This is a genomic window from Vibrio sp. D417a (genome assembly GCF_030248595.1).
Taxonomy (GTDB): domain Bacteria; phylum Pseudomonadota; class Gammaproteobacteria; order Enterobacterales; family Vibrionaceae; genus Vibrio; species Vibrio alginolyticus.
Genome location: NZ_JAHGAM010000018.1, coordinates 57,672 through 115,342 on the forward strand (window position 1 = coordinate 57,672; position 57,671 = coordinate 115,342).

The following is a 57,671-nucleotide window of genomic DNA, read 5'->3' on the forward strand; positions in this document are numbered from 1 at the left end:
TAGTGGACGAATTTCACGAGCGACGCTGGGATATTGATCTATTAACCGCCATTTTGAAGCAAGAAAATCAACATCGATTGATCGTCACTTCCGCTACCTTAGAAGGCGAAAAGCTTGCTCGTTACCTGAATGCTAAGCGCCTGAGTTCGGAGGGACGTTGCTTTCCAGTCACGGTGACACATCGTTCCACAGACAGCCGCTATTTACCGAACAAAAAGGGATGTGAACAGGAAGTTGTCGGAGCGGTAAAAGAAGCACTGGAAGATGAAGATGGCGATATTCTTGTTTTTCTCCCAGGACGTAAAGAGATCGCCCAATGCGCGCAGATGCTACAAAGCAGCAGTGATGTCATGGTGGTTAAACTTCATGCCTCGGTCAGTGATGAAGAACGACATCGTGCGCTGACGGTACAAAAGCAACGGAAAGTCGTATTGGCAACCAACGTCGCGGAAACCTCTCTGACCATTCCTAATATCCGTGTGGTAATCGATAGTGGTTTAGAGCGCAGAACTGTACAACGAAATGGACGTACAGCACTGACATTAACCAACATTTCTAAGGCCAGTGCCGCGCAGCGAATGGGGCGAGCAGGTCGCGTTACCGAAGGGGCTTGTATTCGTCTATATGGTGAGCACGCGCCTTTAGAGTTGGTGACACCTCCAGAATTACACAGAGAAGAGCTCGTCGAGCCCATGCTGGCAGCGGCTTGTTGTGGGTACCGTCTTTCAACACTCGATTTTCTCGACTCAATTCCTCCAAAGTCGCTAGAGGCATCTCATTCGACGTTGTTATCTATGGAAGCGATTGATGAGGATGGCAATGTCACGCAGCATGGTAGAAAAGTATATCCACTACCCATTGATGCACTGTTTGCCGATCTCGTTACCAGAATTCAAGCGAAGCCAGAGAAGGAAGCAATGATTGATTTGGCTGCCGCCTTATCTGTGCCTGCGCAGCTCTATCAGCGACAAAGTGGTGAAGTTGCTGAGCTTCTATCTCAAGAGGAGCCATACGGATGTGATGTCTCTTTGTTGATCCGTTTGGTTCGGGGGGAGCGACTTCCGGGCATTGTCATTGATGCCAGCGCACTCGAAGAGGCACAAGGTTTAGCGAAACAAATGCGAGAAGTATTTGAATTACCGGAACTTGACGTTGCCTCTCGATATAAACGTGAAGCGCTCTTTTTCTCCATCGCCTCATTGCACCCTGAGCTTGTGTTTGTCCGACGAGCTCGTCGAAGGGATGCTCTAGGAAATGGCGTAGTCGAGATGCTGGTTGGGCGTAACAGCCGCTTTCCTGATAAAGAAGAAGCGGCCATCGTGCTAGATAGCCATAGCGTGCCAGGACGAGGCGTTAAGCAAACACTGAACCTCGCATCGGTTATGATGCCTATCCCGCTGACATTATTACGCGAACTTGAGCTAGGGGAGTGGCAACAAGGTGAGACGAATTATGAAGAGGAGACCCCAAGAGCAACGATGCATTTGGTCTACGCCGGACGAACAATCTGTACTGAACATCAAGCGTTAAAAGGTGATGTTGCTGTTCAGTCTATTGTCGAAATGATAGAAGACGAGACACTGTTACCAGGATTTGCTTCTCAAAGAAAACAACAAATCCAACACTGGAAACTCTACAACGCATTGGGCCTTAATGTCGAAGGAGAAGAGGTTAACGACTTGGCCTCCTTGACATTTTCTAGCTGGTTAAAGGATCAGTTGGAAACATTAGGCGTTGAAAATGTCGATGATATGGCGTTGTTTGAACCGGAAGACTTAACATTTAACGGTGTTCCAGAATGGGAATACGACGATTTCACGGAGCAGTACCCTTTAGAACTTTCGCTGCCAGAACTCCAACTGGATGTTGAGTATTACGCGTCTCGCAAGCTAGTACAGGTCGTTTATCGAGAGGGAAACCGTAAGGGAGACCCGAAGCGTTGGGAGCTGCCACGTTGGGCTGGTTGGAAGATACAGTATAAAAAGGCCAGTCGAGTGATTGATGTAAAGTAGGTCGGCGGATGACGTTGTGACAAGAATTGATATTTTCTTGGTGAATCTATAATGATTTCATATTGATAGCGTTACTTGCGTGTTGTTTTTAGTTTCTTAATTGAAATATTAATCAATTGAATGCTTATATATGGCGAAGCTGTACATCAGTTGTTACAAAGCTGGTTTTAATATTTCCTTTTGTATGTAAATTAGGGCATAAAAGACGAATGTTTTATATCCCATTGCTATATCAAAACAGTTGAACGATATTTGGTATATCTCATTTTCGAGTGTCGGGGGCATAGAATGGATCAACAAGGAAAGACGTGCATTGAATTCGACTACACTAGCTTTTTAGGAGCGACAGGTAGTAAAAAATGGACCTTTTTAGAGGCATTTGCCACCATCGCGCCTATTTTCGGTTTGATGTGGAAACAGAACATTGCGGAATTGCGCAAGCCTGAAGATCGGTTGTGGGATGCCGCATTAAAATCGATGTCTTCTCGTAAAAGTGATGAATCCAATTTGGTCCGCTTAACCCAGCTAGCTAAACATGAAGGGATCAATGAATTGCGAGTCGTTATGCCATATTCGCTCGATGTTCAGCAAATCGAGTACATAGAATCTCGCAGTCAGTTGAAGGTGGACACGTCAGAACAAGATGTTCTTAACATCAAGTTTTAGGCTGAGTATTTCCACTTCATCGATGTACTACTTAACAATAGTGCAATGAAAAGCGACCTCAAAGTAGGTCGCTTTTTTATTTTGAGGTTTTTGTCACAGGTCTTAGGAAATGTGATGAATATAGAGTATTTGCACTTAAATTAACAAAAATGTAACGTTTGGAAATGCAATTGTCATAACTAGCTTCTAACTTTGTGTTTTTAGGACAAATTACCGACTAAGTGGTTGGTACTGTAAGTTCGAATTAACGTCCCTTATTGGCATACAAGGATGATCGAGTCACCACGTCATTTGGGCATAAAAACAAACACAATAAGAAAGGAAGTCAATATGTCTTTGTCTCGTCGAGACTTTATGAAAGCTGCCTCTTCAACGGCGATTGTTACCGGGCTGGTGGGCTGTGGTAGCGATGCTAGTGAATCTGCTGCGGTTACCTTTGAGCACGGGGTGGCGAGTGGAGATCCTACTCAAACACAAGTAATCATTTGGACTCGTGTTACGACCTCAGCAAGCTACGCAGATGTAAGCTGGCAAGTTTCATCTAACGAAATTTTTACTGATATCGTACAAAGTGGCACTTTCGCTACAGATACGAGCCGAGATTTCACGGTAAAAGTCGATGTTCCAAATCTCAACGCAAATTCTCGCTACTACTATCGATTCATGGTTGGAGATGTCACTAGCGAAGTCGGGCAAACTCAAACATTACCAGAGGGTGGTGTAGAAAAGGCATCCATGGCGGTTGTTTCTTGCGCAAACTATCCTGCTGGTTATTTCCATGTGTATCGAGAGATCTTAAATCAACATGAGCAAGAACCGTTTGATGTGGTACTTCATCTCGGTGATTACATTTATGAGTATGGGGCTGTTGGCTACGCTAGTGAAGATGCTGAGGCACTAGGGCGAGAGCCAAGCAAAGGCACGGAATGCATTACCTTAGATGATTACCGAAAACGGTATGCGCAATATCGCCAAGATGCTGATCTGCAAGCGTTACATGCGAGCCTACCAATGATTGCAGTCTGGGATGACCATGAGCTTGCAAATGATAGTTGGAAAAATGGTGCGGAAAACCATCAAGAAGAGGAAGGCAGCTTTAATGATCGTCGTGCAGCTGCGGCTGCCGCGTGGACAGAATGGTTGCCCGTTCGTGAAAACACTTTCTCAAACATGCTGATTTACCGTCAGTTTTCGTTTGGAAGTTTAGTCAATTTGATGATGCTCGACACGCGACTTGTGGGGCGTGATAAACCGTTGGATTATTTCTCGCTCAGCTCACCAACGATGGAAGCGATTGGCGGTTTAGTTGCTCAGTCGCGCAGTCAAGACCGAGAGCTGTTAGGCGGTGACCAACTCGCTTGGCTGATGGATGCGTTCAGTACGCACGACGCAACTTGGAATGTGCTAGGGCAACAAGTGTTAATGTCTCGTATGGAGTTGCCAAGTTCGGTTATGACCGCGATGTTTCAATTGTTTACTGCCACTGAAGAACAAAAAACAGAGGCGTTATTAGCGGTAAACTCTGCGATTACGGGTTATCTCTCTGACCCAAGTTTAGATACCATTGCTTTGCCATATAACCTAGATGCATGGGATGGTTACTACGTTGAGCGAGAGAAAGTTTATCAACTGGCCAAAGCCAGCAGTGGTAACTTTGTCTGCTTGGCAGGAGATACGCACAACGCATGGGCAAGTGAGCTTAAAGACATATCTAAGCATCCTATCGGGGTAGAGTTTGCGACTAGCTCTGTGAGTTCCCCTGGGTTAGAGGCCTACCTCGCGTTAGACCCTGTTGCGATCGCTCAAATGGAATACACGCTGCCGCACTTAGTGTCAGAATTACAGTGGGCAGACATCAAACAGCGTGGCTTTATGCGCGTTACTTTTACGCCCGACAAGGCAGAGTCGACCTGGTATTTCGTATCAACGATTAAAGACAAAACATATCAGGTGACGACCAAGTCAGCCTCTACAACAGATGGCACTACGTTAAATATCGGCTAAGGTGAGCCTAATACGAAAAAAGTCCGCAGGCTAGTGCGGACTTTTTATTGGAAAGCGTTTAGCAATCGAGCGACAGTGCTAGTCAATCAATCCGTATTCTTTGCTCAGAACCTCGATGATTTCCGCTTTCGGATTCTCACTCAAATGAATCGGCTTGCCTGTAATCTTCTCGGCAATACCAATGTAAGTGCTCGAAATCGCCATCAAAGATTCGACGGGCAAAGCATTATCACGAGCGAGAGCTTCGCGCTCAGGCATACGTTCTTTGTTTAGCAAGATATCTGGGTCAGGGAAGTGGTTAAGTAGGAACTGGCGGAAACCTTCTTTTGAGTTCTCTACGATGTGACCTGCTTGGTACTCTTTAGCATCCCATATACGAGACGAGTCTGGTGTACCCACTTCATCCATGTAAATCAGCTTTTCATTGCCAGCAGCATCATGAACATAACCAAATTCGAATTTGGTATCGACAAAGATTTGGTCGATTTCTTCTAATGCTTGGCTGATAACGTTAAAGCCTTCTTTCAGCAATTTTTCGTAGAGTGCGATATCGTCAGCGCTTGAGAAGTTAAATGCTTCGTAGTTGTCTACGATGTTTTGACGAGTAATATTTACGTCATCCGCTTCTGGCACACCGGGAATGCCTTTTAGAATGCCTTTTGTGGATGGGGTCATTAGCAATTCTGGAAGTGCTTTGTCTTTTTCTAACCCTTCAGGAAGTTGGATTCCACAAAACTCTCGTTCGCCATTTGCGTAAGCGCGCCACATCGAACCCGTGATGTATTTGCGGCAGATGGCTTCGATTTTTACCGGTTTGGCTTTTTGTACAATCCAAACAAAAGGGTGAGGAATGTCTAGAATATGGCTATCTGCTAAGCCATTTTCTTTGAACAGTTTGAACCAGTGATTAGAAATCGCATTAAGCGCCGCCCCTTTACCCGGGACACCATTAAGACCACCTTCAGCATGCCAAATACAATCGAATGCAGAGATTCGGTCGCTAATCACCATGATAGCCAAAGGCGCATCTGGAGCGACATTGTATCCTTTTTCTTTGATCAGTCGGGTGCTGTCTTCTTCAGTTAACCAGTAAACTGAACGAACTTTTCCACTATGAACGGGTTTATGGGTGCGAATTGGCAGGTCGTCATTGACGGCAAGTACTTGATTAGCAAGGCTCATTGCGACATTCCTATCATCTTAATCAAACGTCAGAAAGAGAAGATATTCAGCAAAATGTGGGCGCTGAATAAATCGAATGTGGGCATCATACCAGAACTATTTTAACTCGCCAGAGAAAAAGCAAACGTTTGCCTGTTTTCTTTAATACTAAAAAAGCCCCCTTAAAAAGGAGGCGAGATGCAGGATAGATAACGTCGAACTTATTAGTGGTACTTATTAACTCTGCCTTCGACGAAAAAGACTTCACACTGATAGCGCTGCGCCACGTCGCGCAACATAGATTGATTCATAAGTGCAATTTTATTGGATGCGACAACAGCACTGGCATTACCTGATCGGATGGCTTTTATCACGATCTCGACTTCTGAAAGCTGTTGAGAGGGCTTCATTTGAATAACGTTTTTACAGCAAATATTAGAAGCAGTGAGTTGTTCAAAGTCTGGACGAGGGCAGTCTGCTGTAAACAAAATCCATTGTTTCTGCTGCGATAAAACAGCCAGCTTAGATAGAAGCTGATCCGAAACGGCCATGGGCTTAGTTGCTTGTGCCAATACGTTGTAACGAGAGTATGTATGAGATTGACTTTGTAACTGCATCTTACTGTTCCTTTATACATGCTGTATGTGTATACAGTAGTTTGTTTTGGTGACCTGATCAACCAGTTTCTCAAAAGTTATTTGCGGTTTTTTGAGAAGGAAATAAAAGGATTTGATTCTAAGTAATTGAATTTATGTGGTTGTTTTTCATTTTTGATATGTCTAACATCAATTTAAAAATGTGAGGTGAGTAGAAAACTGGACGAGAGACATACAGGGGTTTACTACTGTATATACAGGTGTTTTTCACGGACAATGGTTTGTATACAGTGGGAGAGGGCTGATAACCGATGCGACGTGCTATGTAAGATAGGAGGGAATACGAGATAGAGATTGGAAATAGGGCTTGGCCGATCAAAAAAGCGCCTTAAAAGGCGCCTTTGAAAATCAGTTCCGTTGATTCCGTCTTGCTTAGCTCGCTCGTTGCAAGCGTTCGCGCATTTGTAATTCGCCTTGGTTAAATAGGCGCACGTCGATTTTCGCCATATCGTAGCAAGCTTTACATGAGTAGTGGTGCTTGCCATCTAAATAATCGTGACGAGTTACAAGGCTAGGTTTTTTACACCAATCACAGGTGCCTTCTTCAGTGAACATTGATTTTCTCCCCACCTAGATTAATTTGAGTCGTTAGGTGTTATTTTGCGCCGGGTATTATGGCATAAAAGCGCGACTTAAGTTAAATGTCTGTTAATTTGTTTGAGAGGGAGATCGATTGCGGCGCTTGATTATATAGGTCTAAAAGCATGCTAGCCAAAGTATCCTGACCTATTTTTACTGTTTTGTAACATTTTGTGAGACGAGCTTAAAGGCATGATTGAGTCGCTTCATTTCTTCTTCACTGCCCCTTGTGTCAGGATGATAAAGCTTTGATAACTGTCTATAGCGTAGCTTGATTGCTTGTAAATCAGGGATGGTTTGTGGTGTGTAGCCAAACATAGCACACGCGACGCTTAGCTTATGGTTTTCTGCCTGAGTTTTGGATTTCTTAAATTCTCTGAATACTTTCTCTAACTGACGCTTCAGTTGCTTGTTCGTAAACTCTAGCTCTTTTATTTTTTCCGCCATTCGTTGATTTTGGCTTTCCCCTTTGGCTTCACGCGCTTTTCTATTCTGCTTGAGTTTTTTGATCACGAGGAAACTTAAGCCGCTGATGATGAGTATCGCCGCTAGCCAAATCAGCCATAGAAACGGCGAGTGTTCTACTTTGGGGTTTGCAACTGTGCTTTTCTCTTCCTGTGCTTGCTCCGCCTTTTTATCGAGCGACTTTATTTGCGAGACTTGTTTAGCTCGCAGTTGGTTGAAGCGCTGCTCTAACAGTTGATTATAAGCCTGTTCTGCTGCTGGATTATGCTGAGAAGCCATTTGATACAAAGCTTCAGTCAATTGAGATGCTGTGACCTTATCTTGATTGCGCTGAATAAAGTTAGCGAGAAGAAAGCCCCGATCGGTTGGGTCATTGAGTGCGATAGAGGTTAGCCAATATAACGCTTGTGTTTCATTTTTTTCGCCATTTATCCCTTTAGCAAAGTCGTTCGCGAGCTGTTTTTGCGCAGGGAGGTAACCTTGGTTGGCGGATTGCTCTAGCCAGTAACGCGTTTCTGGTGAGGCTTCAGCTTCGTTTGATGCCAATAATTGTTGTGCGTACTCGTATTGTTCGATGGGGTCATTTGGAGCTCGAGAGGCAAGTGAGTAGCCAGAAAAGCTGAGGCTAAATAAGCAGAGTAGGGCAGACGTTTTGACAGACATTAATATGTCAGGCCTAACGATAATGGTTAGGCCTGCTCCGGTAATTTTTTATTATTACCGTTATGGTGCAACCAAATTACTTCAGTGGCAAGATCTGGATTTCAACACGACGGTTGCACGCACGACCTTCAGAAGTTTGGTTTGAGCAAATTGGGTTACGTTCGCCGTAGCCGCGTGCAATTGCACGACCAGGTGCAACGTTTTGAGATACTAGGAATTGACGTACGGACTCTGCACGGCGCTCTGACAACGTTTGGTTGTATGACTCACTGCCTGTGCTATCCGTGTAACCGTCAATAACGAGACTGGTATCTGGGTACTCAACTAGGATGCGAGCAACACCACGTAGAGTATTATGGATGCTAGCATCAAGCTGGTAAGAGCTTGAAGAGAAGCCGATACCGTTTTCCATACGCAGTAAAAGCTGATTTTCACCAACACGCTGAACTTGTACGCCAGAGTTTAGCAAAGCGCGACGTAACTCCGCTTCTTGTTGGTCAAAGTAGTAACCAACGCCAGCGCCAGTCGCTCCGCCTGCGGCTGCACCAATGAGTGCATGCTGACGACGTTCTTTAGCATCATCACCCGTTGCTAGGCCGATTGCTGCGCCAGCGATCGCACCAATAAGCGCGCCTTGCGTGGTGGAGTTAGTTTCGTATTCACCCGTTGTTGCATTTTGGCGTTGAGTGGCTTGACAGCCAGTAAGAGCTAGCACTAGAGCTAGTGCAATAGGCATCTTTTTCAAGGGAAAATCTCCGTATAAAACTGAGGCGAAACCATGCCTCATAATGGGATGCGAATTATGAATAAACAAGCATTAATATTTGTTATGAGAAAGTAAGATTGATAAGAGTTTCTGTAAGAAAATTCCTACCAATACTGCCAAAGCTCTCAAAGTAAGCCCCATCGACATCGAAGTCATTGCTGCTTATGTGAATCCTTTACTATTCTGGCTATTTCGATGAATCGCCCAACATTTTGCGTGCTTGTTCGCCGCCCACTCCACGGTTAACTGAAACCTTTCTACCTTTCTTTAAGCCCACTTCGTAGTCTTCAGTTAGGTTTTTCATTGCTTCTTTCAATTGCTTCTTGAACGTTTCGCGGTCAATGTTTTGGAATTCTTTATCAATATAGTCATTAATTTTATTGGCCGACTCTTCATCTGGAGAAATAATTGGCAATTTTTCAATCGCGCCTTCCACCCAGCCAGATACAAATGAGTTCACACGGCGAGTCACTTCCTGAGAAGAGGTGCCGGTGCCAGCAAAGCTGTTTCGGAATTGTCCGGTACTTTCGTTCATCTCGCGATAAACAATATCGAAAGCAAATGCAGCAAAAATAGCGCGATCTGCTTCACCGATAAATTCGACACGTTTGAGCCCTTTGTGATTCAACAATACTGCTTCGACACCGAATTTTGTGTTAATGCCGCGAATCACTCGCAATATGGTAGAACTGATGTTCGCTGGTAGCAGATGAGAAGATTGTGTTTTTCCCATTCTGATGAACTCAATATCGTCTTTATCGAGACCATATTTAAGCATGAGGCGATGTGCCATTTTGATAGCATTGGCAGCCTCATTAACATTAGCGGAATTGCCCAGTTCTAAGCACTTGGCGATTTTTTTCAGAGCTTTTTGTTTATCCATCGACAACCAGTAACGAAAGCAGAAAATTTATGAAGTCAGACATATTACCTTTTTTGACATAAAAACGAAATACAAGGTGGGACTGAAGATAATTTCAGCACATAAAAAGAAGCCTCGCATTAAGCGAGGCTGGCGTTTTAGTTCGTCGTAATCAGTATGAAGTCGTACTTGTGTCTAAGAAGCCATTCTTCATTAAGATTCGTTAGAATTACAACCCGAGCTGGTTGAGCAAGTCATCGGCATCATCGTTTGATCCCGACGATTTAGATTCTTTCTCAGCCAACTGTTTACGTGTGGCCTCTAAAATGTCGTCTGGGTTTTCGTCTTCAGCAACTTCAAACTCTTCCAGTTGGATGAACTCAGTTTTATCCATTGCTAGTTCGAGATAGAAAATATTGTTGTTTTCGGTGGAGAACGTCACTCTGCGCGCTTGAGGGCGGTCAAGGTTGGTATCAACTTGTAAGATAACTTGCTTATTCAGCGCCAGCATTTTTGGTTGGTTTTGTGTGATGTTCGTTTGCAGGTCTTTACGAATTTTATTAGTGAAGTCTCCGACCAGTTGATTCATGAGTTCACCCAGAACATCGCCTACCTCGTCAGAAGTATGAGATATTGCCAGTTCTTCTTCTGGCATGCCCATATTACGCATGTAGTTGGTGTAGATCTCCAGTGCGGCTTTTGCCGTAAAATTAATCACAACTAGCCCGGTAAATCCGCCATCAAACAGAACAAAACAGCCAAAATCTGGTTTGAGGCTAGTCTTGTGGATTTTTTGCACCATTGCTGAATAATTTACTTGAGAAGATGTCGCCGAAGTAAGTACGCCAGAAACAGACTGGCAAAGTTTGAGAAGGATATCTTCAGTGGTCACAATTTTATTTTTTTTCATTCTGAAAACTCATCTAGAAACGCGATTCGTTCCCCAATGTAAGGCATCAAGCGTGAAAAAATAAAGCATAAGTTTAATTATTGTATCGAGATTCTGATTTGCTCGTCTTTTTAAATGTTGTAAAGTGACGAAATTCAAAGAATATTACTTCACTAACTCTTTTGTGGTGTTTTTTTTCGCTTAGCGCCAATTTGTATGAGAAGTGAGCAAATAATTACACAACCCGCAGCTGATCGGATCAGCGTCGTAGGGGCAGGAAGCAAATGTTACCAAGATTACACTCGCAAACTGATGTCGATCCTCTTGTTCTTAGTTTTCTGAAAGAGCTTGAGCACGCCGGATTCACTGGTGATATCGAAAGCCAATATTCAAGCCGACTAGCGGTTGCCACTGACAACAGTGTTTACCAGCAACTTCCTCAGTCTGTCGTTCATCCCAAAACGACAGAAGATGTTTCTCTCCTCGGGAAACTGAGCAATAAAGAAAAGTACGAACGAATTACCTTTTCACCTCGTGGTGGTGGCACAGGGACCAATGGTCAGTCGCTAACCAAAGGTATTGTGGTGGATATGTCTCGCCACATGAACAAAGTGCTTGAGATTAATGAGAAAGAAGGCTGGGTTCGTGTACAAACTGGTGTAGTGAAAGACCAGTTAAATGACGCTGTTCGCCCTTATGGCTACTTCTTCTCTCCAGACTTATCTACCAGTAACCGTGCAACGATTGGCGGCATGGTCAACACCGATGCTTCTGGTCAAGGTTCTCTGAAATACGGAAAAACATCCGATCATGTTTTGTCGCTACAAGCGGTGTTTGCTGATGGTTCAATTTTAGAGTCGGACTTGTCTCATGGTTACCCAAAAGAAGGCGAGTTTGCTGCCAAGGCGCTACGTGTAACGGAATCCGTATGTCGTGAAAAACGCCAGCAGATCGTGGATAAATTTCCTCCGCTCAACCGATTTTTAACGGGCTACGATTTAAAAAATGCCTTGAATGAAGACGGTGACCGTTTCGATATCACACGAGTACTTTGCGGCGCGGAAGGTTCATTGGCATTTATTACCGAAGCAAAGCTGAACCTGACGCCAATTCCGAAAGCGCGTACGTTGGTTAACGTTAAATACAACAGCTTTGATTCTGCACTGCGTAATGCACCGTTTATGGTAGAAGCGAAAGCGCTGTCTGTAGAAACCGTTGACTCAAAAGTGCTTAATCTAGCAAAGCAAGATATCGTTTGGCACACCGTGAGCGATTTACTTACCGATGTTCCAAATAAAGAGATGCTTGGCATCAATATGGTGGAATACGCAGGTCAGGACGAAGAGGAAGTTGCTGCTCAGGTTGCAGCATTGACCGCCAAGCTCGATACCATGTTGGAAACAGAAGAAGCGGGAATTATCGGCTACCAAGTTTGTAACGATGTAGCTAGCATTGGGCGTATTTACAACATGCGTAAAAAAGCGGTGGGTTTGTTAGGCGCAGCAAAAGGTCGTGCTAAACCGGTCGCATTCGCTGAAGATACCTGTGTGCCACCAGAAAACCTGGCGGACTTCATTGTAGAGTTTCGAGAACTGTTAGACAGCAAGTCTCTGAATTACGGCATGTTTGGTCACGTCGATGCTGGGGTGCTTCACGTACGTCCTGCGTTGGATTTGTGTGACCCGCACCAAGAAGCATTGATGCACGAAGTTTCTGATGAAGTGGTCAAGCTGGTGGCGAAATACGGCGGTTTGATGTGGGGTGAACACGGCAAAGGTTTCCGTTCAGAATATGGCCCTGAGTTTTTCGGCGACGAGTTGTTTACTGAACTGAGACGTGTGAAAGCGGCATTCGATCCACACAACAAAATGAACCCGGGCAAAATCTGTACACCGCTGGATAGTGATGCAGAGCTTGTCAAAGTTACCGATACCAAACGTGGTTACTATGACCGTCAGATTGACGTTCAAGTACGTGACAGCTTTAAACAAGCGATGGAATGTAACGGTAACGGTTTGTGTTTTAACTATGATACCAGCTCGCCAATGTGTCCATCGATGAAAGTAACAGCCGATCGTCGTCATTCACCAAAAGGTCGTGCAGGTTTGGTTCGTGAGTGGTTGCGTCAGCTTACTGAGCAAGGCATTGATATTCTTGACTTAGAAAAGCAAACACTAGAAAACAAAACATCAATCAAAACCATGATTGACCGCGTACGTCATTCTATCAATCGTCGTCACGAGTATGACTTCTCTCACGAAGTGTATGAAGCGATGAATGGTTGTTTGGCGTGTAAAGCGTGTGCGAGTCAGTGTCCGATTAAAGTCGATGTTCCGAGCTTTCGCTCACGCTTTTTAAACATTTATCACTCTCGTTATCAACGTCCTGCAAAAGACTATCTGGTTGCCAACATTGAGACTATGCTGCCGATGATGGCAAAAGCGCCAGGTGTCGTAAATGGCTTTTTGAAGCAGTCGTGGATGAAAAGTTTAACGGCATCTACGGTCGGGTATGTCGATGCGCCGTTGTTATCAGTACCCACCTTGAAACAACGAGTAGAGTCGCTGACAACGCCTTATGATCTGCAAGCGCTCAGTGGTTTGTCTTCGTCTGAAAAGAGCAAGCATGTTTTAATTGTTCAAGACCCATTCACTAGTTACTACGACGCTGATGTCGTTGAAGACTTCGTTAAGTTATTGAAAAAGCTGGGTATGAATCCGGTGCTTCTGCCGTTTAAGCCGAATGGTAAAGCACAACACATTAAAGGGTTTTTACGTCAGTTTAAGGACACAGCAGCCGACACAGCGAAGTTCTTGGCGATGGTAGCGGATTTGGATATCCCATTAGTTGGCGTCGATCCTGCATTGGTGCTGTGTTATCGAGATGAATACGCTGAAGTGCTTGGCAGTAAGCGAGGTAATTTCGATGTACTAACAGCCCACGAATGGCTTTACCCAAGACTAGAAGCGTTTGAAAGCGGAGAGCATAAGGCGCAGGAACCTTGGTATCTGTTTGCGCACTGTACTGAAAAAACCAAAATGCCAAATGCGGAAAAAGAGTGGGGCGCTATTTTTGCTCACTTTGGTGCAGTTTTGAATACGGTACCTGTTGGTTGCTGTGGTATGGCGGGTACGTTTGGTCATGAGGTTGATAAGTTGTCGATGTCGAAAGACATTTACAATTTAAGCTGGAAGCCAAGCTTAGATAAGTTGGATAACGAGAGATGTTTGATTACAGGCTATTCTTGCCGCAGCCAAGTTAAACGCTTTGAAGGAACGAAGCCCAAGCATCCCGTTCAGGCGCTGTTAACTTTGATATAATCACATCAAATTAAGCCCAGTTTTACTGGGCTTTTTTAGAAGCCACATACAACAATTTCAAAGGATATGAATCTTGAGAAAACTTGAACTCAAAGTCCCACCTGTTGTGGTGTTTTTGTTAGTCATACTTTTGATGTATGGACTTAAAGTTTTGACGCCGAGCATGAACATTCGAGTACCCTTTGTTGAATTTGTAGTAGGTGTATTAACTTTGTTGTCTGGTTACATGGGCATTGCTGGTGTGTATGAATTTCGCAAAGTAAAAACCACAGTAAACCCAGTAAAACCTGAAGCGGCATCTTCTGTTGTAAGAACTGGTGTGTTTGCCTTTTCACGCAACCCTATGTACACGGCATTATTGCTTCTAATCATAGCAACTGGTTTGTGGTGGCAGCACTTGAGTGTGGTGCTTTGTGGCGTGATATTTGTCAGTTATATGAATCGGTTTCAAATCAAGCCTGAGGAACGCGTTTTAGAGCGATTGTTTGGTGAAGAGTATGTGGATTATAAAAACCATGTTCGTCGTTGGCTCTAAGCATTGCGTTTAGTTTTGTTTGGATGAGACATAAAAAGAAAGCCCAACGGTCGACGTTGGGCTTTCTTTTAGTAAACACGTTTTTTGTGCGCTTCTGATAGGGCAGTCGACTAGGCTGCCTTAACGAACTTTGCTAGGAATGCATCCTTACGTTCATTAAAGCGGCGTACAAGGTCGTCAACCGCTTCTTGGTCATATGGCTTCAAGCCACTTGCAACCATGCGCTTAATACCTTTGCCAACGACTTCACCGTCTTCTTTGAACGCAAAGTTTAAGGTGACTACACCTCGTTTTCCTTCTACGTCGAATGTTGCGCCAGTGAAATCCACCTCTGGATGCGTAAGGTCTAAGCGTGAAAATTCGACTTCCATACTTTCATAAATAACTAATGGACGCTGGCAGTTGATCATCATTTGCTTCTCTTCCATAAGAGGAACCATGATGTGAGGGAAGTTCATACCAGAAAATTGCACGTAATTTGTCACTACATGCTCAATAAATGCCGGATCGTGGTTAGTTTCACCTTCACGGGACATGTGTAAGTATTCTTTACCTGCCTCGTCAACAACAGCGCTTTCTTTGTCACACTTATTTTCAATATGAAGTGCTACACCATCGTTTACCATGCCAGAGAAGTTAAAACGCATCTTTTGGCTAACGCCTTCTTTACTAAGGAGCACTGCGAAAAGTAAATCCCCAGGGACACAAAAGCGTTTGTTGTCTTCATCATGAATTGGGTTGTAGTCACCTGCGACACGTTTTGCAAAGTGGCTTGCTTGTTCGCGAGTGAACTGAAACTGGTGATTAGTGTTTGAAAAATAAGGTGTTAGAAACATAATTTTTACGTAGTAACCAAAACTGTGTGGGATTATATGCGAATATCTGCGTAGCAATGGTCCATCCAGTGAAAACTTCACCGTATCCTAACAATAAGACACTATTTCGGCGGATAAACCGTTAAAAACGCATACTTTAGCAACGCTTTTATTTGTGAAAACAATAAACAACGACCTTTTCGCTCGCCTATCTTTTAAAGTATAGCCATCAAAGTAGACTGGCGTTCATAAATAGTGCCATCAACATGTTTAATCGTATGTAAAAAGGCTCCACGCTGAACGTAGAGCCTTCAAGTCATTATCTGTTTATTCGATGAAATGCCAGTTATGCTTGGTTATTGAACACTTGGTAACAAGCTCTCTGGCATGAGCGTGTTGTGGATAGCCAGCTTAAGCAGAGTATTTGCCTGTTCAATGTCTGGAGCAAAGTAGCGATCTTTATCGTAGAACGATACTTTTTCACGCAACATTTGTTTCGCAATCTCAATACGCTCAGAGGACTTGTTTGGTGCTCTAAAGTCTAGGCCTTGTGCTGCTGAGAGGTATTCTACCGCCAGAATACCGCGAGTGTTTTCGCCCATTTCTTTCAATCTGCGAGCCGCGAATGTTGCCATTGACACGTGATCTTCTTGGTTTGCAGATGTTGGCAAGCTGTCTACTGACGCTGGGTGAGCGAGTGTTTTGTTTTCACTTGCTAACGCAGCAGAGGTCACCTGAGCAATCATGAAACCAGAGTTCACACCACCATTGTCGACTAAGAACGGTGGTAGTTTTGATAGCGCGCTATCGATAAGTAATGCCATACGACGCTCAGACAAGCTGCCGATCTCGGCAATCGCAAGTGCTAGGTTGTCGGCTGCCATTGCAACAGGCTCCGCGTGGAAGTTACCGCCAGAGATGATGTCACCATCTTCAGCAAACACCAACGGATTATCTGATACGGAGTTCGCTTCTACTTGCAATACTTCCGCCGCATTGCGGATTTGCTGTAAACACGCACCCATCACTTGAGGCTGACAGCGCAAAGAATACGGGTCTTGTACTTTTTCACAGCTAGTGTGCGAATCACCTATTTCACTCGATGTGTCCAACAAATGACGGTATGCGAGTGCTGCGTCCATTTGGCTGCGATGACCACGTACACGGTGAATGCGCGGATCGAATGGACGTCGGCTGCCGAGAGCGGCTTCAACAGACATTGCACCACAAACGGTTGCTGACGCGAAAAGGTCTTCCGCGATAAACAGGCCTTCCAATGCGAACGCTGTTGATGCCTGAGTCCCATTTAGTAGCGCTAAGCCTTCTTTTGGCGCCAGAGTGATAGGCTCTAGACCTGCGATTTTTAATGCTTCTTGCCCGGAAATGATTTTACCGTTGTGGCGAGCTTGTCCTTCTCCCAGTAATACAGTGCTCATATGGGCTAGAGGAGCTAAGTCACCTGATGCGCCAACAGAGCCCTTTTTAGGTACACAAGGGTAAACTTGTGCGTTGACTAGGTCGGTCAGCATATTAATGACTTTTAGGCGAATCCCAGAAAAGCCACGAGACAGACTATTGATTTTTAATACCATCATCAGACGAACCGTTTCATCTGACATAAACTCACCGATACCTGCCGCATGAGAAAGAACGATACTGCGTTGCAGTGTTTCTAAATCTTCTGGTGCTATTCGTGTGTTAGCCAATAGCCCAAAACCAGTGTTAATTCCGTAAACTGTTCTATCTTCCGCGATGACTCGGTCTACGACCTGTGTGCTTTCTTCAATGGCCGGAATGGCTTCAGGATCCAAAGTAAGGTTGACTGGTGAACGGCTCACTTGGCGTAGTTCGTTTAAGCTAATATGACCCGGCTTTAGCGTTAAATTTAACATCTCTTTCATCCTTACTTGAGCTTCTTCAGTTCTTCGTTGAGCATTGGCAAATCTAGCCCTTGCTCTGCTGCACATTGTTTAGCGATATCGTATCCCGCATCAGCATGACGCATCACGCCTGTTGCTGGGTCGTTATGCAGCACGCGGGCAATACGTTGTGAGGCATCTTCACTGCCGTCACAGCAGATAACCATACCTGAGTGTTGCGAGAAGCCCATACCTACGCCACCACCGTGGTGCAGTGAAACCCAAGTTGCGCCGCCCGCCGTGTTGAGTAGCGCGTTTAATAATGGCCAGTCTGATACGGCGTCAGAACCGTCCATCATACCTTCGGTTTCACGGTTCGGGCTTGCTACAGAGCCAGAGTCTAAGTGGTCTCGACCAATGACAACGGGCGCCTTAAGTTCGCCATTTTTCACCATTTCGTTGAATGCTTGACCAAGACGCTCACGATCTTTAAGACCAACCCAGCAAATACGCGCAGGTAAACCTTGGAACTGGATGCGTTCGCGAGCCATATCTAGCCAGTTATGTAAGTGCGGATTATCTGGAATTAGCTCTTTTACTTTTTGGTCGGTTTTATAAATGTCCTCAGGATCGCCAGAGAGAGCAGCCCAACGGAAAGGACCGATACCTTCACAGAATAGAGGACGAATGTAGGCTGGAACGAAGCCAGGGAAATCGAATGCGTTTTCTACGCCTTCTTCCAAGGCCATCTGGCGGATGTTGTTACCGTAGTCGAGTGTTGCGGCGCCGCGATTTTGCAGCTCTAACATCGCTTGAACTTGCACAGCCATGGATTTTTTCGCTGCTTTTACGACCATTGCTTCATCTTGCAAACGCATTTCTGCTGCGTGAGACATGCTCCAGCCTTGTGGTAAATAGCCATTGAGCGGGTCGTGTGCAGACGTTTGGTCTGTTACTACATCAGGCGTGATATTACGTTCTACCAGCTCAGAGAAAACGTCTGCTGCATTACCTAGTAGACCAACCGATACTGGTGTGTCTGACTCTTTAATGATAGCTAGCGCTTCATCTAAAGAAGTCGCTTTCTTATCGACATAGCCTGTACGTAGGCGGTAATCGATACGTGATTCATCACACTCTACTGCAATCATGGAGAAGCCCGCCATTGTACCAGCGAGAGGTTGAGCACCACCCATGCCACCAAGACCACCCGTTAGAATCCAACGGCCATTTGCGTCACCGTCAAAGTGTTTTTTTGCAACAGATACGAACGTTTCGTATGTGCCTTGTACGATACCTTGCGAGCCAATGTATATCCAGCTGCCAGCGGTCATTTGGCCGTACATCATCAAGCCTTGTTTATCTAGCTCGTTGAAGTGTTCCCAGTTTGCCCAATGCGGAACAAGGTTTGAGTTTGCGATAAGCACGCGTGGGGCATTTTTATGAGTAGGGAAAACACCAACAGGCTTGCCTGATTGAACTAAAAGCGTTTGGTCATCTTCGAGCCTTTCAAGTACTTCAACAATCTTGTCGTAACATTCCCAGTTTCGCGCTGCTCGGCCAATGCCGCCATATACAACCAGTGAATGTGGATGTTCTGCAACATCAGGATCAAGGTTGTTCATCAGCATACGAAGAGGGGCTTCGGTTAGCCAAGATTTTGCGCGCAGTTTATCTCCGTGAGGTGCACGAATTGTTCTGCTTGTATCAAGTCGTGGATCTTGTCCCTGGCGCTGTGTCATTTCAGACTCCTTTAGTTTCTCGTGATGACCAAGTACTTGCTTGGTCGTAATAATCAGTGGCATCTGGGATGCATTATGGTTTGTGCTGTTTTTCCGCCATCGCGTTGGCGATATCCCAACACAAACGGGCAGCTAATCGTGCTGTTTGACTATCGACGTCATAATTTGGGTTGTATTCGGCGATATCAGCCAGCATTAGCTTATTTTTGTAATGAAGAATTCGATCTAAAAAGGGTGCAATAGTGTCGTAACTCACACCCCGAGCTGCTGGTGCGCTGACTCCAGGTGCGGTTGCGGCAGGAAATACATCCAGATCAATGGTCAAATAGAGGTAGTCACAGTCGTCAATAAAATGCTGAAGCTGAGTTAAGTGATAACTGTGGTTTAGGTAGCAGAGCTGATTGTCCTCTACATACCAAACATTTAACGCATCTGCTTTTTCAAATAGCGCTTTAGTGTTGCTACTGCGGCTTACACCAATACAAGCGTAATGAAAGTCCCAATCGTTGCGTTGGCAAAAATGATGAATTTGGTTGAAGGGGGTGCCAGAGCTTGGTCTTATGTCGGTGAGGTTGCTCTCAAATGCGCGCAAATCGAAATGCGCATCGAAATTAATAATGCCGATTTTAGGCTTCTTCTCTGGATGGTGCGCTTTAAAATATTCCGCTAAGCCGGAAAACGAGGCCCACGCAATCTCATGCCCACCACCTAGCACGATGACTGGCGTATGGGGCAGTGCGCTTGAAATGGTTGCTGCACATAGAGCTTGGCTCTCTTCCAGTAAGTCGTCTTCACACACCACAGTACCTAAGTCATATAGTGGGGCGTCTTGGTGCCATGCTAAATTAGCGAGTGCTCGTCGGATTAAGTCTGGCGCTTTTTTCGCGCCAATGCGTCCTTTGTTTCTCGCAACGCCAGCGTCGGTAGCAAAACCGAGTAATGAGACGCCATGCGCAACGGCACTCAACTCATCTGCTTTTTGGCGTTGAACAACGTGATGAATTCGCTGACCAAGCTTGCCGTCCTCGGCATCATGACGGCCTTGCCAATGAAATAGGGGAGAGTGTAGGTCGAATTGAGACATATTATTGGCCTCCGTGTGAAATGTATTCACCATTTACTATACGACCTACCAGACGTTTTGCTCCGACTTGATAGCTTAAATCCGCAGGGCTTTCGATATCCCAGATAGAGAAGTCCGCATCAAACCCTACTTTGATTTCGCCACGTGAGTTTTGATAACCCAGAGCTTTGGCTGCATGTTGCGTTACACCACGCAGTGCTTCTTGCGGTGTAAGGCGAAATAGCGTGCACGCCATATTCAGCATGAGTGTGAGATCAGAAAATGGTGATGTACCTGGGTTGACGTCCGTAGCAATTGCCATCGGCACGTTATGCTCTCTCAACAACTCAATCGGTGGTAACTGAGTTTCTCTTAGAAAATAAAAAGCGCCAGGCAATAGAGTGGCGACGGTGTTTGATCGAGCAAGTGCTTTAACACCTTGCTCATCTAGAAACTCGATGTGATCCGCTGACAGACCGTTGTATTGCGCAGTGAGGGCTGTACCACCGAGATTAGAAAGTTGCTCAGTATGCCCTTTAACCTTTAAGCCGTGGCGTTTTGCAGCTACAAACACTTTTTCTGTTTGTTCAAGATTGAAACCAATCGATTCACAAAAAACATCGACACTCGTAGCTAATTCTTCCTTTGCGACAACAGGGATTATGTCCTGACAAATGTGCTCAATATAATCATCTGCACGACCTTGGAACTCTGGCGGAATGGCGTGAGCGGCGAGAAGTGTAGTGGTGATTTTAACTTTGCGCTCTTGTTCAAGCATTTTGGCTGCACGGAGCATTTTTATTTCATCATTCAGTGTCAATCCGTAGCCTGATTTCACTTCGACAGAAGTGACGCCGCTCGCGAGTAGCCCGTCTAAACGTGGCAACGCTAACTCAACTAATTGCGCTTCGGTTGCTGAACGCGTCGCATGCACCGTTGAAAGTATCCCACCGCCTTGTTTGGAAATTTCTTGATATGGCACGCCGTTTAAGCGCATTTCAAATTCGTTGGCACGATTGCCCGCGTAAATAAGATGAGTGTGGCAGTCGATCAAACCTGGCAGAACTAACTTGCCTTGAAGGTCGATACTCTGAGCGTAATGTTGGGCAGACAACAGGGACTTGGTTTGTGGCGCGTCTTCACCAATGGCACAAGTACTGATCGCAACGATTTTTCCAGATTGAATACCAATGCGCGCTGGAGGCGTTGGAAGGTATCCGCATTCTCCCGATTGCATGGTAACTAGACGTGCGTTTTCAATCAGCAAATCCATGTTTGTGTCCCTGTGTTTATTTGTATCATTAAATGTATATACAAATAAATAGAGCAAAATAAGAATACTGACAAGATTGATGTTGCTAAAATGTGATCAAAACGTAGATCTAGAGGACAAATCTTGTCCTTAAATGAGCACTTTTGAGCTCAGCTTATATTTGTTACCAGGGTGATAAAGTAGGGCGGTACTGACTAACTTATCTTGGCTCCACGTTCTGCGATTCAAGAGAAGGCAAGGTTCATTGGCTTGCATTTTTAAGTCTTGCTTAATACGGCTTTCAGGCACAATTGCCTCTACAGTATGTTCTATCGCGCTGAGTGGGCAATTATCTGACAGGTATTGATTTGGAGTGATTTGTGTGAAGTCTTGATTTAAATAACTCGGGGCATATTGGCTATTCACCCAGCGGAGCTCCAATTGAATCGGCGTTTGGTCTTCATAGTGAATAATTTCACTGTAAAACACTGTCGTGCCTAACATAACGCCGAGTTTTGTCGCAATGTTGTCATCTGCTTTTATAGCAATCTGTTTGAGCACTTTACTGCCATACTTTCGCCCTCTATCGCTGACTTCTTCGGCAATGTTTCGAATGTCTAGCAGGGGAGATTCTGACTTTTCACCAGGATCACACACGAACGTGCCTAAGCGTGGGCGACGTTGTAATCGGCCCTCATTAACTAAATCCCGAATTGCTTTGTTCACTGTCATTCTACTGACACCAAATTGCTCGGTAAGCTCAATCTCGGTGGCGATGCGATGACCAACTACCCACTCTCCAGCCTCAATTTTATCCAGGATAAATTGTTTAATTTGAATGTAGAGTGGTGCAGACATAATCATTTTCCTTTATTTGACTATACAAATACTGCTTAATTTAGGTACAAATTGCAAACATTTCTCGACGAATGTACCGCTTAGTGACCGAGCAATCCTATTGCAGAGCTGAATGACTCTTGCTGCTGAGTATTATTTGGATTGATGATTGAATTCAAACATTTTCTTGTGGTCTATTGCTTGCACAGCAGAAAACAATTGTGTAAACAAACGATTATTAGAAGAAAAATCGCTAAAAAAGGAAAAGTATGTTTAAAAAATTGAAAGCATCACTGGGGATCGGCTCTGCAAAAGTAGATACCATTTTGGACGAAATGAGCGTGTTTCAAGGAGCGACGCTGAAAGGGCATGTTCATATCAAAGGCGGAGACGTCGAACAACAAATTGATGCTATTACGATTAAATTGAACACGGAAATGAAAGTCGAAGTGGATGATAGCGTAAGTTACCAAACGTTCACTATTGATCAATTGAAAGCAGTTGACCCTTTTGTGATTCAACCTAATGAAGAAAAGCAGGTTCCGTTTGAGCTAAAATTGCATGATGAAACGCCAATTACTGCGGTTAGCGCACTTAAGAATCAATGTCATGTTTGGGTTGAGACGACGTTAGATATTGATTTTGCAATTGATCCGCGTGATCGTGACTATATTGAAGTGAAACCACTACCAGTAGCATCTCGGGTTATTCAAGCGATCGAGCAAGCTGGCTTCACTATGGTTAAAGCCGATGTTGAAAAAGGCTTTTTGCGCGGTGGCTCGTTTGCCTCTCGCTCTGGTATTTATCAAGAGCTAGAGTTCCGTAACAGCGGCTTTATCTCATCAAAAGAAATTGAGCTCTCTTTTATTCTGGAAGGGCAGGTCATGCATTGTTTGGCAGAGATTGACCGTTCGCTCAGCTTGGCTGGTGACCAATATCGCTCGTTTACGTTGCCGATCAATGCAACCGATGCTCAAGTCGCAGCCGCAGTTGCACCAACGCTAAATCTATAGCTCTCATCACCTTGATGAAAATATGTACCGATATCCTATTGTGAAAGCGATATCGGTACTGTTATCCATGTTTCTTGCGTTCTCTACGGCTAAAAACTCAAGCGCTGAATTTTCCATTAGATATCGATAGCCCAATACCAGTTCATTAGAGGCATCAGCAAACTCTGTGGGCCCTTCTGTTGACCCTTGATACCAATGATATTCCAACATCAGGTGATGGTTATCTTCTAAGGCATAACGGTACCCACCCGCAATGGCAATCGTATTATGTCGATAGGGCAGATCGAGCAAGGCACGGTCATCCGAGCGAAAAGTCATGCCAATCATCGAATAAAATGCATGAGCATCACTTAAGTAGCTGTAGTTCAATTGGAAGCCTTGCTCGAAACTGCTACCTTGAAAAGTGCCGTGAACCACATCGTTAAAATACAAACTGCCGCCAATCGATAGGCCGTGATGTTCATTTTGGAACACTTGATACTGTAAGTAAGTAGATAGGTTATTGGCTAGTGTTTGTCCTTCGAAATCATCTTCAAGCACATTATATTGCGGCATTGAAATGTAAAAACGATCTCTGTCTACTTTATCCCGCCCATTTTGTCCGATACCGAAAAGTTTATGGAAGCTTTTCGTCAGTCCATCTAAATGGTTGTCAGCGGCAAAGACCCATCGATAGTTGAGCTCCCACTGCCAACGGTTGCTGACTTGCCATTTGCTGCCTAATTCGATTTGATTGTGGTAATAATCCAGTGCGTATTCATCAGTATGAGCCCAAACACTTGCCACGGTTCCCGAACCATAGGCTTCGACAAAACCAGAGGGCAGACTGTGTCCTGAACGTAGTATGTTGGTGTGACTAACCACTTGCATTGGGGATTGTGCGTAAGAACGCAGCGGGCCATATAAGTCATTTGATGCGAAGGCTTGCAAAGAACATATCGAGGCGCTTAGAAGCACCATAAAGCGCGATTTGAAATAGACCATGATGAATACCTACATACAAACTACTCAATAAAACAACTATATACCTAAATCGCACGTTGAGCTCTCGCCAAGCGTGTTAGGCTTTGTATCGGTTCAAACGTAATAGGCGATATTGTAATTTGTTGTGTAAGTTCATTGAGGGGCAATTCCGTTTACAAGTTATGCGGTCTCTTAAAAAGCATGATCAGATTGTCGTGATGGGTCTGCGGTTAAGTTCTTATGACAAAACAAAATCGCGCTTTGCATTCTAAATGTGAGCTAGGTACAATCCCATTTTCGATAACGGTCCGGTATTCGTGTTACCGAGAGGCCTTTATTGACTCTCAACTATTTTCAACAAATAGCTTCTAATTTGAATAACATGTGTTGCTTGGTGTGCAACACCACTGTAAAGGACATAGCATGCCTATTATTACTCTTCCTGACGGCAGTCAGCGTCAATTTGACAACCCAGTTTCTACTATGGAAGTTGCGCAATCGATCGGTCCTGGTCTTGCAAAAGCAACTATCGCTGGTCGTGTAAACGGTAACCGCGTTGATGCATGTGATCTAATTGAAGAAGACGCAAGCCTTGAAATCATCACAGTTAAAGATGAAGTAGACGGTCTAGAAATCGTTCGTCACTCTTGTGCTCACCTTCTTGGTCACGCTCTTAAGCAGCTTTACCCTCAAGCTAAAATGGCGATCGGTCCAACCATCGACAATGGCTTCTACTACGATATCGACTTAGACGAATCTCTAACGCAAGAAGATCTTGAAAAGATTGAAAAGCGTATGAAAGAGCTAGCGAAAACCAAGTACGAAGTGGTTAAGAAAAAAGTAAGCTGGCAGGAAGCGCGTGATACGTTTGAATCACGTGGCGAACCATACAAAGTGGAAATCCTAGACGAAAACGTATCTCGTGATGATCGTCCAGGCCTTTACCACCATGAAGAATACATCGACATGTGTCGTGGTCCTCACGTTCCTAACATGAGCTTCTGTCAACACTTCACTTTGCTGAATGTTGCAGGTGCTTACTGGCGTGGTAACAGCGACAACAAAATGCTTCAACGTATCTACGGTACGGCTTTCCACGACAAGAAAGCACTGAAAGCGCACCTAACTCGCCTAGAAGAAGCGGCGAAGCGTGATCACCGTAAGATTGGTAAGCAACTAGACCTATTCCACATGCAGCAAGAAGCACCGGGTATGGTGTTCTGGCATCACAATGGTTGGTCTATCTTCCGTGATCTAGAAGTATTCATCCGCGCTAAGCTAGATGAGTACGGTTACCAAGAAGTGAAAGGTCCACTTATGATGGACCGTGTTCTTTGGGAACGCTCTGGGCACTGGGACAAATACGCTGATGCAATGTTCACAACTTCTTCTGAGAACCGTGAATACGCGATTAAGCCAATGAACTGTCCAGGTCACGTACAGATCTTCAACCAAGGTCTAAAATCGTACCGCGACCTACCGCTACGTATGGCTGAGTTTGGCTCATGTCACCGTAACGAACCATCTGGTGCACTACACGGTATTATGCGTGTACGTGGCTTTACTCAGGATGACGCTCACATTTTCTGTACTGAGAGCCAAATTCAAGAAGAAGTAACAAACTGTATCAAGATGGTGTACGATACGTACCAAACATTTGGTTTCGACAACATCGTAGTGAAACTGTCTACTCGTCCAGAGAAACGTGTAGGTTCAGATGAAATCTGGGATCAATCTGAAGAAGCATTGAAGCAGTCTCTTGAATCGATGGATATCCCATACGAAATTCAAGAAGGCGAGGGTGCGTTCTACGGTCCTAAGATTGAATTCACACTATACGATTGTCTAGACCGTGCGTGGCAGTGTGGTACTGTCCAGCTAGACTTCAACCTACCAGGTCGCTTAGGTGCAACTTATGTAGGTGAAAACAATGAACGTCTTGTACCGGTAATGATTCACCGTGCGATTCTAGGTTCACTAGAGCGCTTCATCGGTATCCTTATCGAAGAATATGCTGGTTTCTTCCCAACTTGGTTGGCGCCAGAACAAGCAGTTCTTATGAACATTACTGATAAACAGTCAGGTTATGTTCAAGAAATAGTACAAAAACTACAAAAAAGTGGAATTAGAGCTAAAGCGGACTTGAGAAATGAGAAGATTGGCTTTAAAATCCGCGAACATACTTTGAAGCGTGTACCGTATATGCTTGTTGTTGGTGACCAAGAAATGGAAGCTGGCGAAATTGCAGTGCGTACTCGTAAAGGTAAAGATCTTGGTAAATTTAAAGTGGATGATTTTATTGCATACATCCAAGACGAGATCTCTAGCCGTAAGCTCAATCTGGAGGAATAAGCTATTAAAGGCGGAAGACGTGGCCAACAGCCGGTAAAACAAAACCCGCACCGTATCAACGGTGAAATTCGTGGTATTCGTGAAGTTCGACTAACAGGCGCTGACGGTGAATCAGTTGGTGTTGTATCGATTCAAGAAGCCATTGCAGCTGCTGAAGAAGCTGGTATGGATCTCGTTGAGATCAGTCCTAACGCCGAGCCACCTGTTTGTCGTGTGATGGACTATGGTAAGTTCCTCTTCGAGAAGAGCAAAACTGCTAAAGAGCAGAAGAAGAAGCAAAAGCAGGTCCAGATCAAGGAAGTAAAATTCCGTCCTGGAACTGATATTGGAGACTATCAGGTAAAACTACGCAACCTGACGCGTTTCCTTGAAGAAGGCAACAAAGTGAAAGTAACAATTCGCTTCCGTGGCCGAGAGATGGCACACCAAGACATCGGTGTTGACGTTCTAAATCGTCTTAAGGAAGATACTGCAGAAATTGCTGTAGTTGAATCTTTCCCTAAGAAGATTGAAGGTCGCCAGATGATCATGGTGCTAGCCCCTAAAAAGAAGTAATTAACGGCTCATCAAGTAATTAAAACCTAGCCGCTTTCCTTTCGATAAAGGCATAACAGCTGGGTTTTGTTCGCCCTAATTACGTTGTTTATTAAACCTACTCAATGCGGAGTTATTCATCATGCCTAAGATGAAAACCAACAAAGGTGCTGCTAAGCGTTTTAAGAAAACTGCTGGTGGTATTAAGTACAAGCACGCTACAAAACGTCACATCCTGACTAAGCGTACTACTAAGAACAAGCGTCAACTACGTCCAAATGCAATCCTTCCAAAATGTGAAGTGGCTGCAGTAATCCGTATGTTGCCATACGCTTAATTCTTTTTAGTTATCAATCGTTTAGTTTAGGAGAAGCATAATGCCTCGCGTAAAACGTGGTGTACAAGCTCGTGCACGTCATAAGAAAGTTCTAAAACAAGCTAAAGGTTACTACGGTGCGCGTTCACGTGTTTACCGCGTAGCTTTCCAAGCAGTTACTAAAGCTGGTCAATACGCTTACCGTGACCGTCGCGCTAAGAAACGTCAATTCCGTCAACTATGGATTGCACGTATCAATGCGGCATCTCGTCAAAATGGTCTATCTTACAGCCGTTTCATCAACGGTCTTAAGAAAGCATCTATCGAGATCGACCGTAAGATCCTTGCGGACATCGCAGTATTCGACAAAGCTGCATTTGCAGTTCTAGTTGAAAAAGCGAAAGCTGCTCTTTAATTAGCAGTTTAGGATTAAGAGAAGGAGAGCATTAGCTCTCCTTTTTTATTGCTAAAATTTATACCCAAATGACTTTTAGCTTGGCTATTTAGAGTATTGTTTATCAGTCTTCTCAATTTATTGGTTAGCATCTTATGTTAGTTATAAGGTAGCTTGGGTATAAATTTTTACGTTTATAAGGGATTAAAAATGATCTACACAACGACCGAAAGCATTCCTGGCAAGCAGATCTCTGAAATCAGAGGGGTTGTAACTGGTAATGTTGTTCAATCAAAGCATATTGGCCGTGACCTCATGGCGGTGTTGGCGGCGAAATTCGTGGTTACACGGAAATGATGACCGACGCGCGTGATATTGCTATACAGCGCATGGTGGCGGACGCTGAATCTAAAGGTGCCGATGCAATTGTAGGGATTCGATTTACCACAAGCTCAATCGTAGATGGTTCTTCGGAAATTTTGGCATTTGGTACTGCAGTGAAACTAGCGGACTAGTCTACTTGAATAGCATTGCAAAAATGCTAATAGAGAGCGGTGAATTATTATGCATTTACCGTTCTGTTCCTTTTAGGTTAATTATTCTAGATTTTTGCAGAGCGAATGGATTTATATTCTCAACTTTACGTTACTATTAAAATTAATCACGATAATTTAGAGTGATTGCTTTACTTTTATTTTGCATATTATTTTATACCTATAATGAAATTGAATTCATATTGAATTTTTCATTTGTTGTGTGAATCCTCCTTTCAGTATATTAATTCATGTTTTTCTTATAAAAATATGAACTTATACCTTGCCAAGCGGTTCTAAATTGTTACAAATACTATACAGTTGTAACATTGCCAAAAGGAATTGTAGATGAGAGATCTGACTCCCGAATACTTGCTAGCCGCATTACGCCAAGCGATTAAAACAAAAGGGCTAACATATCGAGAGCTATCTGAGAAAATGGGTATGCCACTATCTACCTTTAAGAGACATCTTACAAGCACGAATCTCGCTTTAGATAAGTTGCTGGAATATTGTAGAGCGGTTGATTGCACGTTAGATGAACTACAAAAGCTCGCAAATCAATTGCAAGGTGAAGACGAGGATTACTTTAGTCGTACGCAGGATGAGGTATTCTTTCAATTCCCTCACCTTTACGACTTTTATCGTGAATTGAGAATGCTTCGAGGTAAAGACGGTTATTCTATTTTAAAGAAAAAGTATGACTTGTCTGAGCAGAGCATGTCTGATTACTTAAAAGCATTAGAGTTGTTGGATCTCGTTTACGTTGATGAAGATAAAAATATAACGCTGCACGGGCCTTTATATTATAGCTATGCAGAGAACTCCAAGCTCAACGACAAATATACCGAAATCATAAAAGAGCAGACGACTACCCACGATAAGTGTGTTCGCGTTGCTTTGGCGCGTATGAAAATTACTGAAGAACAGCTTTTGTTACTGGAAGATCAAGTTGCAAAGACCGTCATTGATTTTCATTCCAAAAATGTTGTAGCAGAGAACTTTAATGTCTCTGATTTTACTAATATTGTTCTACTTGCTGGGCCACATCAGCCAGTCACATTCTCTGACGGCATTATTGAGACAGAGGGGCGATTTATTGATGATATTCGTTATGCCATCGCAGCTGCAGGTGATAAGCCAAGCCTATCTATATAGATTTTGAGCCTTTTTTGAAGAGAGTTTCTGAAAGGGCGTTGCAAAAGAAAAAGCCTAAGACAGCAAATACTTTGTAAGTAGGGCATTCAGCGGTGTTTGCTCTTAATTCAGACTTAAAGTGTGTTGGGCTTATTTCGAATAATACCTGTTCAGCATCTACTTTCGTTATTTTTAACATGCTGATTTCCTTCGTTGTTCCTCCCAAAGCCTCTCTCGCTTCCTCTACAAAGAAACCATTCTCGTTGAACCAAGCATCCTGTAGCTACTTGGGTATGCATAATTGGTAGCTATTTATCTTCTAATTATAAATTCATACTTGAAATGTTTGTTTTTTGATCTATTATGACGAAGTGTCATTTATGACGGTTCGTCAACTTTGGTTGCGTTCCTGTATTAAAGAATCGTGTTACAATTATTGGGAGTGTGTTGGTATACGGATCAAAGGATTATGTTTAACTTTCGCTGTAAAAAATATAGCAAGCAAGACGGATGTCGTGTGTCTTCAGGGCTAACAAAAAAGCAACAGGCGATTGCTGATCGTGAGATAGAGCTTATTCAATTGGCTAAGTCTTTAGTTCAAGAGCAAGGCTTTGCCAACTTAACGATGGACAAGCTTACAGCGTCAAGCCCTTATTCTAAAGGGACGATCTACAATCATTTTTGCAGCAAAGAAGATGTGATTCTTGCGCTTTGTATTCATTCGCTGAAAAGCGAAGCAATATTTTTCGAACGTACCGCCAAATTTAATGGCAATACCAGAGAAAAAATCATTGCGATGCATGTAGGTTATCGTATTTACGCTCGTATGGAGCCAGTACTATCAACTTGTGCGATTGTTGCAAAGACGCCTTGGGTTTTAGAGAAGGCTTCGCCTAAACGTGTGAATGAACTGAATAACTTGGAAGAACAAGTAATAGATGGTGCTGATGCGCTGGTGAACAATGCGGTAGAATGTGGTGATCTTAAGTTTTCTCCCGCAATTGGTTCTGATGCTATTGTATTCGCCAACTGGTCTATTGCATTCGGTTCAAACGCTTTGGCGCAAAATGCATCGAACAGTCGATGTATTCAGCGAATTCAAGACCCATTCTCAGTACTGCACAACGCGAATATGTTACTTGATGGTTTAGGTTGGTCGCCTTTATCTACAGAATGGGACTACCGTAAAACCTGGCGTCGAGTGGAGCAGGAGTTATTTAGTGAAGAGCTTGCTTATTTAGAGTCAGTGAATCGCTAATAAACTGGAAAGGCCAATCTGACGTTATGGTTGGCTTTTTATCGCACTATTGTGACGAATCGTCATTAAATCTCGAAGGTTGGCGTTCAGCCAATGATCACGAGAAGCATAGGAAGTTACTAAAAACTAACTTATGTAGCCAAATTCATTCGATCTAAAGTTTGCATGTCGAGTTTGTCTGGTTATTTACAGCATTTGCTGTTTTTTTAGTTTTTTAATTTGACGAAACGTCACAAAAGGAGAGTGTGATGCCACATCACAACGTTCAACAATACGCCCGTTCAGGGTGGGGTAAGCTACCAACGAATTACAGTGTATTGGTGATGCTTGCTACCGTTTTATTGATTGTCATAGCAACTATTGGAGGAAAAAATCTTTACTTTAGAGGAGATTACGACATCTTCTTTGATGGAACAAATGAGCAGTTACTTGCGTTTGATGAAATTCAAACCACCTTTGCAAAATCTGACAGTCTTGCTTTGGTTATAGCGCCAAAGAGCGGCACTGTTTTTACTCCTAGCACATTATCTCTTATTCAGCAGATCACTGACGAGGCGTGGCAAGTTCCATTCTCCACCCGCGTTGATTCCCTCGCCAACTACCAGCATACCGAAGCGTTTGAAGATGATCTTCTTGTCGAAGATTTACTGTATAGCGAATATGAATTGACACCTCAACGATTAGAGAAAGTCAAAAGTATTGCGTTGAGTGAGCCGGTTTTGAAAAGTTCACTGATTTCTGAAAAAGGAGATGTCACGGTCGTAAACATTACGGTCCAACTCCCTGAAATAGATAAAACTGCTGAAGTACAAGAGGTGGTTGCTTACATAAACGGAATGATTGAGCGTTATCAGCAAGTGTACCCAGACACGGAATTCCACAAGGCTGGTATTATTGCAATGAACTACGCGTTTATGACCGCAGCCCAAGATGATAGCGCAACATTAGTGCCAACTATGTTACTAGTGATATTGGTGTTTCTGACCATCATGTTGCGCTCATTGCTTAGCGTCATCGCGACGCTCATCGTTATTATCGGCTCGGTTATGGTTACAATGGGCTTGTCAGGATGGGCTGGTATGTTCTTAAGCACGGCGACCGTTAATGTGCCTACCTTGGTGATGACGCTTGCCGTCGCAGACTGTGTACACATCATCGCGACAATGCGTCAGTCTATGCAAAACGGCTTTAGTAAAGCCCACTCTATTGAGCGAAGTATTGCGCTCAATTTCATGCCTATCTTGATTACCTCCATTACCACCGCGATCGGCTTTTTAATGATGAATATGTCGGATTCTCCAATCCTGAGAGATTTCGGCAACCTATCAGCCCTTGGCGTCATGGTTGCTTGTTTCCTTTCCATCACGTTACTTCCCGCCTTGCTTAATATCCTTCCGGTTACGGTGAAGTCGGATACTTCTGATGAAAGAAAGCACTTTATGGATCATTTAGGAGATTTCGTGGTGTCAAAGCGACATGCTTTATTGCCGTTGTCGGTGCTTGTTATTGTCGCGAGTGCGAGCTTGATTCCACTGAACAAAGTCAATGATGAATCCGTCGAGTACTTTGGCCATAGCAATGAATTTCGCCGAGCGGCTGATTTTATGGAAGAGCGAATCAGTGGCATGGCGAACATCAGTATCGCGATAAAAACCAACGAATCGCAGGGTATTGCGGATCCTAATTTTCTCAATACCGTGGGTAAATTTACTGACTGGCTAAGGTTGCAGCCAGAAACGGACCATGTTGCGACCTTGAGCGATGTTTATAAGCGCCTAAACAAGAACATGCATGGAGATGATCAGGCTTATTACTCGCTCCCTCAAGACAGAGAATTAGCGGCTCAATATCTGCTGCTTTATGAAATGTCACTACCGTATGGTTTAGATTTGAACAACCAAATCAATGTAGATAAGTCGTCGATCAAGATGGTTCTCACCGTGGAGAACTTGGGCAGCGTCGAGCTTGTTGATTTGGAAAATCGCATTTACCAATGGTTTAACGAAAACGCGCCTCAATATGATGTTGTTGCGTCTAGTCCTTCATTGATGTTTGCGCATATTGGTGAAACGAATATGGCCAGCATGCTGTCAACCTTGCCCATTACTCTTGTCTTAATCTCTGCATTACTGATCTTTGCCTTGCGTTCGTTCAAGCTTGGCTTAATTAGTCTTGTCCCGAATATTGCTCCTGCGCTTATTGGTTTTGGTATTTGGGCGCTGGTTTCTGGCGAGATTAACTTGGGATTGTCCGTCGTTGTGACATTAACGCTTGGTGTTGTTGTCGATGACGCCGTTCACTTTCTTTCTAAATATCAACACGCTCGTAAAGATGGCCACAGTGCGGAGCAAGCGGTTCGCTACGCCTTTCGTACCGTGGGGCGCGCACTTTGGATTACGACGGTCGTGCTTGTTGCTGGTTTCTCTGTTCTGGCGATGTCGAGCTTCCGTTTAAATGCCGATATGGGACAGCTGAGTGCCATTGTCATCTTTATTGCTCTTGTTGTGGATTTCATCTTCCTACCAACTCTACTGATGTTGTTTGACAAAGGCGTTTACGACGAGGTGGACCGCCGAAATAGGCTTAAATCAACTGACTCTCAAACCAAGACTGTTACTCAGTCATAACGAATTAAAGGATTGAACATGAATTTAGTAAAAAATGCCTTAAAAGTATCAGTACTTTCTGTCTCGCTTATTATGAGTCATGCGGTGTTGGCGGATAAAGCCAAAGGACTAGAAATTGCTCAAGAGCGCAAAGCCCGTGATGAAGGGTGGGGGGATTCTGTTGCTACGATGCAAATGATTCTGCGAAACGCGCAAGGAGAAAGCAGCACACGTTTAATGCGCTTACAATCACTCGAAGTTGATGGTGATGGTGACAAAGGGCTCACGATATTTGATGAACCGAGAGATGTAAAAGGCACGGCGTTTCTTAACCATTCTCATACGGTGGGTGCCGATGACCAATGGCTTTACCTTCCTGCACTGAAACGTGTGAAACGTATTTCCTCGCGTAACAAATCAGGTCCTTTTATGGGCAGTGAATTCGCGTATGAGGATCTCAGTTCCTTTGAGATTGAAAAATACCGTTTCAACTACCTAAAAGATGACAGCATAAACGGGCAAGATGTTTTCGTCGTAGAGCAAATTCCGACCGATAAGAACTCAGGTTATACCAAGCAAACGGTATGGTTAGATAAAGCGCATTATCGTCCACTTAAAGTTGAGTTTTACGACCGCAAAGGCTCTTTGTTAAAAACGCTTTCTTTTTCCGATTACAAGCAATATCTCAACCAATATTGGCGAGCGCACACTATGGCGATGACAAATCATCAAACAGGAAAAAGTACTGAGCTAACGACTAGCGAAATGCGTTTTAACACTGGATTACAAGACAATGACTTTCATAAGAATGTGTTGAAGCGAGTGAGGTAGTGGAGGAAAAATGAAGCGATTAAATGTTGGGTTGTTGCTTAGTGCAGCAGCCTTTTTTTACTCGATGCCTCTGACTGCCGTCGAGCTTGCAGGACAAGTCAATATTGAGCATCGTCAGTTTTTTAAAACGGGCTCTCAGGGTCAGAGCAAAGCGCAAGCGTCATTGGTTTTGCAGCCAGAATTTTACTGGGAGATACAAAATGGTGATGCAAACTTTACTTTCACACCTTTCTATCGTCTGGATGGTCTAGACGATGAGCGAAGTCATGGCGACATACGAGAGGCACTTTATCTGACTTATTGGGATGATTATGAGCTTCGAGTTGGGATTAGTAAGGTCTTTTGGGGAGTGACTGAATCAGCCCATTTAGTTGATGTCGTAAACCAAACAGACTCTATTGAAGCCGTTGATGGTGAAGATAAGCTCGGTCAGCCGATGTTACATTTTACCTCTTTCAAAGACTGGGGTACCGTCCACGCAATGTTGTTACCTTACTTTAGGGAACGAACGTTTGCGGGTACAGATGGCCGCTTGCGAACCGACCCCGTTGTCTCTGATGATGCTATCTATGAATCAAGCAGAGAAGAGAAGCACGTAGATGTGGCTTTTCGATATTCGAAAATGCTTGGCGATTGGGACGTAGGCCTAAGCTATTTATATGGAACAAACCGGGATCCTTACTTTCGTTTTGAGTACGGAGAATTAAAGCCTTACTACGCTCTGATGAGTCATGTCGGTCTGGATGTGCAAGGAATCGTTGGCGATTGGTTATGGAAACTGGAAAGTATTTATCGAGATAGTGCTGATAATCATGTCGGTCTTGTGACGGGTTTTGAGTATACCTTCGTCGGTGCATTTGACACGGTTTGGGATGTGGGAGTTATTGGTGAGTACCTCTATGACAGTCGAGGGAACAACGCACAAACTATCGGTCAAAATGATGTGTTTGCAGGTATTCGTTGGGCGCTCAATGATGAGGACGGAACGGAAGTATTGACGGGAATCACGAAGGATTTAGATAACGCTGATGTTTACAATGCTAAGTTAGAGGCGTCGAGCCGAATATCGAATCACGTTAAGTGGCAAATTGATGCTTGGTTGTTTAAAAATGAAACACCAAATGATTTGCTCTACTTTGCTAGAGATGACGATTTTATCGAGCTATCTATTCAATACTATTTCTAAAACAAAAGGGCACAACTAAACGGCAGATTAACTAAAGATGACATTTTTGACGTTTTTGTGCTCTTTTTATTCAATAACCTCTTCTTTTCGTAATTCAATTTGGCATTGGTGCCCGGTTTGGCTACTATGTACAGCTATCAAAAAACCAATCACTCCCTTATGGACACTACCTACAGGTAGATGAGGAAACGATGCAACATCTAGAAGAGATCATTGCTAGCGCGAGCACTGCAATTGAAGCTGCCGAATCGCTAGTCGCACTTGATGAAGTGCGTGTTCAGTATCTGGGTAAAAAAGGTGAGCTAACTGCTCAACTTCAAAGCCTAGGCAAACTACCACCAGAAGAACGCCGTGAAGCTGGTCAAGAGATCAACAAAGCGAAAGGCGTAGTTCAGCAAGCTATCGCAGCTCGTAAAGATGCACTACAACGTGCTGAGCTTGAAGCGAAACTAGCAGCAGAAACAATCGACGTAACACTACCAGGTCGTCGTATTGAAAACGGTGGTTTACACCCAGTAACTCGTACTGTAGAGCGTATTGAGAAGTTCTTTGGCGAACTCGGTTTTAACACCGAGGCAGGCCCAGAGATCGAAGATGCATTCCACAACTTCGATGCGCTAAACATCGCAGCTGATCACCCAGCGCGTACTGACCACGATACTTTCTTCTTCAACCCAGACTTGATGCTTCGTACTCATACGTCAGGCGTACAGATCCGTACGATGGAAAATGGTAAACCACCATTCCGTTTCATCGCACCAGGCCGTGTATACCGTAACGACTACGACCAAACGCACACGCCAATGTTCCACCAAGTGGAAGGCATGCTGGTTGATGAGAACGTAAACTTTGCTCAGCTGAAAGGCATCCTGCACGATTTCCTATGTAACTTCTTCGAAGAAGAAGTAGAAGTACGTTTCCGTCCATCTTACTTCCCATTCACTGAGCCTTCAGCTGAAGTAGACGTGAAAGGCAAAAACGGTAAATGGTTAGAAGTACTAGGCTGCGGTATGGTTCACCCGAACGTGCTACGTAGCGTAGGTATCGATCCTGAAAAATACTCTGGTTTCGCATTCGGTATGGGTGTTGAGCGTCTAACAATGCTTCGTTACGGCGTGAACGATCTACGTGCGTTCTTCGAGAACGATCTTCGTTTCCTAAAACAGTTCAAGTAATCCAGAGGGTTCATCAACATGAAATTCAGCGAATCATGGCTTCGTGAGTGGGTAAACCCTGCGGTTACTACTGACGAGCTAACTCACCAAATTACAATGGCCGGTCTAGAGGTAGACGACGTTCTTCCTGTTGCAGGTTCTTTTACTGGCGTTAAAGTCGGTCACGTTGTTGAATGTGGTCAACACCCAGATGCAGACAAACTGCGCGTAACTAAAGTTGACGTGGGTGAAGAAGAGCTTCTAGACATTGTTTGTGGCGCACCTAACTGTCGCCAAGGTCTGAAAGTAGCAGTAGCAACAGTTGGTGCTGTTCTTCCAGGTGATTTCAAAATCAAAAAAGCGAAACTACGTGGCCAGCCATCTCACGGCATGCTTTGTTCATTCACTGAACTAGGTATCGACGTTGAGTCAGACGGTATCATGGAACTAGCAGAAGACGCAGTAGTCGGTGCCGATTTCCGTGAATTCCTAGGTCTAGACGACGTAACAGTAGACGTAGACCTAACGGCAAACCGCGCTGACTGTTTCAGCATTCGTGGTCTAGCTCGTGAAGTTGGCGTACTAAACCGTGCTGACGTGACAGAGCCATTAGTAGAAGCAGTTGCCCCTTCAATCGACGATAAAGTGTCTATCGAAGTGAAAGCTCCTGCTGCGTGTCCTCGTTACCTAGGTCGTGTTATTAAGAACGTAAACGTTCAAGCTGAAACACCACTATGGATGCAAGAGAAACTGCGTCGTTGTGGTATTCGCTCTATCGACCCTGTAGTAGACATCACTAACTACGTTCTTCTAGAGCAAGGCCAACCAATGCACGCATTCGATCTAGCGAAGATCGAAGGTGGCATCGTAGTTCGTATGGCTGAGCAAGGTGAGAAGCTAACGCTTCTTGACGGCAACGAAGCAGAACTAAACGCAGATACACTAGTAGTTGCTGACCATAACAAAGCACTTGCAATCGCAGGTATCTTTGGTGGTGAAGAGTCTGGTGTAACAACTGAGACTAAAGACGTTCTACTAGAGTGTGCATTCTTTGCACCTGACCACATCCGTGGTCGCGCACGCAGCTACGGTCTGCACACTGACTCTTCAATGCGTTTTGAGCGTGGTGTGGATTACGCACTACAAGTGAGCGCAATGGAGCGTGCAACACAGCTTCTTGTTGAAATTTGTGGCGGTGAAGTAGCACCTGTTGTTGCAGTAGAGTCTGAAGCAGACTTACCTAAGCCAAACAAAGTTGCTCTACGTCGTACTAAGCTAGACAACCTGCTAGGTCACCACATTGCAGATAGCGACGTAGTAGAAATCCTAGAGCGTCTAGGTTTGACGGTTGAAGCTTCAGAAGAAGGTTGGATGGCAGTAGCGCCAACATGGCGTTTCGATATCGCTATCGAGCAAGACCTAATTGAAGAAGTTGGCCGTATCTACGGTTATGACAACATTCCTAACCAACACCCAGCAGCAGCACTTAAGATGCACAACCACGTTGAAGCGGATCTTCCACTGAAACGCGTTCGTGATCTTCTTGTTGACCGTGGTTACCACGAAGCAATCACATACAGCTTCGTTGAGCCTGAGCAGCAAAAGCTAGTTGTACCTGGTGTTGAGCCTCTAGTACTTCCAAACCCAATTTCTGCAGACATGTCAGCAATGCGTCTTGGTCTTATCCAAGGTCTGCTGAACACGGTTGTTCACAACCAGAAGCGTCAACAGCCACGCGTTCGTCTATTCGAATACGGCCTACGTTTCATCCCATGTGAATCTGCAGAAAACGGCATGCGCCAAGAGCCTATGCTAGCGGGTGTTATCGCTGGTACTCGCGGTGAAGAACATTGGGATATCGAAACTAACACGGTTGATTTCTTCGACCTTAAGGGCGATCTAGAAGCGATTCTAGAGCTATCTGCGAACGAAAAAGCGTACTCTTTCGCTGCACTGTCACCTGAAAGCAAAAAAGCTAACCCAGCACTTCACCCAGGTCAATCTGCGGCAATCACCGTAGATGGCAAAGAAGTGGGCGTGATCGGTACCGTTCACCCTGAGCTTGAGCGTAAGTTCGGTCTAAATGGTCGTACTATCGTATTCGAAATCGAATGGTCTGCAATTAACAGCAAAGTGATCCCAGAAGCGGTAGCACTTTCTAAATTCCCTTCAAACCGTCGTGATATCGCGGTAGTAGTGGATGAAGCTGTTGCATCTGGTGACATTGTTAACGCTTGTCTAGAGCAAGGTGGCGAGTTCCTTAAAGATGCGAAACTGTTCGACGTTTACGTAGGTAAAGGCGTTGAAGATGGTAAGAAGAGCCTAGCAATCGCTCTGACTCTACAGTCACTTGAGCGTACGCTTGAAGATGCAGATATCGCTGGTGCGGTTGACGCTATCGTTGCTCACGTTTCTGAGAAGTTTGGTGCGTCTCTGCGTGACTAATCTCGCGTAACGTATCTTCTTAAGAAATGAAAACCCTGCCAGTTTGGCAGGGTTTTTTATTTTTAGGATTACCTTATCGTTGTTCAAGTTCCTTACTGCTCGCACCATCCCTCATTACTTTAAAATACTAGACCAAACTAGGGATGGCCCTTACCCGAGATTAGGAACGTATTGTTTTTCAGCTAATACACACTAACGATAGCTTGTTGGCGGTTAGGCAGCGAGTGAGAGGGTATAGCTAAGCAGAAGAGGTAGCGTAAGAATGCTGAAAAAGTTGCCAAATAGTACCATTGACGCCACTTTCATGGGTTCTATATTCAGCCTTTCCGCAAATAGGTAATTCATGACGGCTGGCGGCAGCATTGTGAAGAGCACCATCATTTGCAATTGCATCGTTGGAAGGGGAATTAACCAATAAATAAGTGCAAAAGCGACAGCACCAGTTGCCAGTGACTGCACGGTACACAACACACCAATCTTTAAACCGTCCAACCGTAAATGACACATTTGTGCCCCCAGAGATAAAAGCATCACGGGTACGGCCGCTTGCCCAAGTAGAGCAGTGGCTTCGTATAAAGGCGCCCATGCACCCACATTTGACACGTTGAGAAACAGAGCCAACGACGCTGCTAAAAAGATTGGCATCTTGACTATTTGCTTAAAAGGGTTGCCATGACTAAGCAGCATTACGCCTAAGCTGATATGCAAGCATGCTGACACGACAAATAAAAGCACTGCTGACGACAGCGCAATTTCTCCAAACGTATAGGTAAACAAAGGAATAGCTAGATTTCCGCTATTGCGAAACATATGTGGTGGCGCCCAGGTTTTAAACGAGAGTGACGTCCATCGACATACCGGGATCATGAGTAGTGCGGGAATTAAAACCGCAACAATTGCCGCCAAAAGAAGCGGCCCCTGATTTGAATCGAGCGGCATGCTAACGAGTGACGAAAATACCAGTGCTGGCGTAAACACCTCAATATTAATGCGGTTTATTGGGCGAAAGTCAGGCTTGATGTAACGACCGACCAAATAGCCAACTCCGACAAGAGCAAAAACAGGGAAAAGAATATTTATGATTTGATTAATCATGGTCGCCTAGAAGCAGTGTAAGAAGCTAATGAGGAAATACACGAACTTCCACATTATCAATCTTTATATATGGCGTCATCGTTAAACAGCGAGAAGCGTGGGTTTAATCAAGCTTTCAAAGCACAGTTGCAAAGTACAGGTGGTCATACCTTTTAATCTAATTGTTACGTATCGAGTTACATACAAATCACTGAATTTACGACAAGTTCTATGTCAAGTGTCTGTTAAATAACCAATATCTGATATTTTTATTAAATAGTGTTTAATGTTGATATTTAAACTACTTTTAGTTTTATAATCTGGATGTTTTTCCTGATAAAGATGAAACAAAAACAAAAATATCAAATTTCTGGCGTTTAACAATAATTTACGTAGTGCTATTCCTTTTGTTCGCCAAGAAAAAAGTTGGCGAAAATCATAAGCTTGTCATACACTTCCTGATGTAACCCCGATATGTTGTTGAATTGGTAGGGTAAAACTGCTCTGGCGCTACACTAACGTAGCATTGTTTAACATAGCTTTGAGGAAAGTTTTATGGCGCTCACAAAAGCCGAACTGGCAGAAAACCTGTTTGATAAATTAGGATTTAGTAAGCGGGACGCCAAGGAAACGGTGGAAGTGTTCTTTGAAGAGATTCGTAAGGCACTGGAAAGTGGCGAACAGGTAAAACTGTCAGGTTTTGGTAACTTTGATCTTCGTGACAAGAATGAACGACCTGGTCGTAACCCGAAAACTGGTGAAGATATTCCAATTACTGCTCGACGTGTAGTGACTTTTCGCCCGGGTCAGAAGTTAAAAGCTCGTGTAGAAAACCTGAAGAAAGTACAGTAAGCCGAATAAATGGATCACGCTAAGGCGTGGTCTTTTTTTGCGTAAAATTCGTGTGCATACAAATGAAAACCACCACAATGCGGTGGTTTTTCTGTTTATGAGAGACGCTTAATGATATCGGTTACGCCGCTTCTAGATGCGTTGTTAAGTATGGTTGCCATGCTTGTTGGTACAAGTTCTTAGACTGTGTACGCATGTTGCGAATAGAGGCAAGCTCTATTTCGCTTAGCTCACGTTTTTCCAACATCGCTTGACGTTCTAGTTTCTGGATTTTTTCGTATAGGTCGTGTTCGGGACCGCTTTTTACATCTGCGATTGCTTTCAAGTGCAGTTGAACTTCGGCTACTAGGTTTGTTTTTGGTAAACGAACGAGCAAGTTCAAGTCTCTATATCCTGAAGGGCCAGGTTTTTTGAATCGATTTTTTACTTTCACAATCGTTGTTTCACGCTCTAACGTTTCATAAATGGAGACTAAGCTCGCGACGTCTTCAGCTACAATCGTTGCACGTGCTAGGTCAGTAATACGTTCAACTTTCCCATCTAACTCTAAAGCTATCTTTTCTTCTGCTCGTTGTTTGGATTTTACACCTGCGAAGTATGGCTGAGCGTCATTAAGAAGTGCGGTACTTTTACAGATAGTTTCAAGTTCAAATTGTGCTTGGTGTGCTTTGCTGTAAAGAATGTCGAAGTCAGAATATGGCTGAGTTGGCGTGGTGTCGATTGACTGAATGCCGTATAAACCGCTAAGGCTGTGTTTAAAAAGTTTCGAACAAACTTCGTTTTGGCTGGTTGAACGATTTTGTTCGCCACTAGGCGCAGGGGTAATTGGAAGTGCGGCAAATGCCGGTGCACGGCTAAGTACCAAAAGCATCAATGCTGTAGTACGAAGAAATAAGCTCATTCACTCTCCTTAACTTGCTTGTACTTAGAAAATAGGGAACATAAAGGTCGCTAAGTTCGGCAAATCAGGTACTAACTTATAAATGGGGCCATTACGAAAGATTCCAAGGTTTCAGTTTTATCTTGAAGTAGAATCGTGCGTTAGATCACCATTTCTCTTTTCTTTATTCTGATTATCAGATAAAGGCGCGTCTCCTATGAGACCGATTACATCCTATCACCGCAGTATTAACCAAAGATGAACGGCATAGACAAATTGAAAAAAAACGTTAGTCTTACCTCTCAAAATGAAAACAGCCGACAAGTAGAAAGTAAAATGAGAGACCAAGAATTTTGGCATAACAAATGGGCCAGCAATCAGATCGGATTTCACTTGGAAGATGTAAACCCGCTATTACCAGTATATTGGAAACACACTAATCCAAAGCGTGAAGATAAAGTGTTAGTTCCTTTATGTGGAAAGTCAGAAGACTTGATTTGGCTAGCGATGAAGCATGATTCGGTTGAAGGTGTTGAGCTAAGCCATATTGCTGTGCGTGCCTTTTTTGCTGAACATTTTTACACGCCAACGGTAACGCCTCTTAATGGCATGCACGAGCTTTATCAATTTGATGAGCTCTCTATTTATACTGGGGACTTTTTCACTGCACCAGTATCTCAAGCCGATATCATTTATGATCGCGCCGCGTTGGTTGCTTTACCGCAAGATATGCGAGAGGAGTATGTAGAGCGTCTCAAGCAACTGCTGAACCCAGGCGGTCGTATTTTGCTTGTTACACTCAACTATCCTCAAGAAGAGATGGCAGGGCCTCCATTTAGCGTGCCGGTCGAAGAGATAGAGCAGTTATTTTCAGGTTACAAAGTTACTTGTTTGAACGTAGATGAAGCTGACGAGAATCATCCTAAAATTGCGAAAAAAGGCTTAAGTCGCTTCTCTGAAGAAGTGTACTTAATCGAGAGTGAATAGGCTCTCTTCGGTTTGGAACACGAAATAGCGCAGCAATTTGAGCTGCGCTATTTTTGTATGAGTGGTTCGTATTTAATAAATGATATTCACTTTTGAAGCACTTTCAACAGCATCTTGAACGGCTTCTTCGGTGGTTTTTCGTCGCGTAAGGACAACACCTAAACGGCGGCGGCCATCGATTTCTGGCTTACCGAATAGACGAACTTGTGTTTGAGGTTGAGCTAAAGCTTTGCTTAGGTTTTCAAAGCGAATGTTTGTGGAAGTTCCTTGTCCAAGAATAACAGCAGACGCAGATGGGCCATATTGCACAATATTATTAATTGGCATTCCGGTAAACGCGCGCACGTGGAGAGCAAACTCAGACATTTCCTGTGAAATCATTGTAACCATGCCCGTATCGTGAGGGCGAGGAGAGACCTCATTGAAAATGACTTTATCGCCTTTAACAAATAGCTCTACACCAAAGATGCCGTAGCCACCGAGCGCGTTTACCACTTTCTCAGCCGTGTATTCAGCTGCTTTTACTGCGTTTTCTGACATAGTTTGCGGTTGCCATGATTCGCGGTAGTCGCCATCTTCCTGACGATGACCAATTGGAGCACAGAAATGCACACCGTCAACGGCTCTGATGGTCAATAAAGTGATTTCGTAATCGAAGTCGATAAAACCTTCCACGATAACGCGACCTGCACCCGTACGTCCGCCTTCCTGAGCGTAATCCCATGCTTTTGTAACGTCGTCTTCGGTCTTGATAACACTTTGCCCTTTACCTGAAGAGCTCATCACAGGCTTCACCACGCACGGAATACCCACATGCTCAACCGCGGCTTTGAAGTCTTCAAAGTTATCTGCAAAACGATAAGGTGAAGTCGTCAATTCCAGTTCTTCTGCTGCCAAACGTCGGATACCTTCACGATTCATTGTTAGCCTGGTTGCCTTAGCGGTTGGAACAACATTCAGTCCTTTTTCTTCAAGCTCTACCAGTTTGCCGGTTGCGATGGCTTCAATTTCTGGTACGACGTAAGTAGGTTGTTCCTTCGCAATAACTTCTTCTAAGGCGTTCCCATCTAACATGTCGATAACATAACTACGGTGAGCGACTTGCATCGCTGGAGCATTGGCATAGCGATCACAAGCAATCACTTCTAAACCAAGTCTCTGGCATTCAATGGCGACTTCTTTACCGAGTTCGCCAGAGCCTAAAAGTAATACACGGGTAGCATTTGCGCTAGTTGCAGTGCCAAACATAGTGTTCCCTTACAAAATAGAGTGATGAGACAGAAATTGCAGGAGATCATACTGAAGTTTTATGACAAAGCAAACGTTTGCTTTTGGTTTTTAGGTAATAAAAAAGCTCTACATGTTGTAGAGCTTTTTGTTGAATTTGTCGTTTATACGTTGACAAAACTAAGCGGAATATCTGGATTCAACGCTTCCAACGTTGATTGCGTATCGGCTAAGTGACTGATCTTACCTTCAGAGTTTTCTACCAATGCAGCGGCTTTGATGCTGTCAAAGGTTTCACCCGCAAGTAAAACTTGGATTAGCGCAACTTGTAGCGGTGGCAAGCTAGGATTAAACGCTGCATTTTCTGCATAAGCGCCTTGGAATACACGGCCGCTAGTCATCTCTAATGCTAAACCACTCAAGTTGTTGGTGTATGGAGAGTGGCTCATGTTCATCGCTTCAACTGCACTTTGGATGAGTGCGTCTTCATCATCACATGAGAATTGGTGTTTAACTTCTGCCATTAAGCCGGACTCGATACCGAGATCGTTTGGTCCAAAGGCTTCAGGCAGGTATTCATGAAGTGACTTTTCTTCACGTTCTGGGAGCTGGATTTTAAGCTCGTTTGCGGTAGATAACTCATTCATGAACTGGCGGCAGTGACCACATGGGCTGAAGTTGATAGTGATATCCTTAACACCACGTTCGCCTTTCATCCAAGCATGGCTAATCGCAGACTGCTCTGCGTGAACCGTTTGACCCAACTGTACACCAAAGAATTCCATGTTGGCACCGAAGTAAAGGCGACCTGAAAGACCACGAACGATAGCGCCGACATAAAAGTCAGAAAGGGGAGCATAGGAGTACGCTGCGGCAAAAGGAAGTAGCGCAACACGAAGCTCTTTGTCTGATAGACCGGTAGCTGAAAGCAACTGCTCAAATTGTTGAACTGAAAGCGTAGCATCAAAATCATCAGCTTGGATGATAGGAGCAAGTTGTTTGGAAAGTGCTTCTGGAGCGCCTGCTAGCGCCTGTTCAATGCGACTTTTCATGTTGAATCCTTGTTATTGCATGGACAGTTATTCTATGTGAAAGATAGAAATGTTCCGTGCGTTAGATCACGATAAATAATGCAATTGATAATTCTGTTACATAATTAGAGTGAGCTCACACATGTATTCGATTGCACAGGTGTGAAGCGTTATCTCCGTCTCACAATTAACCATATCAGTATATATTCATATGACCAAGGAGCAGGAGTATGTTACTAACGCGACTTTTACCGCTATGCTACTTTATACCTACGTAATCTAGAGCGAGTGGTAGCACCTAGAATGCTAATGCTATGAATGTATATCTCGATCAAGTCCCTTCACGATATTACTGGGTGAGGTTGATAGATAAGATAGGGTTTTGAAAAGGGTAAGGAAGAAGCGGAAAGGCTACGGCCTGCCGGAAGGAGGGCAGACCGAGAGCGCTTAACTATTGATATAGCCAGACAGCCAAAGCAAAAAAGCTTGGAGCCAAAATAGAAGTTATGATCCCACATAAAACCAATGCGAGTGATGAGAACGCGGCATCTATGGGCTGTTTCTCTGCACAAGTAGCGGTGCCTAAGGCATGAGAGACTGTACCCATTGTCAGACCACGTGCAATCGGGTGTTTAATTCCAATCAAATTGTAAATTGGGTATGCCAAAATTGCGCCCAATAAACCGACAATCAGAACCAAGATCGCTGCAACGGCGGCTTCACCACCGAGGTGACTCGATATTTCCATCGCTATTGGTGTAGTGACGGACTTACCCACTAGACTCGCGATTAAACTGATATCCGCTTTGAAAGCGACTGCGATCAAGGTGGTTGTCATCATCGACATCACACTGCCTACTGTGCAAGCAAAAGTGATGATTCGCCAGTTTGCTTTAATTTGTGGTAGTTGTTCATATAGTGGATAAGCCAGAGCAACTACGGCTGGTTGAAGTAAAAAACTGATCCCTTCGTTATCCGCATAATACGTTTCAAACGGTACATTTAAGTAAGTAAGCAAAGGAATGAGCACTGCAATACTGATCAGCAAAGGATTTGCTAGAGGATTATTCACTTTGATTGCAATTTGGCGCGCGACAAGAAAAACCGCAATGGTAACAACTAACCACATATCAGTGCTTCTCCTTTAACAAGTAGTCCAGCAGCCAAGCGAGGCTGACTAGTACAATGAGTGAGCCTCCAACTGCGCTAGCAATGATAGGGAGGGCATTAGCGAGTAGCATATCGAAATGTTGCATTAATCCGACGCTGATAGGAACGAACAATAAGATCATATAGCGGATAAATAGCGTGGCGCCCGGTTTGACCCAGTCGACTTTTACAAGCCCAAGAGTCATGGAGAAAAACAGTACGAGCATACCGATGACACTTCCTGGAACGGAAACGCCAGTGAACTTTTGAATGGTAATTCCGATGCCAAGTGCTCCCATGATGAGGAAGATTGAAATGAGCAGTTGGATCAGTTGTAAGAATCGTTCTTTAATCATTTTGACAGTATATAAACAACAAGCACACCATAAGGTGCGCTTGTATTAGGAGGAGTTAGGAAGCTAAGCTCTCTACATAACGGTACACGGATTTTAATATCGCAATCTTCTTTTCGTCACTTTCATGTTCGTGAACTAAGTTTTCTAAATTCAGCATGTACTCTTCAATTTGGCTTTCAAACACTTCTCGACAGTGTAGTGCCCAGCGTCTTTGTTCTTGCTCGTCTAATGTGCCTGGGAAGTTACGCGCACGATAGCGGAACAATAGAGGTTTAATGCGCTTGTCATCAAATTCAATGTCTAATGCAGCAAGATTATTCGGATCGGTTTCGCGAATGATATCCATAGCTGCGCGATCGGCTGGAGAAAAGAACCCGTCGTAAAGTTGTGTATCGACGTCATCACTTTTATCGAATTTGCGCTCGACTGAAAAGAGGCTAATCAGCTTTTCTCTAATTTCAGGATGTTGGCGCAACAAAGCGAGATTGGCGAGACATTGTTGGCGATCAATGCCAATAGACTCTGCATTTTCAGCCGTTAACGTTTTTGCAGGGGCGAGAATAGGGCATTTGTTCAAATGAACTAGTTTAACTGGCACTGGTAGCAATTCACCAAGATCTTCGCGCTTCGTGTAGAGTCTTTCGTGCAGCTCTTCTGCGGATAGCTCAAGAATAGGTTGAGGGTCTTTCGCTAAATCGATGGTGATAACGGCGTTATTATTGGTTGGATGCCAAGCAACAGGCACAATCCAGCTAGTGTACTGGCATTCGCGCCCTAGCATGCCTGAAACGTGCATCAACGGTGTCATGTTGACGATGTCGACTAAATCATTGAGCTTGCGCTTTTGGCGCATAGAAAAAAAGTAATCAAACAATTTTGGTTGCGCTGCTTTTACTTTCTTTGCCATTTCGATAGTCGCAACCACATCTGCCATGGCATCGTGCGCGTTACTATGTTCTATGCCGTTAGCCACAGACAAGTGTTCTAATTTAAAGCTAGTGAAGCCATCTTCGTTTTCTGGCCATTCTACGCCTTCTGGGCGAAGGGCATGGCACGCGCGTAGTACATCGAGTAAATCCCAACGTGAGTTACCGTTTTGCCAACTCCATGCGTATGGATCGATAAAGTTGCGATAACAAGTATAACGGGTCACTTCGTCATCAAAGCGAATGCTGTTGTAGCCTAAACTGGTAGTATTGGGTTTCGCGAGTTCAGCGTGAATCTTAGCGATAAACTCTGGCTCAGAAAGGCCTTCTTGAACCGTTTTTTGCGGAGTAATACCAGTAATAAGTGCAGCTTCAGGAGACGGAAGATAATCAGCAGGTGGCTGGCAGTACATGACTAAAGGCTCGCCGATGATATTAAAGTTTTCATCTGTACGAACACCAGCGAACTGGCTTGGGCGATCTTTCGCGGGGTTGGTTCCCCATGTCTCATAATCAAAGAAGAAAAAAGTGGGCTGATTATCTTGGTGCATTCTGCTTACCGTTTACAAAACCGATGACAGTATTAGACCATTCAACGCCTTGACTAGCAACGAAAGATGCAAGTTGAATTTTTGAAAATGAAAAAAGCCGATGGCGAACCATCGGCTTGATATTTTACGTTTTATCGCTTTGGAAGGAATTTGAGTTCTATGCTCGTGTTTCTTCCAATGTTGCTTCACTTTCTGGTGACTTCAGCACTCGGCTAGCAATTGTACCCGCAGTCATTGAGCCTGAAACGTTTAGTGCGGTACGTGCCATGTCAATCAGTGGTTCAATAGAGATAAGCAGTGCCGCGATGGTCACAGGTAAGCCCATTGCAGGAAGAACAATCAAGGCTGCAAACGTCGCACCGCCGCCGACACCTGCAATACCAAATGAGCTGATGGTGATAATCGCAATCAATGACAGGATAAAGTGTAGATCAAGTGGGTTGATACCCATTGTTGGAGCTACCATCACTGCAAGCATTGCAGGATAGATACCCGCACAGCCGTTTTGGCCGATAGTGGCACCAAACGATGCTGATAGGTTTGCAATCGCTGGTGGTACGTTAAGCTTGGTGATTTGCGCTTCTACGTTTAGTGGAATTGTTGCTGCTGAGCTACGGGATGTAAACGCGAAGGTCAGTACAGGCCAGATTTTCTTAAAGTATTCCGCAGGGCTAACGCCAACAAAAGAGACCAATACGCCATGAACAACAAACATCAGTGCGATAGCAACATAAGACGCCACAATAAAGCCAAGTAGGTTTAGGATGTCGCCTGCGCTTGATGTCGCTACCACTTTTGCCATCAGTGCTGCGATGCCGTATGGCGTTAGGGCCATGATCATCTTCACTAATCGCATAACGATAGATTGAGCAGCTTCTACGAAAGTACGAATCGGTGATTCCAACTCTGCTTTTTCCATCATCACTTTACGAGCGGCGATACCAGTTAACACGCCGAAAATCACAACAGCGATAATTGATGTCGAGCGAGCACCTGTTAGATCAGCAAATGGGTTGGTTGGAATGAAGCTAACTAGCATTTGAGGAATAGTTAAGTCACTTACTGTACCGGCACGGCTTTCTAAAACGGCGATACGAGCGGTTTCACGCGCACCTTCAGTTAACCCTTCTGCTGACAGGCCAAATGTCGTTGTCACCAAAATACCGATAAGTGCAGCAATTGCAGTCGTTACTAGAAGAACAGAGATGGTCAGGCCAGAAATTTTACCTAAAGATCCACCTTTCTCCAACTTAACAACTGCAGAGATCATCGATACCAATACTAGTGGCATGATGACCATTTTCAGTAGACCAACGTAGCCACTGCCTACAATGCCTACCCATTCAAGTGTTTGAGCAATTGCGCTGTTGCCTTCACCGTGAATGAGTTGCAAAGCAAGACCAAAAAGAGAACCGGTAACAAGACCGATCAAAACGAGACGTGAAAGAGTGTGTTTCTTTTGTTGCTGATTAAATAGAAAGAACAATATTCCAACAAAGACGGCTAGAGAGGCTATCACTGCAAAATTCATAATTTGACCTTATCAACCAGCCGAAGTGGCGGTTGTTTTTTATACGGGGTTTTATACGGATTTATTTATGGAGCGTAAGATAACGCTCGTGATATAACTTTAAAAATGACAAACGGGTATTAGCTAGATCTAAAATGAATATAAAAACGAGATCTAAGTCGCGTGAGAGTGTGAATTAGCACGTTAATTGTACAAAATGGTTATTCGTAGTGATGCAGTAAGTCACGCATTTCTTTCCTTTGTAAGTAAACCACCGAGTCTTCTTGATAACTGAAAAGTTGATAAATCATCGCTTTGGCGACATCTTCTGCTCGAATAGGTAAAAAGTTGGACAGTTTGCCTAGCATAAGTGGGCGAATTACCTTAAACAGAGTTTGTACTAACTTCTCGTCCATTCTTGGGTTTTGACGTTGACCAACAAGCGGGCCTGGGCGAACAAATACGATTTCCTCAAAATCCATAGCTTCGATTCGTTGTTCCATTTGTCCTTTACAAGCTAAGTAATGGGATGGCGATTTACTATTTGCACCGAGGCTAGAAACAACCGCAAGGCGTTTGACTCCGATTGTTTTCATTTGTTGGGCGACTTTGCACACCAGATCAACATCTACTCTACGCAAATTATCCTTACTGCCTGCTTGCTTAAGGGTCGTGCCTAAACAGATAAAGCCGATGGTTGGTGTTGGTTGGTTCTCATCCCATTGGTGGATAGAAAGGTCTGCATCAATGAGAGGAATAAGCTTGTTGTCCACATCTAGGACGCCATCGAGTGGGCGGCGAGAAAGATAATATAAGGTACCAACACCTGATTGATTTATGAGGTTTGCAATGACTTTTGAGCCTACTAAGCCAGTTGCACCGGCGATGATTGCGCAGGTGTTGTTATCCATATCTTTTCTCCTATATGGGAACATAGTCTAAGCTATTGTAGCGGATTTCAACGAGTTACTTATAATCTCGTGCAAGAAAGGTGAGACGCTCTGCGAACTCGGCAGACTATCCTGAGATAAACTTGATTAGCGCTGCCCCAATTGGATGCAAGTGTATACAATAGTGGGCGCGCAAAAACTGTCGCTGAACAAGACCTCTTGAACAACAGAACACCTCTCACCCAGACAACATCAAAGGAACGTAAAAAATGGATGACTCTTTTGCTGCGGAGATACAAGCAAGCATAGATAACAAAACCAAACCCGTCGGTTCTTTAGGCTTATTGGAAAAGGTGGCACTGCAGTTAGCTCTTATTCAAAGTCAGAATAAACCTCAGCCAGTTGATTCCATCGCTATCTGCAAACCAAGCATGCTGGTATTTGCTGGAGATCACGGCGTTGCAGAGGAGGGTGTGAGCATTGCGCCAAGCGAAGTCACTCAGCAAATGGTGGCTAACTTTCTCGCTGGCGGCGCAGCCATCAACTGTTTTTGCGACATTAATGGCATTCAACTCAAAGTAATAGATTGCGGCATGTTGGCTCCCATTGATGTGCTGGTTCCAGAATTTAAATCCCATCCCAACTTGGTTGAACAACGGTTGGGTAACGGTACGGCTAATTTTTCTAAACAATCCGCGATGTCCCCAGAACAAGTGGCGTTAGGTTTAGAATATGGTGCGAAGATTGCTGAGCATACCATTTTGCATGGTTCAAACCTCTTAATGTTCGGCGAGATGGGCATCGGTAATACCAGTTCGGCCTCAGCACTGTTATCGGCGCTGAGCTCATTAGATATTGATTATTGTGTTGGCGTTGGCACCGGAATCAATCAACAGCAGTTGAGCCGCAAATATAAACTGGTAGCACAGGGGGTAAACCGATGTCGAGGTCTTGATACCAAAGCGATTCTCGCACAGGTTGGGGGCTTTGAAATCGTACAAATGGTGGGCGCTTTTTTAGAAGCCAAGCGGCTTAAAACTCCAGTTTTAGTGGATGGGTTTATCGTATCGGTAGCGGCTTATATTGCGACGTTGCTAGATGAAGAAACGCGTGAATACATGTTGTTTGCCCATCGCTCTGAAGAAAATGGACATAAATTTGTATTGGAACATCTAAAAGCAGAACCTCTGCTCGACCTTGGTTTACGGCTAGGGGAGGGAACAGGAGCCGCTCTTGCCTTACCCTTGTTAAAAGCTGCTGCCCAGTTTTACAACAAAATGGCGAGCTTCGAGAGTGCAGGAGTTACAGTTTAGTGTCAGTCCCTGATAATTCTGAGAAAGTCATGCCGTCATCGTTAAGATACCAGTGGGAGTTATTTCTATTAGCTACCAGTTTTTTTAGCCGCTTACCCGTGCCCCAAGCGTTGCCTTACAGTGAAGAACGCATGAATCAGGCAGGCCGTTACTTTGCGTTAGTTGGTCTCGTGCTTGGAGCACTTTGCGCTTTAGTATTCTCGCTCACCTCAATTTTTTTCCCAGAGTCGGTTGCCATAGTATTAACGATGGTGTTTAGCTTATTGTTAACTGGGGCTTTTCACGAAGACGGCTTGACCGATATGGCGGATGGCATTGGCGGTGGCATGACCGTAGAGCGACGCCTCTCTATTATGAAAGACAGTCGTATTGGCACTTATGGTGCCGCCACTCTCATTATGGCGTTATTGGCTAAGTATGTTTTTTGGAGTGAACTAGCTAACTTGCCGCACTTTTGGTTGGTCATTGTCGTCGCTTACACCGCAAGCCGAGCACTAGCAGCGACGCTTATTTATGACATGCCTTATGTCAGTGACAGTGATACGTCGAAAAGTAAACCGCTAGCAAGTCGCCAGTCTTCTCTAGAAGTCTCCATTTTGTTGTTTACTGGTGGCGTAACATTGCTTGTACTTGGTATCGCGGATGCGATCTTGATATCGCTTGTTCTCGTGGTATTTCGTTTGATGTTCAAACGTTGGTTAACCAAGAGAATTGGCGGCTTTACGGGGGATTGCCTTGGCGCAGCGCAACAGTTGTCGGAACTGCTTATTTATCTCACTATGATTGGGTTGTATCACTCCTCATGAAGCAATTGATACTCGGTGGCGCGCGCTCTGGGAAGTCGCATTTGGCAGAAAAAACAGCTAAGCAATTATCGGTCGCTTCTCAGCGAGCATTACACTATGTTGCAACCGCGCTGCCATTTGACCAAGAAATGCGAGAGCGAATAGCGCATCATCAAAAGCAACGCGGGGGCGAGTGGCAAGAGCATGAATGCCCCCTTCATTTATCTGAGTTACTGACAAATTTCGCTATCACCGATGTTGTATTGATCGACTGTTTAACCTTGTGGCTCAACAATTGGATATTTGAGTTAGGTGATGAATGTTCCAATGAGAAGCTAGAAGCAGAAATTGAAAAGCTTATACAGGTGGTACGTGGCTCAGATGCGACGTTAATATTCGTCTCTAACGAGGTTGGAATGGGCATTGTACCTTTGGGGGCGGTTAGTCGTTATTTTGTGGATAATGCAGGACGGATGAATCAAAAACTAGCCAGTGTTTGCCATCGTGTTACCTTTGTTGCTGCTGGTTTGCCGTTGGTTCTTAAAGAGTAGGATGGAACAAAATGAAAACACTCAATATCTATCTTGTGCGTCATGGAAAAGTAGACGCTCTACCAGGACTCCATGGCCAAACAGATGTAAAAGTTACGCCTGCTGATCAAGAGAGTATTGCTCGGGCTTGGGCTGAGAGTGGACGAGGTGTGGGTGGAATAATTTCTTCTCCACTTTCACGCTGTCAAGAACTGGCAAACATCATTGCTGAACAGCAATTATTACCAGTAATGACGGATGAATCTTTACAAGAGATGGCATTTGGTGATTTTGATGGTATGCCTTTTGATATGCTCACTGAGCAGTGGAAAAAGCTAGATGCTTTTTGGCAATCGCCAGCACAACATACGTTGCCGAATGCTGAGAGCTTAAGCACATTTTCTGAGCGCATATGTCGCGTTTGGTCTCAAATCATCAACGATATCAATGACAATCTACTTATCGTCACGCATGGTGGCGTCATTCGTATGATTCTTGCTCATGTATTGGAGTTAGATTGGCGTAACCCAAAGTGGTATTCGACGTTGTCGATAGGAAACGCTTCTGTCACGCATGTAACAATTACCATAGATGAGCAAATTTACGCCTCGGTGCGTTCGATTGGCGTACCTCTTTTAACTCGTTAATTTATAAATATTAAAATGCCCAGAACGATATTGCTTACGGGCATAGTCACGGAAGATGTCAGTGGAAGCCCATCTGCTAGGTGCAGGAAGCGAAAATTGACTCAGTTACATAAAAAGGAAATATAGAAATGACAACGCCGAGTTGGGATTTGTCCATCGTTTATAACGACCTTTCTGACCCACGAATTCAAGACGATATTGCTCTTGTGGAACAATGTATTGATCTTTTGAATAAACAATCAGCAGATTGTGGCAACGTAGAGATCATGCAAAATGCGATTTTAACCAATGAAGCCGCGAGTCGTTTAGCGGGCACAGTTGCAAATTTTGCGAGTTGTTATGCTTCTGTTGATGCAACAAACGCCGAAGCGAAATCGTTACTTGGTAAAATGACCCGCATCTTTTCGGAGCTTTCCCAAGCGTTCAGTCCCTTTGATTTGACATTAACTCATGCCGACGAAGAGTTTATCTTGCGCGTGTTAGACCATGAGAATCCTGATATCAGTGGGCAAGCTTTTTCTATCTTGAATTCTAGAAAGTTGGCGGATACTCGTCTTAGCAACGCAGAAGAACAGTTACTGGCTGCGATGAGTGTGGATGGCAAATCGGCTTGGGGTAACCTATACGATAACCTGACTGGCTCATTGAAAGTGAAGCTTGAGTACACAGATGGTAATAGTGAAGAGCTTGGGTTTTCTCAAGCGGCAAGCATTCTTTATGGTTCTGAATTCGAGCGTCAAGAAGCCGCGTGGCGAGGCGTACAAGATGCAATGCAAACGCACCAAGAATCATTCGCTGCGATTTTGAATGCGTTAGCAGGATGGCGCTTAACTGAAAACAAAAAGCGTTCTACGAAGCGTGAAGTTCACTTCCTAGAGCCGAGTTTGCATGGTAGCCGAATCCAAGCTGAAACTTTAAATGCGATGATGACCGTAGCCAAAGACAGTCGAGCTATTGGTCAGAAAGCGGGTTTATTGATGGCGCAAGTACATGGTCTGGATGAGATGAAACCTTGGAATCATCTGGCGGCTATGCCTGCTTTGAGCGGTGAAGCGAAGGTTTACGACTTTGATGAAGCGATTGAGGTTATTTGTGAAGCATTTGAAACAGTAAACCCTGAGATGTCGGAATTTGTCCGTTTGATGGTACAAAATGGTTGGATTGATGCCGCGCCAAATGCTAACAAGCGTCTTGGCGCATACTGCACCAAACTGCCAGCAACGCGAACACCACTTGTGTTTATGACTTGGAGTGGCAGCCGGTCAGACCTTATGACTCTGGCACATGAACTTGGCCATGCGTTCCATAACTGGGTTATTCGTGATTTGCCACTTTGCCAAACTTACTACCCAATGACGTTAGCAGAAACCGCCTCTATCTTTGCAGAAAACATCGTTCGTGATCATTTGATTTCGAAAGCTGAGAGCGTTGATGAAAAGCTCGAGATGTTGTGGGAAGAGTTGTCATCTGCGCTAGCTTTAATGATCAACATTCCGGTTCGCTACGAGTTTGAAAAATCGTTTTATGAACGCCGCCAGGATGGAGAGTTAACCGCAGATGATTTCTGTGAGTTGATGTCAGAAACTTGGAAAGAATGGTATGGCGACGTAATGAGCGAACCGGATCCGTACTTCTGGGCAAGCAAGCTGCACTTTTCTATTGATAGCGTGAGCTTTTATAACTACCCATACCTATTTGGTTTCTTGTTTAGCAAGGGTATCTATGCACAGCGAGAAACCAAAGGCGAAGCGTTTTACACCGATTACATCAATTTGCTGCGCGATACAGGCTGCATGATGGCGGAAGATGTCGTCGAAAAGCATCTGTCGATGGATTTAACCCAGCCAACGTTTTGGCAGCAGAGTGTTGAGCTAGTGCGTGAAAAAGTCGATGAGTTTGAGCGTTTGCTCGCACAGCGCGGCTAAGTTTTTCGCAGTGTTGATGCATAATCTGCTTTATAGCTACAAAAATTTGATCAAATCATAATGATCTTAATCAGGGCTGTGGTAAAGTTCACAGCCCTAACACTTTGTAATTGTTTGAAAATTAAACGCCTCAATGCTTGATTTGAGTGCCTGGCGCGAAAAGGCATCGGATTTTCGAGGGAAATAGTGATTTCTACTCATAAGTGAGATCGCAGCAACAAAAATCCTTTGTACAATTTATTAACATATCCGCCGTGCTATTAAGGAGTAACGCATGACGAAGTCTCTCTTTCGCCAATCGTTTTTAACTGACACGTTAGATGTTCATATTGATGTTGCACCAGCGGAGCAGGTGCTTTCTAGCGGTGTAAAACTTAAACTCTATCAGCGTGGTGTATTAGAAGTAATCCCTGCGAATTATACTCAGGATACGAAGAACATCATCATCTCTTGTGGGGTTCACGGAGATGAAACCGCACCGATGGAGCTGGTGGATTCCATTATTCAAGACATAGAATCTGGGTTCCAGACGGTCGATACCCGTTGTCTGTTCATTATCGCTCACCCAGAATCCACTCTGGCGCACACGCGATTCCTCGAAGAAAACCTCAACCGTCTGTTTGACGAAAAAGAACACAAACAGACAAAAGAGCTTGTTATCGCCGATACACTTAAGCTGCTTGTTCGAGATTTTTATCAGGATACCGACCCGACAACACGCTGGCACCTTGATTTACACTGCGCGATTAGAGGCTCCAAGCACTATACGTTTGCAGTAAGTCCTAAGACTCGCCATCCTGTGCGCAGCAAAGCATTGATCGATTTCTTGGACAGTGCACACATTGAAGCTGTGCTCCTGTCAAACTCCCCATCGAGTACGTTTAGCTGGTACAGTGCCGAGAACTTTGGTGCGCAGGCTCTGACGATGGAGCTTGGGCGTGTGGCTCGTATCGGTGAAAATGACCTCGATAAACTGACCGCGTTTGATTTGTCTTTACGTAATTTGATTGCGGAAACGAAGCCAGAACACCTACCAAAACCATGCATTAAGTATCGCGTAAGTCGCACAATCGTTCGTTTGAACGAAGACTTTGACTTTATGTTCGACGACAATGTTGAAAACTTCACCTCATTTGTTCACGGCGAAGTGTTTGGTCATGATGGCGACAAACCATTAATGGCGAAGAATGAAAACGAAGCGATTGTCTTCCCGAACCGCCACGTCGCAATAGGTCAACGTGCAGCTCTGATGGTTTGTGAAGTGAAAACCCGTTTTGAAGAGGGTGAGTTGGTTTACGATTAATCCAACATTGCTTTGAGAAGTTAATTGCAATTTACCGAGGCTTAACTGTAAGGTTAAGCCTCGTTTGTTTTTATCGGCCGCTATGGATTTTCAACAACTTATCTTGAACAAGGAACGACGCTGGCAACGTAACCTGATGGTTATGTCGATCGTGCTCGCTGTACTCTCTGCCATTCACTTGATGGTCGGAGAAATTTTCCTTTCTCCTTTTCAATCCTTATCTGCATTTGAACAGAAGTTATTGGTGGACTTGCGTTTACCGAGGTTAGTGTCTGCGGCAATTATTGGTGCTGCGTTAGCGGTATCTGGCGCGACGTTACAAGTGTTGCTTGGGAACGTGTTGGCTGAACCTGGCGTGCTTGGTATCTCTGGTGGCGCAAGCTTAGCAATGGTCTTAATCATGTTCGCGTCACCTGTTCTTCCTACCCCGATTGTTTTTATGTTGGCAGCGATTACAGGCTCGATGGTATTCACGTTTGTTTTGGTGGCGATAGCAAGGGCAATGCACCTGACGACGGCTCGATTGCTTTTGGTTGGGGTCGCATTGGGTATTTTATCGAGCGCGATTGTGACGTGGGCATTTTACTTTAGTGATGATCTCAGTTTACGCCAACTGATGTATTGGTTAATGGGCAGTATTGGCGGTGCAAGTTGGTATCAACATACCGTTACTTTGGTGATGTTACCGGTGCTTATCTGGTTATGTTGTAAAGGCAAATCGCTTGATAAATTGATGCTGGGTGAGATTCATGCAACCCAATTGGGTGTCGATGTGCATCAAATGCGTTGGAAATTGATCCTCGCCATTTCTGTTTTGGTGGGTAGTTCAGTCGCTTTGGGTGGCATCATCAGTTTTGTTGGTTTGGT

The 57,671-nt window shown here is 44.3% G+C and carries 50 protein-coding genes and 1 pseudogene (2 of these 51 cut by a window edge); 27 read left to right on the forward strand and 24 right to left on the reverse strand.

Annotated elements, in window-relative coordinates; genetic code table 11:
- The 3 genes from KI742_RS17405 to KI742_RS17415 all read left to right on the forward strand — a co-directional run.
- Positions 1-2,012, forward strand: partial view of a helicase-related protein gene (locus KI742_RS17405; protein WP_161441510.1) — the 3' portion only. The gene continues 343 nt to the left of window position 1, outside the view; 2,012 of the gene's 2,355 nt are visible here — the last part of the coding sequence; its start codon lies off the left edge, out of view; it ends in the stop codon at positions 2,010-2,012.
- Positions 2,013-2,300: 288 nt separating this feature from the next.
- Positions 2,301-2,678: a hypothetical protein gene (locus KI742_RS17410; protein WP_005388859.1), complete on the forward strand. Its 378-nt coding sequence runs from the start codon at positions 2,301-2,303 to the stop codon at positions 2,676-2,678.
- A gap of 330 nt (positions 2,679-3,008) precedes the next feature.
- Positions 3,009-4,682, forward strand: coding sequence for an alkaline phosphatase (locus KI742_RS17415; RefSeq protein WP_239945371.1), 1,674 nt, complete (start codon positions 3,009-3,011; stop codon positions 4,680-4,682).
- A gap of 78 nt (positions 4,683-4,760) precedes the next feature.
- On the opposite strand, the gene KI742_RS17420 is transcribed toward KI742_RS17415, so the two are convergent.
- From KI742_RS17420 to KI742_RS17450, 7 genes are all read right to left on the reverse strand, one after another.
- Entirely contained in the window at positions 4,761-5,864 is a 1,104-nt protein-coding gene (locus tag KI742_RS17420; protein ID WP_239945372.1) for a phosphoribosylaminoimidazolesuccinocarboxamide synthase, read from the reverse strand.
- 203 nt (positions 5,865-6,067) lie between these two features.
- Positions 6,068-6,460, reverse strand: coding sequence for a SulA-like leucine-rich domain-containing protein (locus tag KI742_RS17425; RefSeq protein ID WP_017820828.1), 393 nt, complete (start codon positions 6,458-6,460; stop codon positions 6,068-6,070).
- A 411-nt stretch (positions 6,461-6,871) separates the two neighbouring features.
- Positions 6,872-7,054, reverse strand: a complete 183-nt coding sequence (locus tag KI742_RS17430) for a hypothetical protein (protein WP_005377960.1) — start codon at positions 7,052-7,054, stop codon at positions 6,872-6,874.
- A 177-nt stretch (positions 7,055-7,231) separates the two neighbouring features.
- Positions 7,232-8,206 (reverse strand): J domain-containing protein, encoded by a 975-nt coding sequence (locus KI742_RS17435; RefSeq protein WP_182039660.1) that lies wholly within the window; start codon positions 8,204-8,206, stop codon positions 7,232-7,234.
- Between the two features lie 76 nt (positions 8,207-8,282).
- Positions 8,283-8,942 carry an OmpA family protein gene (locus KI742_RS17440; protein WP_005377956.1) on the reverse strand — a complete coding sequence of 220 codons (660 nt, stop codon included), beginning with the start codon at positions 8,940-8,942 and terminating at the stop codon, positions 8,283-8,285.
- A 217-nt stretch (positions 8,943-9,159) separates the two neighbouring features.
- Positions 9,160-9,855 carry a DUF2786 domain-containing protein gene (locus KI742_RS17445; RefSeq protein ID WP_005377954.1) on the reverse strand — a complete coding sequence of 232 codons (696 nt, stop codon included), beginning with the start codon at positions 9,853-9,855 and terminating at the stop codon, positions 9,160-9,162.
- 208 nt (positions 9,856-10,063) lie between these two features.
- Complete coding sequence (locus tag KI742_RS17450) at positions 10,064-10,744, reverse strand: DUF3334 family protein (protein WP_005388843.1); 681 nt, start codon at positions 10,742-10,744, stop codon at positions 10,064-10,066.
- 263 nt (positions 10,745-11,007) lie between these two features.
- Between KI742_RS17450 and KI742_RS17455 the strand changes: the two genes are divergently transcribed.
- Entirely contained in the window at positions 11,008-14,043 is a 3,036-nt protein-coding gene (locus KI742_RS17455) for an FAD-binding and (Fe-S)-binding domain-containing protein (RefSeq protein ID WP_285384799.1), read from the forward strand.
- 73 nt (positions 14,044-14,116) lie between these two features.
- Entirely contained in the window at positions 14,117-14,578 is a 462-nt protein-coding gene (locus KI742_RS17460) for an isoprenylcysteine carboxylmethyltransferase family protein (RefSeq protein WP_005377951.1), read from the forward strand.
- 110 nt (positions 14,579-14,688) lie between these two features.
- Here KI742_RS17460 and KI742_RS17465 read toward each other — a convergent pair whose 3' ends face one another.
- The 6 genes from KI742_RS17465 to hutC form a co-directional block, all read right to left on the reverse strand.
- Positions 14,689-15,414 carry a DUF3581 domain-containing protein gene (locus KI742_RS17465; RefSeq protein ID WP_017821813.1) on the reverse strand — a complete coding sequence of 242 codons (726 nt, stop codon included), beginning with the start codon at positions 15,412-15,414 and terminating at the stop codon, positions 14,689-14,691.
- Positions 15,415-15,749: 335 nt separating this feature from the next.
- On the reverse strand, positions 15,750-17,285 hold the full coding sequence (gene hutH, locus KI742_RS17470) for a histidine ammonia-lyase (protein ID WP_285384800.1): 1,536 nt from the start codon (positions 17,283-17,285) through the stop codon (positions 15,750-15,752).
- A gap of 11 nt (positions 17,286-17,296) precedes the next feature.
- Positions 17,297-18,994: a urocanate hydratase gene (hutU, locus tag KI742_RS17475; RefSeq protein ID WP_025998636.1), complete on the reverse strand. Its 1,698-nt coding sequence runs from the start codon at positions 18,992-18,994 to the stop codon at positions 17,297-17,299.
- A gap of 73 nt (positions 18,995-19,067) precedes the next feature.
- On the reverse strand, positions 19,068-20,078 hold the full coding sequence (gene hutG, locus KI742_RS17480) for a formimidoylglutamase (RefSeq protein WP_053350426.1): 1,011 nt from the start codon (positions 20,076-20,078) through the stop codon (positions 19,068-19,070).
- A 1-nt stretch (position 20,079) separates the two neighbouring features.
- The gene (gene hutI, locus KI742_RS17485) at positions 20,080-21,330 is read right to left on the reverse strand and encodes an imidazolonepropionase (protein ID WP_203345818.1); all 1,251 of its coding nucleotides are present in this window, start codon (positions 21,328-21,330) and stop codon (positions 20,080-20,082) included.
- Between the two features lie 129 nt (positions 21,331-21,459).
- Positions 21,460-22,167, reverse strand: coding sequence for a histidine utilization repressor (gene hutC, locus KI742_RS17490; protein ID WP_017634851.1), 708 nt, complete (start codon positions 22,165-22,167; stop codon positions 21,460-21,462).
- A 248-nt stretch (positions 22,168-22,415) separates the two neighbouring features.
- On the opposite strand from hutC, the gene KI742_RS17495 reads away from it, so the two are divergent.
- Positions 22,416-23,159, forward strand: coding sequence for a sporulation protein (locus tag KI742_RS17495; RefSeq protein ID WP_017821818.1), 744 nt, complete (start codon positions 22,416-22,418; stop codon positions 23,157-23,159).
- 6 nt (positions 23,160-23,165) lie between these two features.
- Here the strand turns inward: KI742_RS17495 and KI742_RS17500 are convergent, their stop codons facing one another.
- Positions 23,166-24,143 carry a DUF3187 family protein gene (locus tag KI742_RS17500; RefSeq protein WP_285384801.1) on the reverse strand — a complete coding sequence of 326 codons (978 nt, stop codon included), beginning with the start codon at positions 24,141-24,143 and terminating at the stop codon, positions 23,166-23,168.
- Between the two features lie 402 nt (positions 24,144-24,545).
- Between KI742_RS17500 and thrS the strand changes: the two genes are divergently transcribed.
- The 6 genes and pseudogenes from thrS to KI742_RS17530 all read left to right on the forward strand — a co-directional run bounded on the left by thrS (position 24,546) and on the right by KI742_RS17530 (position 29,409).
- Positions 24,546-26,474 (forward strand): threonine--tRNA ligase, encoded by a 1,929-nt coding sequence (gene thrS / locus KI742_RS17505; protein ID WP_005395892.1) that lies wholly within the window; start codon positions 24,546-24,548, stop codon positions 26,472-26,474.
- 3 nt (positions 26,475-26,477) lie between these two features.
- Entirely contained in the window at positions 26,478-27,029 is a 552-nt protein-coding gene (gene infC / locus KI742_RS17510; protein WP_080276913.1) for a translation initiation factor IF-3, read from the forward strand.
- Positions 27,030-27,150: 121 nt separating this feature from the next.
- The gene (gene rpmI, locus KI742_RS17515; RefSeq protein ID WP_005377932.1) at positions 27,151-27,345 is read left to right on the forward strand and encodes a 50S ribosomal protein L35; all 195 of its coding nucleotides are present in this window, start codon (positions 27,151-27,153) and stop codon (positions 27,343-27,345) included.
- Positions 27,346-27,385: 40 nt separating this feature from the next.
- Positions 27,386-27,739 carry a 50S ribosomal protein L20 gene (gene rplT / locus KI742_RS17520; protein WP_004727974.1) on the forward strand — a complete coding sequence of 118 codons (354 nt, stop codon included), beginning with the start codon at positions 27,386-27,388 and terminating at the stop codon, positions 27,737-27,739.
- A 189-nt stretch (positions 27,740-27,928) separates the two neighbouring features.
- Positions 27,929-28,233, forward strand: a pseudogene (locus tag KI742_RS17525) (heavy metal-binding domain-containing protein).
- 366 nt (positions 28,234-28,599) lie between these two features.
- Complete coding sequence (locus KI742_RS17530) at positions 28,600-29,409, forward strand: helix-turn-helix domain-containing protein (RefSeq protein WP_005385480.1); 810 nt, start codon at positions 28,600-28,602, stop codon at positions 29,407-29,409.
- On the opposite strand, the gene KI742_RS17535 is transcribed toward KI742_RS17530, so the two are convergent.
- Positions 29,402-29,587 (reverse strand): hypothetical protein, encoded by a 186-nt coding sequence (locus tag KI742_RS17535; RefSeq protein WP_031780965.1) that lies wholly within the window; start codon positions 29,585-29,587, stop codon positions 29,402-29,404. The two genes, KI742_RS17530 and KI742_RS17535, sit on opposite strands and share 8 nt — an antisense overlap.
- A gap of 270 nt (positions 29,588-29,857) precedes the next feature.
- On the opposite strand from KI742_RS17535, the gene KI742_RS17540 reads away from it, so the two are divergent.
- The 6 genes from KI742_RS17540 to pheT all read left to right on the forward strand — a co-directional run bounded on the left by KI742_RS17540 (position 29,858) and on the right by pheT (position 38,868).
- Positions 29,858-30,646, forward strand: a complete 789-nt coding sequence (locus KI742_RS17540) for a TetR/AcrR family transcriptional regulator (RefSeq protein WP_005377913.1) — start codon at positions 29,858-29,860, stop codon at positions 30,644-30,646.
- Positions 30,647-30,894: 248 nt separating this feature from the next.
- Positions 30,895-33,273, forward strand: a complete 2,379-nt coding sequence (locus KI742_RS17545; RefSeq protein WP_285384802.1) for an RND family transporter — start codon at positions 30,895-30,897, stop codon at positions 33,271-33,273.
- Between the two features lie 18 nt (positions 33,274-33,291).
- Complete coding sequence (locus tag KI742_RS17550) at positions 33,292-34,083, forward strand: outer membrane lipoprotein-sorting protein (protein WP_169628419.1); 792 nt, start codon at positions 33,292-33,294, stop codon at positions 34,081-34,083.
- 10 nt (positions 34,084-34,093) lie between these two features.
- Positions 34,094-35,269 carry a hypothetical protein gene (locus KI742_RS17555; protein ID WP_258452796.1) on the forward strand — a complete coding sequence of 392 codons (1,176 nt, stop codon included), beginning with the start codon at positions 34,094-34,096 and terminating at the stop codon, positions 35,267-35,269.
- Positions 35,270-35,460: 191 nt separating this feature from the next.
- Entirely contained in the window at positions 35,461-36,444 is a 984-nt protein-coding gene (pheS, locus tag KI742_RS17560) for a phenylalanine--tRNA ligase subunit alpha (RefSeq protein WP_005385470.1), read from the forward strand.
- A gap of 18 nt (positions 36,445-36,462) precedes the next feature.
- Complete coding sequence (gene pheT, locus KI742_RS17565; RefSeq protein WP_262643231.1) at positions 36,463-38,868, forward strand: phenylalanine--tRNA ligase subunit beta; 2,406 nt, start codon at positions 36,463-36,465, stop codon at positions 38,866-38,868.
- Between the two features lie 213 nt (positions 38,869-39,081).
- Here the strand turns inward: pheT and KI742_RS17570 are convergent, their stop codons facing one another.
- Positions 39,082-39,963: an AEC family transporter gene (locus KI742_RS17570; protein WP_005377901.1), complete on the reverse strand. Its 882-nt coding sequence runs from the start codon at positions 39,961-39,963 to the stop codon at positions 39,082-39,084.
- A 534-nt stretch (positions 39,964-40,497) separates the two neighbouring features.
- On the opposite strand from KI742_RS17570, the gene ihfA reads away from it, so the two are divergent.
- A complete protein-coding gene (gene ihfA, locus KI742_RS17575) occupies positions 40,498-40,794 on the forward strand; it encodes an integration host factor subunit alpha (protein ID WP_005377899.1) in 297 nt (98 codons plus the stop codon).
- A gap of 121 nt (positions 40,795-40,915) precedes the next feature.
- On the opposite strand, the gene KI742_RS17580 is transcribed toward ihfA, so the two are convergent.
- Positions 40,916-41,695: a phosphoribosylglycinamide formyltransferase gene (locus KI742_RS17580; protein WP_025766820.1), complete on the reverse strand. Its 780-nt coding sequence runs from the start codon at positions 41,693-41,695 to the stop codon at positions 40,916-40,918.
- 315 nt (positions 41,696-42,010) lie between these two features.
- Here KI742_RS17580 and KI742_RS17585 point away from each other — a divergent pair, with 315 nt between their 5' ends.
- On the forward strand, positions 42,011-42,661 hold the full coding sequence (locus KI742_RS17585; protein WP_021707633.1) for a thiopurine S-methyltransferase: 651 nt from the start codon (positions 42,011-42,013) through the stop codon (positions 42,659-42,661).
- A 72-nt stretch (positions 42,662-42,733) separates the two neighbouring features.
- On the opposite strand, the gene purT is transcribed toward KI742_RS17585, so the two are convergent.
- The 7 genes from purT to KI742_RS17620 all read right to left on the reverse strand — a co-directional run bounded on the left by purT (position 42,734) and on the right by KI742_RS17620 (position 50,322).
- Positions 42,734-43,909, reverse strand: coding sequence for a formate-dependent phosphoribosylglycinamide formyltransferase (gene purT, locus KI742_RS17590; protein ID WP_258634816.1), 1,176 nt, complete (start codon positions 43,907-43,909; stop codon positions 42,734-42,736).
- A 143-nt stretch (positions 43,910-44,052) separates the two neighbouring features.
- Entirely contained in the window at positions 44,053-44,940 is an 888-nt protein-coding gene (gene cdd, locus KI742_RS17595; protein WP_005377892.1) for a cytidine deaminase, read from the reverse strand.
- Between the two features lie 430 nt (positions 44,941-45,370).
- Positions 45,371-46,048, reverse strand: a complete 678-nt coding sequence (locus KI742_RS17600; protein WP_005377888.1) for an LrgB family protein — start codon at positions 46,046-46,048, stop codon at positions 45,371-45,373.
- Position 46,049: 1 nt separating this feature from the next.
- Positions 46,050-46,424: a CidA/LrgA family protein gene (locus KI742_RS17605; RefSeq protein ID WP_005397786.1), complete on the reverse strand. Its 375-nt coding sequence runs from the start codon at positions 46,422-46,424 to the stop codon at positions 46,050-46,052.
- Between the two features lie 55 nt (positions 46,425-46,479).
- Positions 46,480-47,901 carry an exodeoxyribonuclease I gene (gene sbcB, locus KI742_RS17610; protein ID WP_085569561.1) on the reverse strand — a complete coding sequence of 474 codons (1,422 nt, stop codon included), beginning with the start codon at positions 47,899-47,901 and terminating at the stop codon, positions 46,480-46,482.
- 157 nt (positions 47,902-48,058) lie between these two features.
- Entirely contained in the window at positions 48,059-49,432 is a 1,374-nt protein-coding gene (locus KI742_RS17615; protein ID WP_005377885.1) for an L-cystine transporter, read from the reverse strand.
- Positions 49,433-49,632: 200 nt separating this feature from the next.
- On the reverse strand, positions 49,633-50,322 hold the full coding sequence (locus tag KI742_RS17620; protein ID WP_053350419.1) for an NAD(P)H-binding protein: 690 nt from the start codon (positions 50,320-50,322) through the stop codon (positions 49,633-49,635).
- A gap of 248 nt (positions 50,323-50,570) precedes the next feature.
- Here KI742_RS17620 and cobT point away from each other — a divergent pair, with 248 nt between their 5' ends.
- From cobT to btuC, 7 genes are all read left to right on the forward strand, one after another.
- Positions 50,571-51,614 carry a nicotinate-nucleotide--dimethylbenzimidazole phosphoribosyltransferase gene (gene cobT, locus KI742_RS17625; RefSeq protein ID WP_285384803.1) on the forward strand — a complete coding sequence of 348 codons (1,044 nt, stop codon included), beginning with the start codon at positions 50,571-50,573 and terminating at the stop codon, positions 51,612-51,614.
- A gap of 29 nt (positions 51,615-51,643) precedes the next feature.
- Positions 51,644-52,420, forward strand: a complete 777-nt coding sequence (locus KI742_RS17630; RefSeq protein ID WP_054574173.1) for an adenosylcobinamide-GDP ribazoletransferase — start codon at positions 51,644-51,646, stop codon at positions 52,418-52,420.
- On the forward strand, positions 52,417-52,950 hold the full coding sequence (gene cobU / locus KI742_RS17635) for a bifunctional adenosylcobinamide kinase/adenosylcobinamide-phosphate guanylyltransferase (protein WP_042521941.1): 534 nt from the start codon (positions 52,417-52,419) through the stop codon (positions 52,948-52,950). The genes KI742_RS17630 and cobU overlap by 4 nt, the downstream gene beginning before the upstream one ends.
- Before the next feature lie 11 nt (positions 52,951-52,961).
- Positions 52,962-53,576 carry an alpha-ribazole phosphatase family protein gene (cobC, locus tag KI742_RS17640; RefSeq protein WP_154204658.1) on the forward strand — a complete coding sequence of 205 codons (615 nt, stop codon included), beginning with the start codon at positions 52,962-52,964 and terminating at the stop codon, positions 53,574-53,576.
- A 128-nt stretch (positions 53,577-53,704) separates the two neighbouring features.
- A complete protein-coding gene (locus KI742_RS17645; RefSeq protein WP_085569558.1) occupies positions 53,705-55,501 on the forward strand; it encodes a M3 family oligoendopeptidase in 1,797 nt (598 codons plus the stop codon).
- Between the two features lie 274 nt (positions 55,502-55,775).
- Positions 55,776-56,804 (forward strand): succinylglutamate desuccinylase, encoded by a 1,029-nt coding sequence (locus KI742_RS17650; RefSeq protein ID WP_017820882.1) that lies wholly within the window; start codon positions 55,776-55,778, stop codon positions 56,802-56,804.
- 82 nt (positions 56,805-56,886) lie between these two features.
- Positions 56,887-57,671 carry the 5' portion of a vitamin B12 ABC transporter permease BtuC gene (gene btuC / locus KI742_RS17655; RefSeq protein ID WP_213903529.1) on the forward strand. The gene runs 211 nt beyond the window's last position, so 785 of the gene's 996 nt are visible here — the first part of the coding sequence; it begins with the start codon at positions 56,887-56,889; the stop codon falls past the right edge of the window.

Coding starts and splice junctions, on each gene's coding strand:
- KI742_RS17410 (WP_005388859.1), top strand. CDS start 2,301: ATGGATCAACAAGGAAAGACGTGCATTGAATTCGACTACACTAGCTTT.
- KI742_RS17415 (WP_239945371.1), top strand. CDS start 3,009: ATGTCTTTGTCTCGTCGAGACTTTATGAAAGCTGCCTCTTCAACGGCG.
- KI742_RS17420 (WP_239945372.1), bottom strand. CDS start 5,864: ATGAGCCTTGCTAATCAAGTACTTGCCGTCAATGACGACCTGCCAATT.
- KI742_RS17425 (WP_017820828.1), bottom strand. CDS start 6,460: ATGCAGTTACAAAGTCAATCTCATACATACTCTCGTTACAACGTATTG.
- KI742_RS17430 (WP_005377960.1), bottom strand. CDS start 7,054: ATGTTCACTGAAGAAGGCACCTGTGATTGGTGTAAAAAACCTAGCCTT.
- KI742_RS17435 (WP_182039660.1), bottom strand. CDS start 8,206: ATGTCTGTCAAAACGTCTGCCCTACTCTGCTTATTTAGCCTCAGCTTT.
- KI742_RS17440 (WP_005377956.1), bottom strand. CDS start 8,942: ATGCCTATTGCACTAGCTCTAGTGCTAGCTCTTACTGGCTGTCAAGCC.
- KI742_RS17445 (WP_005377954.1), bottom strand. CDS start 9,855: ATGGATAAACAAAAAGCTCTGAAAAAAATCGCCAAGTGCTTAGAACTG.
- KI742_RS17450 (WP_005388843.1), bottom strand. CDS start 10,744: ATGAAAAAAAATAAAATTGTGACCACTGAAGATATCCTTCTCAAACTT.
- KI742_RS17455 (WP_285384799.1), top strand. CDS start 11,008: ATGTTACCAAGATTACACTCGCAAACTGATGTCGATCCTCTTGTTCTT.
- KI742_RS17465 (WP_017821813.1), bottom strand. CDS start 15,414: ATGTTTCTAACACCTTATTTTTCAAACACTAATCACCAGTTTCAGTTC.
- hutH (WP_285384800.1), bottom strand. CDS start 17,285: ATGTTAAATTTAACGCTAAAGCCGGGTCATATTAGCTTAAACGAACTA.
- hutU (WP_025998636.1), bottom strand. CDS start 18,994: ATGACACAGCGCCAGGGACAAGATCCACGACTTGATACAAGCAGAACA.
- hutG (WP_053350426.1), bottom strand. CDS start 20,078: ATGTCTCAATTCGACCTACACTCTCCCCTATTTCATTGGCAAGGCCGT.
- hutI (WP_203345818.1), bottom strand. CDS start 21,330: ATGGATTTGCTGATTGAAAACGCACGTCTAGTTACCATGCAATCGGGA.
- hutC (WP_017634851.1), bottom strand. CDS start 22,167: ATGTCTGCACCACTCTACATTCAAATTAAACAATTTATCCTGGATAAA.
- KI742_RS17495 (WP_017821818.1), top strand. CDS start 22,416: ATGTTTAAAAAATTGAAAGCATCACTGGGGATCGGCTCTGCAAAAGTA.
- KI742_RS17500 (WP_285384801.1), bottom strand. CDS start 24,143: ATGGTCTATTTCAAATCGCGCTTTATGGTGCTTCTAAGCGCCTCGATA.
- thrS (WP_005395892.1), top strand. CDS start 24,546: ATGCCTATTATTACTCTTCCTGACGGCAGTCAGCGTCAATTTGACAAC.
- rpmI (WP_005377932.1), top strand. CDS start 27,151: ATGCCTAAGATGAAAACCAACAAAGGTGCTGCTAAGCGTTTTAAGAAA.
- rplT (WP_004727974.1), top strand. CDS start 27,386: ATGCCTCGCGTAAAACGTGGTGTACAAGCTCGTGCACGTCATAAGAAA.
- KI742_RS17530 (WP_005385480.1), top strand. CDS start 28,600: ATGAGAGATCTGACTCCCGAATACTTGCTAGCCGCATTACGCCAAGCG.
- KI742_RS17535 (WP_031780965.1), bottom strand. CDS start 29,587: ATGTTAAAAATAACGAAAGTAGATGCTGAACAGGTATTATTCGAAATA.
- KI742_RS17540 (WP_005377913.1), top strand. CDS start 29,858: ATGTTTAACTTTCGCTGTAAAAAATATAGCAAGCAAGACGGATGTCGT.
- KI742_RS17545 (WP_285384802.1), top strand. CDS start 30,895: ATGCCACATCACAACGTTCAACAATACGCCCGTTCAGGGTGGGGTAAG.
- KI742_RS17550 (WP_169628419.1), top strand. CDS start 33,292: ATGAATTTAGTAAAAAATGCCTTAAAAGTATCAGTACTTTCTGTCTCG.
- KI742_RS17555 (WP_258452796.1), top strand. CDS start 34,094: ATGAAGCGATTAAATGTTGGGTTGTTGCTTAGTGCAGCAGCCTTTTTT.
- pheS (WP_005385470.1), top strand. CDS start 35,461: ATGCAACATCTAGAAGAGATCATTGCTAGCGCGAGCACTGCAATTGAA.
- pheT (WP_262643231.1), top strand. CDS start 36,463: ATGAAATTCAGCGAATCATGGCTTCGTGAGTGGGTAAACCCTGCGGTT.
- KI742_RS17570 (WP_005377901.1), bottom strand. CDS start 39,963: ATGATTAATCAAATCATAAATATTCTTTTCCCTGTTTTTGCTCTTGTC.
- ihfA (WP_005377899.1), top strand. CDS start 40,498: ATGGCGCTCACAAAAGCCGAACTGGCAGAAAACCTGTTTGATAAATTA.
- KI742_RS17580 (WP_025766820.1), bottom strand. CDS start 41,695: ATGAGCTTATTTCTTCGTACTACAGCATTGATGCTTTTGGTACTTAGC.
- KI742_RS17585 (WP_021707633.1), top strand. CDS start 42,011: ATGAGAGACCAAGAATTTTGGCATAACAAATGGGCCAGCAATCAGATC.
- purT (WP_258634816.1), bottom strand. CDS start 43,909: ATGTTTGGCACTGCAACTAGCGCAAATGCTACCCGTGTATTACTTTTA.
- cdd (WP_005377892.1), bottom strand. CDS start 44,940: ATGAAAAGTCGCATTGAACAGGCGCTAGCAGGCGCTCCAGAAGCACTT.
- KI742_RS17600 (WP_005377888.1), bottom strand. CDS start 46,048: ATGTGGTTAGTTGTTACCATTGCGGTTTTTCTTGTCGCGCGCCAAATT.
- KI742_RS17605 (WP_005397786.1), bottom strand. CDS start 46,424: ATGATTAAAGAACGATTCTTACAACTGATCCAACTGCTCATTTCAATC.
- sbcB (WP_085569561.1), bottom strand. CDS start 47,901: ATGCACCAAGATAATCAGCCCACTTTTTTCTTCTTTGATTATGAGACA.
- KI742_RS17615 (WP_005377885.1), bottom strand. CDS start 49,432: ATGAATTTTGCAGTGATAGCCTCTCTAGCCGTCTTTGTTGGAATATTG.
- KI742_RS17620 (WP_053350419.1), bottom strand. CDS start 50,322: ATGGATAACAACACCTGCGCAATCATCGCCGGTGCAACTGGCTTAGTA.
- cobT (WP_285384803.1), top strand. CDS start 50,571: ATGGATGACTCTTTTGCTGCGGAGATACAAGCAAGCATAGATAACAAA.
- KI742_RS17630 (WP_054574173.1), top strand. CDS start 51,644: ATGCCGTCATCGTTAAGATACCAGTGGGAGTTATTTCTATTAGCTACC.
- cobU (WP_042521941.1), top strand. CDS start 52,417: ATGAAGCAATTGATACTCGGTGGCGCGCGCTCTGGGAAGTCGCATTTG.
- cobC (WP_154204658.1), top strand. CDS start 52,962: ATGAAAACACTCAATATCTATCTTGTGCGTCATGGAAAAGTAGACGCT.
- KI742_RS17645 (WP_085569558.1), top strand. CDS start 53,705: ATGACAACGCCGAGTTGGGATTTGTCCATCGTTTATAACGACCTTTCT.
- KI742_RS17650 (WP_017820882.1), top strand. CDS start 55,776: ATGACGAAGTCTCTCTTTCGCCAATCGTTTTTAACTGACACGTTAGAT.